35 protein-coding genes and 3 tRNA genes (1 of these 38 only partly in view) are annotated in these 41,371 nt (G+C 72.5%); 22 read left to right on the top strand and 16 right to left on the bottom strand.

From position 1 onward, the window contains the following. Positions 1-140: 140 nt before the first annotated feature. The gene (gene pgi / locus P3T35_RS22965; protein ID WP_101381672.1) at positions 141-1,802 is read right to left on the bottom strand and encodes a glucose-6-phosphate isomerase; all 1,662 of its coding nucleotides are present in this window, start codon (positions 1,800-1,802) and stop codon (positions 141-143) included. Positions 1,803-1,944: 142 nt separating this feature from the next. After that, a complete protein-coding gene (locus P3T35_RS22960) occupies positions 1,945-3,525 on the bottom strand; it encodes a Na+/H+ antiporter (RefSeq protein ID WP_101381671.1) in 1,581 nt (526 codons plus the stop codon). 151 nt (positions 3,526-3,676) lie between these two features. Between P3T35_RS22960 and P3T35_RS22955 the strand changes: the two genes are divergently transcribed. Further along, positions 3,677-3,750 (top strand) — tRNA-Lys (locus P3T35_RS22955). 161 nt (positions 3,751-3,911) lie between these two features. Further along, on the top strand, positions 3,912-7,097 hold the full coding sequence (locus P3T35_RS22950) for a S41 family peptidase (RefSeq protein WP_280707496.1): 3,186 nt from the start codon (positions 3,912-3,914) through the stop codon (positions 7,095-7,097). Positions 7,098-7,139: 42 nt separating this feature from the next. Here P3T35_RS22950 and P3T35_RS22945 read toward each other — a convergent pair whose 3' ends face one another. Both P3T35_RS22945 and P3T35_RS22940 read right to left on the bottom strand, forming a co-directional pair. Next, positions 7,140-7,406, bottom strand: coding sequence for a hypothetical protein (locus P3T35_RS22945; RefSeq protein ID WP_101381670.1), 267 nt, complete (start codon positions 7,404-7,406; stop codon positions 7,140-7,142). Between the two features lie 89 nt (positions 7,407-7,495). Beyond that, entirely contained in the window at positions 7,496-8,314 is an 819-nt protein-coding gene (locus P3T35_RS22940; protein ID WP_101385180.1) for an SDR family oxidoreductase, read from the bottom strand. Positions 8,315-8,423: 109 nt separating this feature from the next. Here P3T35_RS22940 and P3T35_RS22935 point away from each other — a divergent pair, with 109 nt between their 5' ends. Further along, positions 8,424-8,846 carry a MarR family transcriptional regulator gene (locus P3T35_RS22935; protein WP_101381669.1) on the top strand — a complete coding sequence of 141 codons (423 nt, stop codon included), beginning with the start codon at positions 8,424-8,426 and terminating at the stop codon, positions 8,844-8,846. 67 nt (positions 8,847-8,913) lie between these two features. Here P3T35_RS22935 and P3T35_RS22930 read toward each other — a convergent pair whose 3' ends face one another. From P3T35_RS22930 to P3T35_RS22915, 4 genes are all read right to left on the bottom strand, one after another. Beyond that, positions 8,914-10,968, bottom strand: a complete 2,055-nt coding sequence (locus P3T35_RS22930; RefSeq protein WP_101381668.1) for a phospholipase C, phosphocholine-specific — start codon at positions 10,966-10,968, stop codon at positions 8,914-8,916. Between the two features lie 149 nt (positions 10,969-11,117). Further along, positions 11,118-11,759 (bottom strand): pentapeptide repeat-containing protein, encoded by a 642-nt coding sequence (locus P3T35_RS22925; RefSeq protein ID WP_101381667.1) that lies wholly within the window; start codon positions 11,757-11,759, stop codon positions 11,118-11,120. A gap of 21 nt (positions 11,760-11,780) precedes the next feature. Beyond that, the gene (locus P3T35_RS22920) at positions 11,781-12,968 is read right to left on the bottom strand and encodes a low temperature requirement protein A (RefSeq protein WP_101381666.1); all 1,188 of its coding nucleotides are present in this window, start codon (positions 12,966-12,968) and stop codon (positions 11,781-11,783) included. Between the two features lie 428 nt (positions 12,969-13,396). Beyond that, on the bottom strand, positions 13,397-15,109 hold the full coding sequence (locus tag P3T35_RS22915) for an ABC transporter family substrate-binding protein (protein ID WP_101381665.1): 1,713 nt from the start codon (positions 15,107-15,109) through the stop codon (positions 13,397-13,399). A gap of 385 nt (positions 15,110-15,494) precedes the next feature. On the opposite strand from P3T35_RS22915, the gene P3T35_RS22910 reads away from it, so the two are divergent. From P3T35_RS22910 to P3T35_RS22890, 5 genes are all read left to right on the top strand, one after another. Continuing rightward, positions 15,495-16,478: an ABC transporter permease gene (locus tag P3T35_RS22910; protein WP_101381664.1), complete on the top strand. Its 984-nt coding sequence runs from the start codon at positions 15,495-15,497 to the stop codon at positions 16,476-16,478. Next, on the top strand, positions 16,478-17,458 hold the full coding sequence (locus tag P3T35_RS22905; RefSeq protein WP_101381663.1) for an ABC transporter permease: 981 nt from the start codon (positions 16,478-16,480) through the stop codon (positions 17,456-17,458). The genes P3T35_RS22910 and P3T35_RS22905 overlap by 1 nt, the downstream gene beginning before the upstream one ends. After that, on the top strand, positions 17,455-19,506 hold the full coding sequence (locus P3T35_RS22900) for an ABC transporter ATP-binding protein (RefSeq protein ID WP_101381662.1): 2,052 nt from the start codon (positions 17,455-17,457) through the stop codon (positions 19,504-19,506). The genes P3T35_RS22905 and P3T35_RS22900 overlap by 4 nt, the downstream gene beginning before the upstream one ends. 153 nt (positions 19,507-19,659) lie before the next feature. Then, a tRNA-Lys gene (locus P3T35_RS22895) sits at positions 19,660-19,733 on the top strand. 157 nt (positions 19,734-19,890) lie between these two features. Then, positions 19,891-20,466: a DJ-1/PfpI family protein gene (locus P3T35_RS22890; RefSeq protein ID WP_101381661.1), complete on the top strand. Its 576-nt coding sequence runs from the start codon at positions 19,891-19,893 to the stop codon at positions 20,464-20,466. Here the strand turns inward: P3T35_RS22890 and P3T35_RS22885 are convergent. After that, positions 20,460-20,867, bottom strand: a complete 408-nt coding sequence (locus tag P3T35_RS22885; protein ID WP_101381660.1) for a VOC family protein — start codon at positions 20,865-20,867, stop codon at positions 20,460-20,462. The two genes, P3T35_RS22890 and P3T35_RS22885, sit on opposite strands and share 7 nt — an antisense overlap. 63 nt (positions 20,868-20,930) lie before the next feature. Between P3T35_RS22885 and P3T35_RS22880 the strand changes: the two genes are divergently transcribed. From P3T35_RS22880 to P3T35_RS22850, 7 genes are all read left to right on the top strand, one after another. Next, positions 20,931-21,398, top strand: a complete 468-nt coding sequence (locus P3T35_RS22880) for a MarR family winged helix-turn-helix transcriptional regulator (RefSeq protein WP_101385179.1) — start codon at positions 20,931-20,933, stop codon at positions 21,396-21,398. Between the two features lie 27 nt (positions 21,399-21,425). After that, positions 21,426-21,499 (top strand) — tRNA-Lys (locus P3T35_RS22875). Positions 21,500-21,582: 83 nt separating this feature from the next. Continuing rightward, positions 21,583-22,740 (top strand): histidine kinase, encoded by a 1,158-nt coding sequence (locus P3T35_RS22870; protein ID WP_280707490.1) that lies wholly within the window; start codon positions 21,583-21,585, stop codon positions 22,738-22,740. 174 nt (positions 22,741-22,914) lie between these two features. Then, positions 22,915-25,227 carry a transglycosylase domain-containing protein gene (locus tag P3T35_RS22865; protein ID WP_180356545.1) on the top strand — a complete coding sequence of 771 codons (2,313 nt, stop codon included), beginning with the start codon at positions 22,915-22,917 and terminating at the stop codon, positions 25,225-25,227. A 76-nt stretch (positions 25,228-25,303) separates the two neighbouring features. Further along, entirely contained in the window at positions 25,304-26,281 is a 978-nt protein-coding gene (locus P3T35_RS22860; protein WP_101381658.1) for an EamA family transporter, read from the top strand. Positions 26,282-26,383: 102 nt separating this feature from the next. Then, positions 26,384-26,560, top strand: coding sequence for a hypothetical protein (locus P3T35_RS22855; RefSeq protein ID WP_180356544.1), 177 nt, complete (start codon positions 26,384-26,386; stop codon positions 26,558-26,560). A 9-nt stretch (positions 26,561-26,569) separates the two neighbouring features. Next, on the top strand, positions 26,570-26,866 hold the full coding sequence (locus P3T35_RS22850) for a hypothetical protein (protein WP_101381657.1): 297 nt from the start codon (positions 26,570-26,572) through the stop codon (positions 26,864-26,866). A gap of 30 nt (positions 26,867-26,896) precedes the next feature. On the opposite strand, the gene P3T35_RS22845 is transcribed toward P3T35_RS22850, so the two are convergent. Further along, complete coding sequence (locus P3T35_RS22845) at positions 26,897-27,238, bottom strand: chorismate mutase (RefSeq protein ID WP_101381656.1); 342 nt, start codon at positions 27,236-27,238, stop codon at positions 26,897-26,899. Positions 27,239-27,452: 214 nt separating this feature from the next. Between P3T35_RS22845 and P3T35_RS22840 the strand changes: the two genes are divergently transcribed. From P3T35_RS22840 to P3T35_RS22830, 3 genes are all read left to right on the top strand, one after another. Further along, the gene (locus P3T35_RS22840) at positions 27,453-28,220 is read left to right on the top strand and encodes a VOC family protein (protein ID WP_101381655.1); all 768 of its coding nucleotides are present in this window, start codon (positions 27,453-27,455) and stop codon (positions 28,218-28,220) included. A 75-nt stretch (positions 28,221-28,295) separates the two neighbouring features. Next, complete coding sequence (locus P3T35_RS22835; RefSeq protein WP_101381654.1) at positions 28,296-28,721, top strand: OsmC family protein; 426 nt, start codon at positions 28,296-28,298, stop codon at positions 28,719-28,721. Positions 28,722-28,931: 210 nt separating this feature from the next. After that, positions 28,932-30,893: an EAL domain-containing protein gene (locus P3T35_RS22830; RefSeq protein ID WP_348533431.1), complete on the top strand. Its 1,962-nt coding sequence runs from the start codon at positions 28,932-28,934 to the stop codon at positions 30,891-30,893. A 3-nt stretch (positions 30,894-30,896) separates the two neighbouring features. Here the strand turns inward: P3T35_RS22830 and P3T35_RS22825 are convergent, their stop codons facing one another. Continuing rightward, positions 30,897-31,967: an LLM class flavin-dependent oxidoreductase gene (locus tag P3T35_RS22825; RefSeq protein WP_101381653.1), complete on the bottom strand. Its 1,071-nt coding sequence runs from the start codon at positions 31,965-31,967 to the stop codon at positions 30,897-30,899. A 96-nt stretch (positions 31,968-32,063) separates the two neighbouring features. On the opposite strand from P3T35_RS22825, the gene P3T35_RS22820 reads away from it, so the two are divergent. The 3 genes from P3T35_RS22820 (at position 32,064) to P3T35_RS22810 (ending at position 35,750) form a co-directional block, all read left to right on the top strand. Continuing rightward, the gene (locus tag P3T35_RS22820) at positions 32,064-33,344 is read left to right on the top strand and encodes a multidrug effflux MFS transporter (protein WP_101381652.1); all 1,281 of its coding nucleotides are present in this window, start codon (positions 32,064-32,066) and stop codon (positions 33,342-33,344) included. 297 nt (positions 33,345-33,641) lie between these two features. After that, positions 33,642-34,259 (top strand): VTT domain-containing protein, encoded by a 618-nt coding sequence (locus P3T35_RS22815; protein ID WP_101381651.1) that lies wholly within the window; start codon positions 33,642-33,644, stop codon positions 34,257-34,259. A gap of 219 nt (positions 34,260-34,478) precedes the next feature. Next, complete coding sequence (locus tag P3T35_RS22810) at positions 34,479-35,750, top strand: hypothetical protein (protein WP_101381650.1); 1,272 nt, start codon at positions 34,479-34,481, stop codon at positions 35,748-35,750. Between the two features lie 57 nt (positions 35,751-35,807). On the opposite strand, the gene P3T35_RS22805 is transcribed toward P3T35_RS22810, so the two are convergent. The 4 genes from P3T35_RS22805 to P3T35_RS22790 all read right to left on the bottom strand — a co-directional run bounded on the left by P3T35_RS22805 (position 35,808) and on the right by P3T35_RS22790 (position 39,681). Beyond that, entirely contained in the window at positions 35,808-36,698 is an 891-nt protein-coding gene (locus P3T35_RS22805; RefSeq protein ID WP_101381649.1) for an alpha/beta hydrolase, read from the bottom strand. Between the two features lie 136 nt (positions 36,699-36,834). Next, a complete protein-coding gene (locus P3T35_RS22800; RefSeq protein WP_101385176.1) occupies positions 36,835-37,521 on the bottom strand; it encodes a uracil-DNA glycosylase in 687 nt (228 codons plus the stop codon). A 98-nt stretch (positions 37,522-37,619) separates the two neighbouring features. After that, positions 37,620-38,816, bottom strand: coding sequence for a low temperature requirement protein A (locus P3T35_RS22795; RefSeq protein WP_101381648.1), 1,197 nt, complete (start codon positions 38,814-38,816; stop codon positions 37,620-37,622). Positions 38,817-38,901: 85 nt separating this feature from the next. Continuing rightward, positions 38,902-39,681 (bottom strand): HAD-IIA family hydrolase, encoded by a 780-nt coding sequence (locus tag P3T35_RS22790; protein WP_101381647.1) that lies wholly within the window; start codon positions 39,679-39,681, stop codon positions 38,902-38,904. A 179-nt stretch (positions 39,682-39,860) separates the two neighbouring features. Between P3T35_RS22790 and P3T35_RS22785 the strand changes: the two genes are divergently transcribed. Next, positions 39,861-40,934 carry a Gfo/Idh/MocA family oxidoreductase gene (locus P3T35_RS22785; protein ID WP_101381646.1) on the top strand — a complete coding sequence of 358 codons (1,074 nt, stop codon included), beginning with the start codon at positions 39,861-39,863 and terminating at the stop codon, positions 40,932-40,934. A 29-nt stretch (positions 40,935-40,963) separates the two neighbouring features. Here the strand turns inward: P3T35_RS22785 and P3T35_RS22780 are convergent, their stop codons facing one another. Continuing rightward, a protein-coding gene (locus P3T35_RS22780; protein WP_101381645.1) for an adenosine deaminase crosses the window boundary here: on the bottom strand, positions 40,964-41,371 show its 3' portion. The gene runs 624 nt beyond the window's last position; only the last 408 of its 1,032 coding nucleotides appear in the window; its start codon lies off the right edge, out of view; its stop codon occupies positions 40,964-40,966.

The raw sequence follows: 41,371 nt of genomic DNA, 5'->3' as shown, positions 1-41,371 counted from the left end.
GGTCCCGGGTCAGGCGCCCCGGGCCCCCCCCCACCCCCCCAGCCCCCGCCGCCCGGGGGGGGGCCGGGGGGGGGCCCCCCCCCCCCCCCCCCCCGGGGGGGGGGGGGGGCGCGGCCCGCCCCCCCACACCCGCGGCAGACTCAGCGCCCGCGCAGCGCGCGGTACTTGGCGACCAGGGTCGCGCTGGAGCTGTCCAGGTGGTCGCCGCCCTCGCCGGTCAGCAGCACCGGCTCCATCTTCTTGGCCAGCACCTTGCCGAGCTCCACGCCCCACTGGTCGAAGGAGTCGATGTTCCAGATCGCGCCCTGCACGAAGACCTTGTGCTCGTAGAGCGCGACCAGCTGGCCGAGCACCGACGGGGTGAGCTCCTCGGCGAGCACCATGGTGGTCGGGTGGTTGCCACGGAAGGTGCGGTGCGGCACCTGGAACTCGGCCACGCCCTCGGCCCGGACCTCGTCGGCGGTCTTGCCGAAGGCGAAGGCCTGCGCCTGCGCGAAGAGGTTGGCCATCAGCAGGTCGTGCTGCGCGACCAGGCCGGGGGCCAGGTCGCCGACCGGCTTGGCGAAGCCGATCAGGTCGGCCGGGATCGTCTTGGTGCCCTGGTGCAGCAGCTGGTAGTAGGCGTGCTGGCCGTTGGTGCCCGGGGTGCCCCAGACCACCGGGCCGGTGGTCCAGCCGACCGGGTTGCCGTCGCGCTGCACCGACTTGCCGTTGGACTCCATGTCCAGTTGCTGCAGGTAGGCGGTGAACTTGGACAGGTAGTGCGAGTAGGGCAGCACCGCGTGCGACTGGGCGTCGAAGAACTGGCCGTACCACAGGCCCAGCAGGCCGAGCAGGAACGGCACGTTCTGCTCCAGCGGGGCGGTGCGGAAGTGCTCGTCCACCAGCCGGAAGCCGTCCAGCATCTCCTGGAACCGCTCCGGGCCGATGGCGATCATCAGCGACAGGCCGATCGCCGAGTCGTAGGAGTAGCGGCCGCCGACCCAGTCCCAGAACTCGAACATGTTCTCGACGTCGATGCCGAAGTCGGCCACGCCCTTGGCGTTGGTGGAGAGCGCCACGAAGTGCTTGGCCACCGCCTCCTGGCCGGCGCCGAGCTGGGCCAGCAGCCAGTCGCGGGCCGAGGTGGCGTTGGTGATCGTCTCGATCGTGGTGAAGGTCTTGGAGGCGACGATGAACAGCGTCTCGGCGGCGTCCAGGTCGCGGACCGCCTCGTGCAGGTCGGCGCCGTCCACGTTGGAGACGAAGCGCACGGTCAGGTCGCGCTGGGTGTACGAGCGCAGCGCCTCGTAGGCCATCGCCGGGCCCAGGTCGGAGCCGCCGATGCCGATGTTGACGATGTTCCTGATCCGCTTGCCGGAGTGTCCGGTCCAGGCGCCGCTGCGCACCCGGTCGGCGAAACCGGCCATCTTGTCCAGAACGGCGTGCACCTCGGGCACCACATTGGCGCCGTCCACCTCGATCACGGCTCCGCGCGGAGCCCGCAGCGCGGTGTGCAGCACGGCGCGGTCCTCGGTGACGTTGATCTTCTCGCCGCGGAACATCGCGTCCCGCAGGCCGGCCACGCCGGCGGCCTCGGCGAGCGAGCGCAGCAGCTCGAGGGTCTCGTCCGTCACCAGGTGCTTGGAATAGTCCAGATACAGGTCCCCGACCTGCAGCGTGTAGCGGCTGCCGCGCTGCGGGTCCGCGGCGAACAGCTCGCGCAGGTGCAGGTCACCCAGCTTCTCGCGGTGCTCCGCGAGGGCGGCCCACTGCTGGGCGCACTTCTGCGGGGCGCTCGGGCCGGCGGGGGTCTGCGGCATCGGTTTCTCCTCTGATCGGTCTGGGACGGCTGGGGCCCGGAGGGACGGACCCGGGTAGCGCCGACGCATTCGGCGGCTCGACCGCACTCAGCCTACGGAACAGTCAGCACACCTGGCGCCACCACCACCTGACGCAGTGCCGTCAGTTCCGCTCCGACCGGAGGTCCAGTCCACGCAGCACCTCGTCGACCAGTTCCGGATCCGCGCCCGGCTCGCTGCGCGCCTGCACGATCTCCCGCCGGGACGCGGCCAGCAAGTCCTGTTCCAGGGCCCGGAACTTGCGCAGCACCCCGGCTCGCTCGTGGGCCTCCTCGGCCTCCTCCTGCTCGTACTGCTCGGGGCAGAGCCGGGCCATCCGGTCATGCTGGCGTTCCCGGAGCTTCTCCACGAGTTCACTGGGCAACTTGTCCTGGTCGGCCAGCTCGTGCAGCCGCTCCAGGGCCGCCTTGCTGGCCCGCCACCACAGCTCCCGCTGCTCCTGCTCGCGCCGGTCCAGGTGCGGGTCGATGCCGAGCCGCCGGACCAGCCAGGGCAGCGTCAGCCCCTGCACGACCAGGGTGAACAGCACCACGCAGAAGGCGACGAAGACGATCCGGGCCCGCCCGGGGAACGGCGCGCCGCCGTGCACGGTGAGCGGGACGGCCAGCGCCAGCGCGACCGTCGCCACCCCGCGCATCCCGGACCACCAGAGCACCACGCTCTCCCGCCAGCTGAGCGGGGTGTCCTCGGTGCCGTGGCTGAGCCGGTCGGAGAGCCAGGCGGCCGGCAGCAGCCAGACCAGCCGCACCCCCACCACCACGGCGATCACCACCGCCGCGTCCCCCAGCATGCTGTGCCAGCCGGCCCCGACGTCCTTGAGCACGGTGGCCAGTTCCAGCCCGATCAGCCCGAAGGCCACCCCGGTGATCAGGGTCTCCACGATGTCCCAGAAGGCGGTGCCGACCAGCCGGTAGGAGACGTCGTCGGCGTGGGTGGCCCGTTCGGCCAGGTAGAGGCCGACCACCACCACGGCGAGCACCCCCGAGCCCTCGGCCTCCTCGGCGAGCACATAGGCGGCGAACGGCACCAGCAGGTTGAGCGCCACCTGCAGGGTCGGGTCGTCCAGCAGGGTCGCCACCTTGGTGGTCAGCCAGCCGAGCGCCACCCCGATCACCACCGCCAGCACCGCGGACTCCGCGAACCGCAGCAGCGCGTGCGGCACCGAGAAGTCGCCCTCCACCACAGCGTCGACGGCCAGCGAGTAGATCACGATCGCGGTGACGTCGTTGAACAGGCCCTCGCTCTCCAGCACCGCGACCAGCCGCCGGGGCAGTCCGACGCTGCCGGCCACCGCGACCGCGGCCACCGGGTCGGGCGGCGAGACCAGCGCGCCCATTGCCACCGCGGCGGCCACCGGCGCGGCCGGCATCAGCGCGTGGAAGGCGCCCGCCACCGCGGTGGTGGTGATCACCACCAGGGCGACGGCGAGCAGCAGGACGGAGCGCAGATTGGCCCGGAAGTAGACCAGCGAGGCCCGCCGGGCGACACCGAAGACCAGGGGCGGTAGCACCAGGGGGAGGATCAGCGCCGGATCCAGCCCGATGTTCGGGATCTGCGGCACCACCGCGAAGACCAGCCCGATCAGGGTCATCAGCACCGGCTGCGGGATCCCGGTCCGCCGCCCCACCGGCACGGTGATCACCGAGGCGAGCAGCACCAGAAACAGCAGCGAGAGCTGGCCCACGGAAACAATCCCCTCCTATTCGGACAGGAAGAGTGTAGATATGACAAACCATCTCATCCCCATGGCACGCCGGGTCCCGGGGGCCGGCGCCGCGCCCCACGCCGATTCGGCGATTCGGTCGGTGACCAGGTAATGTTCTCCACGTCAGCAGGCGCCGCTAGCTCAGTTGGTTAGAGCAGCTGACTCTTAATCAGCGGGTCCGGGGTTCGAGTCCCTGGCGGCGCACCGACAGCCGAAGGCCCCTCGCGAGAGCGAGGGGCCTTCGGCGTTTCCGGCACCTCCTGGCACCTCCTGGCACCTCCCCGGCGGCATTTCCCCGGCAGCCTCCGGAGCACTCGCGTCTGCTTCCGTTTGCCGGGTCCCGGGGCGCATCGAAGGATGGGCCTGTGAGTGGTTACCTGCGCTTCCCCCATCTGCACGGCGACCTGCTGGCGCTGACCGCCGAGGACGACGTCTGGCTGGCGCCGCTCGCAGCCGACTCGGTGTCAGGTCGCGCCTGGCGGCTCACCGCCGACCGCACCCGGGTCAGCCACCCCCGGCTGTCCCCCGACGGCGCCACCGTCGCCTGGACCAGCTGGGCCGGGCACGCCCCCGAGGTGTGGACGACCCCCAGCACGGGCGGCCCCTCGGTCCGCCTGACCTACTGGGCCAGCCAGGACACCCGGGTTCGCGGCTGGCTGCCCGACGGCGAGGTACTGGCCGTCACCTCCTACCACGAGCCGTTCGCCCACTACACCTGGGCGCACGCGCTGCCGCCGAACGGCGCGCCCGGCCGCCGCGAGCCCTGGGGTCCGGTGCGCGACGCCCAGGTGTCCGAGGCGCACACCCTGCTGCTGACCAACGCCGCCCCGCACGAGCCGGCCGCCTGGAAGCGCTACCGGGGCGGCGCCACCGGCATCCTCTGGCTGGACGGCGAGCGGCTGCTGCCCGAGCTGCGCGGCCACCTCTCCTCCCCCATGCTGGTCGGAGACCGGGTGGCCTTCCTCTCCGACCACGAGGGCACCGGCAACCTCTACTCCTGCGCCCCGGACGGCTCCGACCTGCGCCGCCACACCGACCACGACACGTTCTTCGCCCGCGAGGCCGCCACCGACGGCCACCGGGTGGTCTACCAGCACGCCGGGGACATCTGGCTGCTGGACGGCCTCGACACCCCCGGGCCGCGCCGACTGGACGTCCGGCTCGGTGGCAGCCGGACCGGCCGGCGGCCGTTCCAGATCACCACCGCCCGCTTCCTGAACGACCTGATCTGCGACAGCACCGGCAAGTCCGGCGTGGTCGGGGTGCGCGGCAGCCTCTACTGGCTGACCCACCGGGACGGCCCGGCCCGGGCGCTGGCCGACACGCCCGGGGTGCGGGCCCGGCTGCCGGTGGTGCTGGGGCACACCGAGGCGGTGGCCTGGGTCACCGACGCCGAGGGCGACGATGCGCTGGAGATCGCCCCGCTGCCCGGGCAGGCCGCCCGCACCGAGGCCCGCCGCCTGGCCGCCGGGCAGCTCGGCCGGGTCCTGGAGCTGGTCGCCACCCCGGACGGCGCCACCCTGGCCGTCGCCGCGGGCGACGGGCGGCTGCTGCTGGTGGACGCCGCCGACGGCGCGGTGCGCGAGCTCGCCCGCTCCACCTTCGGCCCGATCCGCGGCCTGGCCTTCTCCCCCGACTCGTGCTGGCTGGCCTGGTCGCAGCCGGTGGCCGGCCGCTCGCTGCGCCGGATCCGGCTGATCCGGCTGGACCGCGGCGCCGAGGCGCTGCCGTTGAACGTCACCGACGGCCGCTTCGAGGACGAGCAGCCGGTCTTCACCCGGGACGGCCGCTACCTGGTCTTCCTCTCCTGGCGCGGCTTCGACCCGGTGCACGACGTGCACACCGGCGACCTGTCGTTCCCGCTGGGCTGCCGCCCCTACCTGGTGCCGCTGGCGGCCGACACCCCGTCGCCGTTCGCCGCCGCGGTCGGTGACGAGCCGGATCCGGCGCCCGGCGACGGCACGGTGCTGGTCGACCCGGACGGGATCGGCGACCGGCTGGTGCCGTTCCCGGTGATCGCCGCCAAGTACTCCACCCCGGCGGCGGTGCGCGGCGGGCTGGTCTGGCTGCGCTGGCCGCTCTCCGGCGCCCTCGGCCAGACCTTCGCCAGCCCCACCGACACCTCGGGCCGCCCCTCGCTGGAGCACTTCGACCTGGCCACCGCCGCGCGCTCGACGCTGCAGGACCAGGTGGACGGCTTCGCGGTCGCCGGGGACGGCTCGGCGGTGAGCACCTTCTCGTCCGGGCAGCTCAAGCTGGTGCCGCTGGCCGGGCCGACGGTCGTCGTGGACCTGCGCCGGATCGTGCACACCGTGCACCCGGGGGCGGAGTGGCGGCAGGCCTACCACGAGGCGGCCCGGCTGGTCCGGGACCAGTTCTGGGACGAGGCGATGGGCGGCCTGGACTGGCCGGCCCTGGTCGCGCAGTACGAGCCGCTGCTGGACCGGATCGCCTCCCCCGACGACTTCGCCGACCTGCTGCGCGAGCTCCTCGGCGAGTTGGGCACGTCGCACGCCTACGTCACCCCGTCCCGGCGCGGTGAGGGTCCGTCACCGGTGCAGCAGCCGCTCGGCCTGCTCGGTGCCTCGGCCCGGCGCGACCACGACGGGCGTTGGCTGATCGGCCGGGTGCTGCTCGGCGAGACCTCCGACCCGCGGGCCCGGGCCCCGCTGGCCGGCCACCAGGTGCGCGAGGGCGACGAACTGGTGGCGATCGACGGCCGACCGGTCGACCCGGTGCGCGGCCCGCTGCCGCTGCTGGCCGGCACCGGCGGCTGCACCGTGGAGCTGGCCTTCAGGCGCGGCGCCGACGGCCCGCTGCGCCGGGTGGCGGTGACCCCGCTGACCGACGAGCGGCCGCTGCGCTACCAGGACTGGGTGGCCCGACGGCGGGCCCTGGTACGGGAGTTCAGCGACGGACTGTGCGGCTATCTGCACATCCCGGATCTCGGCGGCTCCGGCTGGGCGCAGTTCAACCGGGATCTGCGCCGGGAGCTGGACCGGCCGGCGCTGGTGCTGGACGTGCGCGGCAACGCCGGCGGCAACGTCTCCGAGCTGGTGCTGGAGAAGCTCAGCCGGCGGGTGCTCGGCTGGGACCTCACCCGGGACCGGCGCCCGTGGCGCTACCCCAGCCACACGCCGCGCGGCCCGATCGTGGCGCTGGCCGACGAGGCGACCAGCTCGGACGGCGACGTGATCATCCTGGCGATGAAGCTCCTGGGCCTGGGGCCGGTGGTCGGCCGCCGCACCTGGGGCGGGGTGGTGGGCACCATCGGCCGGCAGTTGCTCGGCGACGGCACCCAGATCCAGATCCCGGCCACCGCCTCCTGGTTCATCGACGGCTACGGCTTCGGGGTGGAGAACCACGGGGTGGCGCCGGACATCCCGGTGCTGCGCAGCCCCGCCGACTGGGCGGCCGGGCGGAACACCGAGCTGGCGGAGGCGGTCCGGGTGGCGCTGGAGCTGCTGCGCGAGCACCCGGCGGTGGCGCCGCCGCCGGCCGACGCCCCCCGGCCCGACCTGCGCCGGCCGCCGCTGCCGCCGCGCAACTGACGAGGCGCGCCGCCCGGCGCGCCTCGTCAACCAGTCATCCGGTCACTTCTCCCACTCGTGGCCACCCTCCTCGGTCATGTCGGACTTGGCCTGCTCGACCTGCTCGTCCTCGACCTGGGCGGTCTTGCCGGTGACATTGCCGAAGGCGTCGGCGTCGGCGCTGTAATCGCCGGGCTGGCCGGACTGGTACTGCGGAGTGTCCCGGCCGGGCTCCTGCGGCCGGGCGGCGTCGGGCCGCTGGCCGGCCTTCTCGCCGTGCTCGCCGTGCTCGCCCCCGAACATCTCCTTGATCCGGTCCATGAGGCCCATGTCTCCTCCTCGGGGTTCGTGCGACCTGGGCAGTCACCAACATGTCACCGGTCGCGCCGCCCCGCACGTCGGGCCGCGACGCTCCGCTGTCAGGCGATCCAGCCGGCGGTCACGGCCTGCACCGCGGAGCCGTCGGTGTCGGTGAGCTTGAGACCGACCACGGTGCGGGCCCGGTCCGAGGTCTGCACCCGGAACGGCGGCCGCTCGGCGTTGAGCACCTCGATGATCGACTGGGCGGCGTCGCGCGGGCTCTGGGCGGCGGTGAAGGCGTTCCCGACGGTGGCGAGGTAGGCCGACAGCGCCGGGGCGTACGGACCGGCCTCGGCCACCGCGTCGTCGGCCACGCCGACATTGGGGACGAACTCGCTGGCCACCGCGGCCGGCTCGACCACGCTGACCGCCACGCCCTGGTGCGCCGCCACCGGGGCCAGCGACTCCATGAAGCCCTCGACCGCGAACTTGGCCGCGCAGTAGGCCTCGTTGAACGGCTGGCCCACTACCCCGCCGACGCTGGTGACGGTGATCAGCCGGCCGCCGCCGGCCCGCAGCAGCGGCAGCGCCGCCTTGGAGACCTGCAGCACGCCGAAGAAGTTGACCTCCATGACGGCCCGGACGTCGTCGATGCTCTCCAGCTCCAGCGTCCCGACGTGTCCGGCGCCGGCGTTGTTGACCACGGCGTCCAGCCGGTCGATGCCGGCCAGGCAGGCCGCGACCGAGGCCGGGTCGGTGACGTCCAGCTGCCGGATCTCCAGGTTCGCCCGGTCGCCGGCGGCCGCCCGCAGCGCACCGGCCCTGCCGGTGTCCCGCATGGTGGCGATCACGTGCCAGCCGGCCTCGGCGGCGGCCACGGCGGCGGCCAGCCCGATGCCGGAGGAGGTACCGGTCAGCAGCACGGTCTTGGCGGTCATCTTCCACACCTGACTTTCGAGGAGCATTTACTTATGAGCAATAACTACTGTTCGCCATAACTATGATCCTGGATAGTTAACCTGTCAAGCACCTCGGTAGACTGGAACCATGCCTGCGACACCCTCGGACGACCTCACCCAGCAGCTCGTCGGCCTGTTCGGCGCCGTCAACCGCCGCTACGCCCGGGAGTTGGAGACCGCCGCGGCCGCGCAGCAGCTGACCATGCAGCAGGCCAAGGCACTGCTGGCGGCCGACCAGCCGGTGCGGATGCGGGCGATCGCCGACCAGGTGCACGCCGAGCCGTCCAATGTGACCGCGATCATCGACCGGCTGGAGCAGCGCGGACTGGTGGAGCGCCGCCCCGACCCGGCCGACCGCCGGGTCAAGCTGGTCGCCGCCACCGAGGCCGGGCACGCGGTCGCCGCCGCGCTACGGGCCGGGCGGCCGTGGGGCAACGACCCGTTCAGCCCGCTCAGCCCTGATCAGCGGGAGCAGCTGCTTGGGATGCTGCAACTGATCCTGGAGAGCTGACAGACGAAAAGGCGCTGCCGTGCCCGCCTGATCGGCGGGCACGGCAGCGCTCACTTGTGCAGGGGGGTCAGCCGCTGACGCTCGGCGCGCCGGTCTCCAGGTGCCCGGTGAACCGCTGCGACCAGCTGCTGTCGCCGCTCACCGTGACCGTGAAGTCGTACCAGCCGTTGTCGCCGGCGACCGCGTTGAAGTAGTCGCTGGTCGAGGCACCCGGCTGCACGGTGTACGTCCAGGGGCCGTCGGTGCGGTAGTTGGTGGCGGTGATGGTGAAGGTCACCGCGCTGGAACCGCTGTTGGTCAGCTTGAACCAGATCGCGGTCTTGCCGGTGTCGGGGGCGGCGGCGTACGAGGCGGCCACGGCCGCGGTCTTGCCCGCCTTGGTGGCGTCGCCGACGAACCGGCGCAGGAAGCGGTTCGGGCCGACCACGGTCAGGTCGTACTTGCCGTTGCCGTAGTTGGTTCCGCAGTTGTAGAAGTCGCTGGTGCTCGCGCCGGGGTCCACGGTGTACTGCCAGGGGCCGCCGCTGCGGTAGGCGTTGGCGTAGGCCGCGAAGTGCGCCGAACTGGTGCCGGTGCCCTGGGCGTTGTCCATCGCCAGCCAGACCTTGACGACGCCGCCGGAGCCGAACTCCAGGTGGTCGAGGTTGGCGTTCGGCTGGTAGGGCAGTGCGCGGGCCGGGCGGGTGCCGCCCTCCTGGGCGGGCAGCGCGTTGTCGACCGGCGACGGGTTGGGCAGCGGGCCGCAGGTGGACAGGCCGATGGTCTGCGAGGTGTCGGGCAGGCTCGGCATCCCGTACACCGGGTTGGCGAAGTCGAAGACGCTGGTCAGGTCGCCGCACACCTTGCGCCGCCAGGCGCTGATGTTGACGCACTGGGCCGGCTTGCCGATCGCGGCCGTCCACACCTCCAGGAAGCGCAGCACCGAAGTGTGGTCGAAGACTTGGGAGTTGACCCAACCGCCGCGGCTCCAGGGCGAGACGGCCAGCAGCGGCACCCGGAAGCCGAGGCCGATGCTGGTGGAGTTGTAGAACTCCCCGGCGGTGCCGGCCGGCGCGACCGGCGGCGGCACGTGGTCGAAGAAGCCGTCGTTCTCGTCGTAGTTGATGAGCAGGATGGTGGAGTTGAAGACGTCGGGATCCGCGTTGAGCGCGTCCATCACCAGGTGCACGAAGTGCGCGCCGTCCTCCGGGGTGGCGTAGGGGTGCTCGGAGGACTGCTGGTCGGCGACGATCCAGGAGACCTGCGGCAGGGTGCCGGCCAGCACGTCGGCCTTGATCGCGGCGGCGATGTCGTCGGGGGTGCGGCCGGTGGTGCCCGGCACCGAGGCCATGCCCTGGACCGCCAGTGGGCTGCCCGCCGGGGCGCTGGTGAACTGGCTGAAGTAGGCGAGGGCGTTGTCGCCGAAGTTGTCACTCGCGTTCTGGTAGACCTTCCAGCTGACCCCGGCGTCCTGCAGCGCCTCGGCGTAGGTCTGCCAGCTCAGGTTGGACTCCGAGCCGCCGTCGTAGGCCGGACCGCCCGCGGTGCCGGCCGGGTCGATCATGCCGGACCAGTGGTAGGTGCGGTTCGGGCCGGTGGCCGACAGCACCGAGCAGTGGTAGGCGTCGCAGATCGTCCAGTTGTCGGCCAGCGCGTAGTGGAACGGGATGTCGGAGCGCCGCAGGTGACCCAGGGTGCGCACATTGCGCTTGGCCGACACCCAGGAGTCCATCTTGCCGCCGTTCCAGGCCGCGTGCTGGTCGGACCAGGCGTGCGAGAGGTCGCCGTTGCACTGCGAGACCTCCTCGGAGCTGCCCGCGCTGAACGCCCACGGGTACTGCCGAGCCGTGCCGTTGGGCTGGTTGAAGACCGAGTAGCCGCCGCCGAGTTGGATGGTGGCCCGGTCACCGAAGCCGCGCACCCCGTTGAGGGTGCCGAAGTAGTGGTCGAAGCTGCGGTTCTCCTGCATCAGGATCACGATGTGCTGGGCGTCGGTGATGGTGCCCGTACTGGTGGGCCCGGCAGGCGCGGCAGCGGCGGCGGGTGCCGCACCGGCGGCCGCACCGGCTGTGCCGGCCACGGCGGCGCCGGCCGCCGCGCTCGCCGAGACGGCCATGAAGGTTCTACGGCTCAGCTCTGTCATCGTCGAATCGCCAACCCTTCGGGTTGTGTGCACAACTGGGCGGTGGTCGGGGCACATCCTGTCCCGTTCGACGTGCACCCGCCAGGACTCGCCATGAAGGATTGTCGGACTGTTCTCCGGTAGGTCAGCGAACGGCCGCGTGGTGAACGTCAGCTGTCGCGCACCTCGACTCCGAAGGCCTGGGCGAACTGCGGGGCCAACTCGATCAGTTGGGCCGAGGAGATGACCGCGCCGCGCAGTCCGCGATGGCCGTCCGTCAGCTCCAGCCGGGTGGCGCCGCGCAGGTCGGTCTTCACCAACTCGGCCTGCCGGAACCGGATCCCCTCCAGCGAGCTGCCGGGGAACGACACCCCGGTCAGCCGGGCCTCGGAGAAGTCCACGTCACGCATCCGGCAGTCCTCGAAGACCACGTCCTGGAGCAGCGCGCCGCGCAGGTTGACCGACTCCAACTTGCACTGCCGCAGGGTCAGTCGGCGCAGTTGGGCGCCGCCGATCGTGACCCCGGCCAGTACCGAGCCGGTGATCGTGACGTCCTGCCACTCGCTCTGCGCCAGGTCGGTGGAGAGCCAGCGGGTCTGCTCCAGCCAGCACTCGGTGAACCTGGCGCGGCGCAGCACGCCCTGGGTGACCGTCACCGTGCTGAAGGCGCACTCCAGGAAGCCGGCGCCGCCCGCCCGGGCGCGGTCCAGCTCCAGGTCGGCGAAGTGCGCGGTGTCGTACCGTTCGTCGGGGCTCAGCGGTCCGGGGTGCGGCTTGAGCAGGTGGGCGTACGGCTGGTCGGCGAGCGGCATCGGGGGCTCCGCGAGTCGGGGTCAGGTGGTGCTGCCATCCTGCACCGGTCGGCGGGCGTGCAAACCGAGGCCCACCGCCACGGCGGCGGCCGCCACCAGCCCGGCCGCCAGCACCCCGGACCGGCCCAGCGCGGTGCAGGCCAGGACCAGTGCGGCGGTGCTCGGCAGCACCCACTGGGCGGCGCCCGCCTTGCCGTGCCGGGAGTGCAGCGCCCACACGGTGACCAGGTAGAGCGCGGCCGGCACGGTGACCGCCGCGGTGGCCGCCGCCGTCGTGATGTGCGCCGTGCCGACCGCCTGTTCGACCGCCACCTCCAGGCCGGCGCCGATCGCGGCCGCCGACGCGAAGACCACATAGTGCCCGTAACCCCACAGGAACGCCTGCCGGTTGGAGCGCAGATGCTCGTGGATCGGGGCCGCGAAGTAGATCCACCAGGCGGCGAAGCAGACCATGAGGCCGCCGATCGCGATCGGGATCAGCCGGCCCAGCGCCTGGTGCTCGTCCACGGCGCTCTGCATCGCGACGGTCGCGGCCGACACCGTCTCACCGAGCACGATCAGGGTGAACAGGCCGTACCGCTCGGCGATGTGGTGCGGGTGCCAGGCGCTCTGCACCCGGCGCTCGGCGACGGCCGGCACCGCCAGCTCGGCGACCACGCCCACCGGCAGCACGTAGGGGATGGCGGACGCGGGCAGCAGGAGCATCAGCACCCAGCCCACCTGGACCAGGGCGATCCCCAGGGCGTAGTCGCGGCACATGGCGCGGGCCGCGCCCTGCTCGCCGCGGGCGGCCCGCAGCCACTGGGTGACCATGGCCAGCCGCATCACCACGTAGCCGAGCACGCCCAGGGCGAAGTCGCGGCTCGCGAACATCCGGGGGATGCCGGCCGCCATGATCAGCGCGCCGGTGATCTGCACCAGCGTGGTGAGCCGGTACACCACGTCGTCGGTGTCGTAGGCGGAGGCGAACCAGGTGAAGTTCATCCAGGCCCACCACACCGCGAAGAATGTGGACGCATAGCCGATCAGGGCGACCCGCAGGTGGCCCTCGGCGAGCGCCAGTGCGAGCTGGCGGCCGGCCTGGCCGACCGCGACCACGAAGCACAGGTCGAAGAAGAGTTCCAGCGAGGTGGCGACCCGATGGGCCTCGTCGCGGCGGCGCGGCAGCATGCGGCGCATCACGGATTCGCCGGGGCTTCCGGTGGTCATCAGGCGGCGCTCCCAGCGCTGTCGTGCGAAGGGGCGCTCCGCCCCCGCGCCGATGGTGGCAGCCTGCCGTGGTCCGCGCACGCAGCGGCGCCGTCCGGCATGCCCGCCCGTCACCTGGCTCGCCCAGCCGACCGGTCGTGCGGTCAAAGTGAGTTGACGCGGCAGTTGCGCGAACCGGGTGACAGCGTCCCCGCCAGAGGTGAGCGCCCGGGTGTCGCGCACGGCACTCGGCAGGAGGGCCCGACTAGATTCCCGTCCAGTGGAACGGCGAGAAGGGCGTCCTGCGGGCAACGCGGAAGGTCAAGGCCGGTGCGGCACCACCAGGGGAGCCACACCCTGGGGCGGTGGACCGCACCGGCCTCGTGATCACCGCGCTGCCCGGCAGCGCTTCCCCGGCGAGCCGCGCCCGCCGCTGACCAAGCGCTTACTCACTTCTGCCAGCCGACCTTGGTGTAGTCGAAGTCGGCCAGCCCGCCCGACCCGTAGTTGGCCAGCCCCTTGCGGTAGGCGCCCACGTAGGGCCGCTGGTAGATCTCCACGGAGTGGCCCAGCTCCCAGATCTTGGCGTCCGCCTGGTTGTAGAGCTTCGCCGCCTGGGCCGGGTCCAGGGTGGACGCGGCCTGCTTCAGCAGACCGTCGATCTCCGGGGTGCTGAGCTTGGAGTAGTTCTGGAAGACGTTGTCACCGACCGGCATCTGGTACGACGGGATGATCAGCGAGGGCGGGAAGGACCCGGTGTTGCGCCAGCTCGCCAGGTCGAACTTGCCCAGGTTGAGGTACTTGTCGCTCAGGTCGTTGGCCGGCACCTTGTCGACGTCGACCTTCACCCCGGCCTGCAGCAGCATGTTCTGGGTGGCGGTGGCCAGGTCCACGGCCTGCTGGGCGGCGCCGTCGGAGATGACGTAGTGCAGCTCCAGCGACTGGCCGTCCTTGGTCCGCGGCTTGCCGGACCCGGCGTCCTTCCAGCCGGCCTCGTCGAGCAGCTTCTTGGCGCCCGCCAGGTCGTACTTGCCCCACTCGCCGGAGTTGTCCTGGTAGCCGGCCTGATTGGTCATCAGCAGGTGGTTGCCGAGCAGCGGGAACGACACCGGGACCCCCTGGCTGGCCACCTTGGTCAGCGCGGACCGGTCGAGCGCCTTCTCCAGCGCCTGCCGCACCTTCTGGTCGGCCATCGCCCCGTTGGACCCGAACGCGATGTGCACCTCGTCCCACGGGTAGGAGGTGCGGATCACCGCGTTGGGGTCGGCCTTCAGCTGGCCGTAGGCGTCGGCCCGCCCGGCGCCGGTCCAGTCGATCTCGTTGTTGAGGAAGGCCTGGGTCATCGCCGGCTGGGACAGCACCCGGTAGGTGAACTTGTCCAACTTGGGCTTGGGACCCCACCAGTTGGGGTCCGGCACCACGGTGATGGTCTGCGCCGACTTGTCGATCGAGCCGATCTTGAAGGCCCCGCCGGTGATCGGCACCTTCTCGATCCAGGCCTTGTTGAAGTCGTCGGGGGTGGAGGTGGCGGCCGCCGGGAGCAGCGGGTAGAAGAGGCTCTGCCAGTCGGCGAACGGCTGGCTGAAAGTGACCTTGACCTGGGTCGGGTCAGCGCCCTGGGAGACGTCGCTGATCTGGTTGTAGCCGTTGGTGAAGGCGGGGTTGAAGGCGGGGTTCTGGCCGTTGGTCGCCTGCCAGACCGCCTTGAAGTCCAGGTAGCTGAGCGACTTGCCGTCCGACCACTTGGCCTTCGGGTTGAGCGTGTAGAGCACCACCTGCGGCGAGGTGGAGACCAGCTTGGCGGACTGCAGGAACTCCGGTACCGGCTGGTAGGTCCCGGTGGCGTCGATGCGGAAGAGCAGCGGCTCGATCATCTTCATGATCTCCACCGAGTCGCCGTAGGTGCCGTCCACCTGCAGCGGGTTCCACTGGGTGACCCACTGCTGCAGCGGCGAGCGGAGTTCACCGCCGTCCTTCACGTTGTCCAGCGGCTGCGGATTGATGTCCTCGGCGTCGGCTCTTGGCGCGGCGCTCTGCGAGGCGCCGGAGCCATTGCCCGAACCGGAGCTCGACGAACTGCAGCCGGTCACCACGAGGGCGAGGGCGGCGGCTGCGACCAGGGTGCGGGTGAGGTGGCGGCGGGGCCGGATGGCGGCATCCATGGCGGGTCCCTCCCGGGGTGTTGGGGTGCGTGAGTGGCTTGAGGCGCCCGCCAGGTGTGGCGAGCCTTGATCATGGGCAGCCAAAGAGGTGAGCCAGCGAGCAGAACCTAACAGCGGATCAGTTCGCCGACCAGAGGAGCGTGTTCACTACTGATCGAATCGCAATCGACCGCAATGCTCCCGCAACACCGTTGACGCAACCGGCTGTTTGACTCTGACCTGCGGATTTGCCGAACCCGGCAAGCTCGTTCGACGCGCAGTCTTGACCGCCCCCGCAGTGGATCGCAGAATTCCGCTGCACAGACATGCGTGAAGTACCTCCGAAACGAAGGCAATTGGTCATGAGACTCCGGAGCGCCACCGGCATCGGCGGGAACTGCCGCTGATGCTGCGCTACTTGGCGAAGCGCCTCGCCTACTACGTGGTCCTGCTGGTCGTTTCGGTCTTCCTGGCCTACGCCCTGGCCAGCAGCGCACTCAACCCGCGCGCCTACTTCGAGGCCAAGCAACCGCGCCCGGCCGCCGCCGCGGTGGACCGCCAGCTCACCGACCTGGGCATCAACTCGCACACCCCGATCGCCGTGCGGTTCGGCCACTGGGCCGATGACCTGGTGGTCCACGGCGACCTCGGCCGCAGCATCCACGGCACCTCGGTGAACGCCGAGTTCGGCCGCCGGCTGGTGGTGTCGCTGCGGCTGCTGGTGATCGGCAGCCTGCTCGGGATGCTGCTCGGGGTGGCCGTCGGCGCCTGGGGTGCGGTGCGCCAGTACCGGATCTCCGACCGCGTGCTGACCGTGGCCTCGTTCGTGCTGCTGTCCACCCCGGTCTTCCTGCTGGCGCTCTTCCTGAAGAACGGCGCGATCGCCGTCAACCAGGCCTCCGGGCATCAGCTGATCAACTTCACCGGGTACGAAACCCCCGGCCTGAGTGGCGGGTTGGGCGCGCACCTGGCCGACTGGGCGGTGCACCTGCTGCTGCCCACCCTCTCGCTCGCCCTGATGGGCCTGGCCACCTACAGCCGCTACCAGCGCGGCACCATGCTGGACGTGCTCGGCTCGGACTACCTGCGCACCGCCGAGGCCAAGGGCCTCACCCGGCGCCGCGCGCTGGTCAAGCACGGCCTGCGCACCGCGGTGATCCCGATGTCGACCCTGTTCGCCTACAACTTCCTGAGCGTCTTCACCGGCGCCACCTTCACCGAGATCATCTTCGGCTGGCACGGCATGGGCGAGTGGTTCATCACATCGATCTATGAGAACGACACGAACTCGGTGGTGGCGGTGACCCTGTTCACGGCGGTGACGGTGCTGGTCTCCGGCCTGCTGGCCGACACCCTGCACGCGGCCCTCGACCCGCGGGTGCGTGCCTGATGGCCGGCGACGCGCCGCGCAGCCGCGGCCGCCTGGTGCTGTCCCGGCTGCTGGCCTCCCCCAGCGTGGTGATCGGCGGCGGCATCGTGGTGCTGCTCTTCCTGCTCGCCTTCGTCGGCCCGTACCTGACGCACTGGAAGTACACCGATGTCGACTACGGGGCACTGAGTCAACCGCCGTCCGCCCAGCACTGGTTCGGCACCGCCGGACTCGGCCAGGACGTCTACGCGCAGACCCTGCGCGGGCTGCAGAAGTCGCTGATCATCGGCCTGCTGGTGGCGCTGCTCTCCACCTGCCTGGCCGGCCTGGTCGGCGCCTGCGCCGGCTACTTCGGCGGCTGGACCGACCGGTTGCTGATCTTCTTCGTCGACCTGATGCTGGTCTTCCCCAGCTTCCTGATCATCACCATCGTCTCGCCCCAGCTGAAGAACAGCGGCTGGCTGGTCTTCGTGGTGCTGCTCGCCGCGTTCAACTGGATGATCACCGCCCGGGTGGTGCGGTCCATGACGATCTCGTTGAAGGAACGAGAGTTCGTCCGCGCCGCCCGCTTCATGGGGGTGCGCCCGCTGCGCATCATCTGGCGGCACATCCTGCCCAACTGCGCGTCCTACCTGATCGTGGACGCCACCATCGCGGTCGGCGCGGCCGTGATGAACGAGACCATGCTCTCCTACTTCGGCTTCGGCGTGCAGCCGCCCGACGTCTCGCTCGGCACCCTGATCGCCGCCGGCACCGACTCGGCGCCCACCTACCCCTGGATGTTCTACTACGCCGCCGGCCTGCTGGTGCTCTTCGTGCTCGCCGTCAACCTGGTCGGCGACGGCCTGCGGGACGCCCTCGACCCCACCGCGGCGGCCGGCCGCCGGCCCTCCCGCCGGGCGCTGCGCGCACTGCGCCGCCGCGCCGCCGCCACCACCGCAGCCGCAGCCCTGGACAGCCGCGGCGCCGCACCCGCTCTCGACGCCGAAGGAACCGCGTGACCACCACCGCCACCGAGCTGCTCACCATCCGCGACCTGCGGGTGGACTTCGCCGGCGCCCGGGGCCGCGGCACCGTCACCGCCGTGCGCGGCGTCGATCTGACGCTCCGCCGCGGCGAGACCCTGGGCATCGTCGGCGAATCCGGCTCCGGCAAGTCGGTCACCGCGCTGTCGGTGCTCGGCCTGCTGCCCGGCACCGCCGCGGTGCGCGGCTCGGTGGCGCTCGACGGACGGGAGCTGATCGGCCTGCCGCCCGGTGAGCTGGCCCGGATCCGCGGCCGCCGGATCGCCATGGTCTTCCAGGACCCGCTCTCCGCGTTCACCCCGGTCTACCGGATCGGCGACCAGATCGCCGAGGCCGTCCGGGCCCACCAGAAGACCGACAAGGCCGCGGCCCGCCGGCGCGCCGCCGAACTGCTCGACCTGGTCGGCATCCCGGACCCGGACCGGGCGCTGGACAGCTTCCCGCACGAGTTCAGCGGCGGCATGCGGCAGCGCGCCATGATCGCCATGGCGGTGGCCAACGAGCCGGACATCCTGCTCGCCGACGAGCCCACCACCGCCCTGGACGTCACCATCCAGGCCCAGGTCCTGGACGTGCTGCGGACCGCGCAGCGGGAGACCGGCGCCGCGCTGGTGCTGGTCAGCCACGACCTCGGGGTGATCGCCCAGATGGCCGACCGGGTCGCGGTGATGTACGCGGGCCGGGTCGTCGAAACCGCGCCGGTGGACGAGTTGTTCGGCGCCCCGCGCCACCCGTACACCCTCGGGCTGATCGGCGCCGTCCCCCGGCTGGACCGGGACGGCGGACCGCTGGTGCCGATCCCCGGCAACCCGCCCGCGCTGGTCGACCTGCCGCCCGGCTGCCCGTTCGCCCCGCGCTGCCCACTGGCCGGCGACGACTGCCGCACCGCCGAGCCGCCGCTCACCGGCACCGACGGCCACCAGGCCGCCTGCCTGCGCGCCGACCGGCTGGCCGCCGAGCGCCCGGCCCCCGCCGAGGTCTACCCCGTCCCCCGCCTTGCGCCCGCCGCCCGGCCGGTGGACCGCTCCGAGCTCCCCCAGGTGCTCCGGGTGACCGGGCTGGCCAAGACCTTCCCGGTGCTCAAGGGCACCGTGGTCAAGCGCAAGGTGGGCGAGGTGTACGCCGTCGACGGGGTGCACCTGGACATCCGGCGCGGCGAGACCCTGGGCCTGGTCGGCGAGTCCGGCTCCGGCAAGTCCACCACGCTCTTCGAGATCCTCGGCCTGACCGCACCGGAGGCCGGCCGGATCGAACTGCTCGGCCAGGACACCGCCGCGCTCTCCCGGGACGCCGTCCACCGGCTCCGCGCCCAGCTGCAGATCGTCTTCCAGGATCCGATGGCCAGCCTGGATCCGCGGCTGCCGATCGGCGACATCATCGCCGAACCGCTGCAGGCCCAGCGGGCACCCCGGGAGCGGATCGCGGCCCGGATACCGGAGTTGCTCACCCAGGTCGGCCTGGAGCCGGCCCACGCCGCCCGCTACCCGCACGAGTTCTCCGGCGGCCAGCGCCAACGCGTCTCGATCGCCCGGGCGTTGGCCGTCTCCCCGCAGCTGCTGGTGCTGGACGAGCCGGTCTCCGCTCTGGACGTCTCCATCCAGGCCGGCGTGCTCAACCTGCTCCAGGAGCTGAAGGCCTCCCTCGACCTCTCCTACCTGTTCGTCTCGCACGACCTCTCGGTGATCCGCCACCTCGCCGACCGGGTCAGCGTGATGTACCTGGGCCGCACCGTCGAACAGGGCCCGGTCGCCGACGTGTTCAACACCCCGCGCCACCCCTACACCCGGGCGCTGCTGTCCGCCGTCCCGCTGCCCGATCCGGCCGCCGAGCGCAGCCGCACCCGGATCCTGCTCCCCGGCGACCCGCCCTCCCCCACCTCCCGGCCGACCGGCTGCGCGTTCCGCACCCGCTGCCCGCTCTACGCGACGCTCGGCGCCGAGCAGCGCGGCCGCTGCGAGCAGCAGGCGCCGGCGCTGGAGGCCGCGGCGGAGCACGGGGCGGCCTGCCATTGGGACGAAGAGTAGAAGCCGTCCACGGCGTCAACGCGGTCCAGCCGACGGCCTTCGAGGTCTTCCTCGCCCGACTGCCACCCGAACGCCAGCCATGACCTTGCGTGTTCGAATGCTGACGATTCGGCGTTTCCCCTTTGGTCGTGTAATGTTCCGGTCTGTCAGCAGGCGCCGCTAGCTCAGTTGGTTAGAGCAGCTGACTCTTAATCAGCGGGTCCGGGGTTCGAGTCCCTGGCGGCGCACCGACAGCCGAAGGGCCTCTCGCGAGAGCGAGGGGCCCTTCGGCGTTTCGGCTCGACCGGGCTGGGCATGCAGCAGCATGCGCGTGACGTGATCACGCGCTCACAGTCCGTTGGGCATCGGTCCGCTGCGGACCGCTTTCGAGAATCGAGGCCGGCCATGGCCGTGAAGGTGCTGCTCGTCACCGGGGACGCGGCGGAGTCCCTGGAGGTGCTCTACCCCTACCAGCGGCTGCTCGAGGAGGGCTACCAGGTCGACATCGCCGCGCCGAGCCGCAAGAAGCTGCAGTTCGTGGTGCACGACTTCGTGGAGGGCTTCGACACCTACACCGAGAAGCCCGGCTACACCTGGCCCGCCGACCTGGCCTTCGCGGAGGTCGACCCGACCGAGTACGCGGCGCTGGTGATCCCCGGCGGGCGGGCGCCCGAGTACCTGCGCAACGACCCCGAGGTGCGGCGGATCACCAAGCACTTCTTCGAGGCCGACAAGCCGGTCGCGCAGATCTGCCACGGCCCGCAGATCACCGCCGCCGCCGAGGTGCTGGCCGGCCGCACCACGGCCGCCTACCCGGCACTGGAGCCGGATGTGCGGGCCGCGGGCGCGACCTACCGGGACGGCGCGGCGGTGGTCGACGGCATGCTGGTCTCGGCCCGGGCCTGGCCGGACCACCCGGCCTGGCTGGGCGCCTTCATCGAGATCCTGCGGACCAAGGCGCCGGCCAACCGCGGTCAGTAGGACTGCAGCTCGATCAGCGTGCCCTCCGGGTCGCGCAGGTGCGCGGTGCGCAGGCCGGGCCCCCACTCGGGGCGGTCGGTGGGCCCGGCCACCGGCGTGCCGCCGTGCGCCAGGCAGTGCGCCAGCGCCGCGGCCACGTCGGCGACCCGGTGCACCAGCATCACCGCGTCCTGGGCCGGCGCCGCACTGGCCGGCAGCGCCGCGGTGCCGACCACCTGGGCCATCGCGGCGCGGTCGAAGAGCACCAGGACGGCCTGGTCGTCGACGTCCCAGTTGGCGTACGGGCCGCCGGCGTCGCCCTTCTGCCGCACCGCGCCGCACAGCACGGGCAGTACGGCGTCGTAGAAGCGGAAGCACTCGGCGAACCGGGTGACCAGCAGTCGTGGGTACAGCGCGTCCATGGTTCCCTCCCTGGAGTATTAGTGGGTCGCCACCCACTATTGGTCTCACCCTACAATCCCGTCATGGAAACCGTGCCGCCGAGCCTGCTCGACCTGACCAGCTTCCTGCTCGCCCGGACCGGCCGGACCGCCCGGGCCCGGCTCGCCGCCCGGCTCGCCGAGCGGGAGCAGCGTCTGTGGCACCTGGCGGTGCTGGCCGCGCTCGCCGACTTCGGCCCCCAGGTGCAGCGCGAGCTGGCGACCCGGCTGGCCATCGACCCCAGCGACCTGGTCAAGGTGCTGGACGACCTGACCCGGGCCGGCCAGGTCGACCGGACCCGCTCCAGCACCGACCGCCGCCGGATCCAGGTGAGCCTCACCCCGACCGGCCGTACCGCGCTGGCCGAGCTGCTCCGGCGGGCCCGCGCCGTGCAGGACGAGGTGCTCGCCCCGCTCGACCCCGACGAGCGGGCGCTGCTGCACCGGCTGCTGCTCCGGCTGCACCAGGCCCCGCCGGTCTCCGGCGGCTCGATTTCAGAACCCAGCCGCTGATCAGGTAATGTTCACTGCGTTGAACGGGCGCCGCTAGCTCAGTTGGTTAGAGCAGCTGACTCTTAATCAGCGGGTCCGGGGTTCGAGTCCCTGGCGGCGCACCCAAACAGAAAAGGCGCTCCTTCACCTGAAGGAGCGCCTTTTCGGCGTCGAAGCGCGCTTTCCGCGCTGATCGGAGACACCTGTGAGCCTCGTGGACACTCTCCGGCGGTGGTCCGTCCCGGCCTGGGCGGTCGATCTCGCACTCGTGGTCCCGGCCCTGGCCGACGCCCTGCTGAACTTCCCGCCGCCCCGCGACTGGCACTTCTGGGTCTCGGCGGCCGCCGCCGTGGTACTGGTGGCCCGCCGCCGCTGGCCGCGCACCGTGCTGCTGCTCACCCTGCCCGGCCTGTTCGCGGGCAGCGCCCTGGTCGCCCCGATGATCGCCGCCTACACGGTGGCCCGCAGCGAGCGGCCCGCCTGGCAGAAGCAGCTGGCGCTGGTGCTGGTGGCGGTCGGCAGCTTCCTGCCCTGGCCGATCACCTCACTGCCGCGGGAGACCCTCAGCGACATCACCCAGCACCTGATCTACGCCGTGATGCTCGCCGCCGGCCCGGTGGTCCTGGGCCTGCTGGTCCGCACCCGCGAGGACCTCTCGGCGCGGGTCGCCGAGCTCGCCGAGCTGCGCGACGTCGAGCGGATGCTCTACGCCAAGACCGTGGTCGCCGAGGAGCGGGCCCGGATCGCCCGCGAGATGCACGACGTGGTCTCGCACCAGGCGGGCCTGATCGCGGTCCAGGCCGGCGCGCTGCAGGTGACCACCAAGGACCCGCAGACCAGGGAGACCGCCGCCACCCTGCGCGGGCTCGCGGTGGCCACCCTGGAGGAGCTGCGCTCGATGATCCTGGTGCTGCGCGCGGCCGGAGCCGGCCCGACCGAGCTGGTCCCGCAGCCCCGGCTGGCCGATCTGCCCCGGCTGGTCGGCGCCGCCGAGGTGGCCGCCACGCTGCGGATCGAGGGCCACGACCCGGCCGCCCGCCCGCTGCCCGAGCCGGTGGAGCGGGCCGCCTACCGCACCGTCCAGGAGGCGCTGACCAACGTCCGCAAGCACGCGCCCGACGCGGCGACCGAGGTGCTGGTCCAGGTCGGGGCGGACTGCCTGCGGGTCAGCGTGTGCAACGCCGCGCCCCGGGTCGGTGCGGCGGCGGGCGGGCTGCCGGGCGGGCACCACGGCCTGATCGGACTGCGCGAGCGGGCCGGGCTGCTGGGCGGGCGGATCACGGCGCAGGCCACCGCCGTCGGCGGCTTCGAGGTGGCGCTCTGGCTGCCGCTGCCCCGCCAGGCGGACCCTCAGACGGCCTGACCCCAGGCCCATATCGGACAGATCGCATGTGATCGGCCAAGATCACACCAGAAAGGGACAAAGGTCCCTACCGGCCGCGGAGACCGCCCGGCAGGCTGACACGGTTCACCTGTCCCAGCGATCGACCGACCGCGTGCGCCGACCGGCATGGGGCTCGCAGAAAGGCCTGGTCCCGTGCCGCGACCGACCTCCGCCCCGGTGTCCCGGCTGCGCCGGCTGCTGCGCTCCGGGCGTCCGCGCCGCGCCGGCTGGCGCCGCCTGATACCCACCTGGCGGTTCGCGCTCTTCTCGACGCTCACCGTGCTGCTGGGCTGCGCCGGCTTCCTGGCGCTGGGCCTCCTGCTGGTCAAGGTGCCGGACGCGCACGCCGCCGCCACCGCCCAGCGCAACACCTGGCTCTACCGGGACGGCACGGTGCTCGCCCAGACCGGCGAGACCAACCGGCAGAGCGTGGCCCTGGACCAGGTCTCCCCCGAGGCGCGGCACGCCGTGCTGGCCGCCGAGGACCGGTCGTTCTACCGGGAGGGCGCGGTCAACCCGTCGGCGCTGCTGCGGGCCGGCTGGAACACCCTCACGGGCCAGGGCACCCAGGGCGGTTCGACGATCACCCAGCAGTACGTCAAGAACGCCTACCTGACCCACCAGCAGACCGTCAGCCGCAAGGTCCGCGAGCTGTTCATCTCGATCAAGGTGGACGCCACCCTCGACAAGGACGAGATCCTGTCGGACTACCTCAACACCACCTACTACGGGCGCGGCGCCTACGGCATGCAGGCCGCCGCCCAGGCCTACTTCGGGGTGGACGCGAACAAGCTGGACGCCGCCCAGGGCGCCTACCTGGCCGCCCTGCTGAACGCCCCCTCCGCCTACGACGTCGCCACCGCCACCGACGCCGGCAAGAAGGCCGCCACCGCCCGCTGGAACTACGTGCTGGACGGCCTGGTGCAGGAGAAGTGGCTCTCGGCCGCCGACCGGGCCGCGCTGACCTTCCCCCAGGTCCGCCCGCCGCAGCCGGCCCTCGGGCTGAGCGGCCAGGCCGGCTACCTGGTGGACGCCGCCAAGGGCTACCTGATCTCCAACCACCTGGTGGACGAGGCGGCCCTCGCCAAGGGCGGCTACCAGATCACCCTGAGCATCGACCCCAACCGGCAGACCGACCTGCAGAACGCGGTGCAGCGCCAGCTCACCAGCCAGCTGAACCCGGGCAAGCGCCCCGGTGACGCCGACATCCAGGCCGGCGCCGTCTCGGTCGACCCCGCGACCGGCGCGGTGCTGGCGATGTACGGCGGCGCCGACTACACCTCGCACTTCGTCAACAACGCCACCCGGCGCGACTACCAGGCCGGTTCGACCTTCAAGCCGATCGCGCTGGCCTCCGCCTTCGAGACCGGCGCCAAGACCCAGGACGGCCGCAGCATCACCCCGGACACCGTCTACGACGGCGCCAACCGCCGCCCGGTGCGCGGCGGTTCGGCCAAGCCGCCGTACGCGCCGCCGAACGAGGGCGAGCAGCAGTACGGGCAGATCACGCTGCGCCAGGCCACCGACTGGTCGGTCAACTCCGCCTTCGCCCAACTCGCCCAGGACACCGGCCTGCAGCAGGTGAAGCAGACCGCGATCGCCCTCGGACTGCCCGCCGACACCAAGGAGTTGGACGCCGTGCCGTCCATCCCGCTGGGCGTCTCGATGCCGAGCGTGCTGGACATGGCCGGCGTCTACGCCACCCTGGACGACGGCGGGCAGCACACCACCCCCTGGCTGGTGCAGTCGCTGCGGCTGGACGGCACCGACATCGCGCTGCCGCCGCACCAGAGCGGCCGCGCGGTCAGCCGGCAGACCGCCCGCCAGGTGACCGACATGCTGCAGGGCGTGGTGTCCGACCAGGGCGGCACCGGCTGGCGCGCGGCCTCGCTGGGCCGCCCGGCCGCTGGCAAGACCGGCACCACCGACGGCAACCGCTCGGCCTGGTTCGCCGGCTACACCCCCGAACTGGTCAACGTGGTGGCGATGTTCGGCGAGCAGCACGACACCGGCAGGCAGGTCACCCTGACCGGCACGGCCGGCGGCGGGCAGGTGTTCGGCGGCAGCTTCCCGGCGCAGATCTGGAGCGACTACATGGAGGCCGCGCTCAAGGGGCAGCCGGTCCGCGACTTCGCCGCGCCCACCGCCGTGACGTCCACCGGCCCGGTCGGCGGCACCAGCCCGGCGACCACCGCGCCGTCGAGCCCGGCGGCGCCCTCGACGGCCCCGAGCACCCCCGCGACCACGCCGCCGCCGACCACCGCCCCGGCCACCGCCCCGGCCACCGGCGGGCCCGTCGCACCCGTCCCGCCCGGCACGCCCAGCGCCCCGGCGGTCCCGCCGGCGCCCCGGCCGAGCACCCCGCCGGCATCCCCGTCACCCTCGCCGAGCACCGCGCGCCCGACGACTCCCACGCCCACCGCCAACCCGTCGGCCAGCGACCGCACCCTGGTACCCACAGGCTGATCCCAGCTCCTGCCCAGGCTGTCCGCCTGTTGACCAGGACCTGTCGTAGACGCCCCTGACCTGGAAGAATGCCCGGATGCGCTCCTCCCGACGGGCCGTCGGCCTCACCCTCGCCCTGATATCCGCGTTCTCCTTCGGCAGCTCCGGCGCGGCCGCCAAACCGCTGATCGAGACCGGCCTGTCGCCGCTGCACGTGGTCTGGCTGCGCTGCACCGGCGCCGCCGTGCTGCTGCTGCCGCTGGCCTGGCGGCACCGGGCGATCGTGCGGGAGCGGCCCGGGCTGCTGATCGGCTTCGGGCTGCTCGGGGTGGCCGGGGTGCAGGCCTGGTACTTCGCGGCGATCTCCCGGATCCCGGTCGGGGTGGCGCTGATGCTGGAGTACTTCGGGCCGCCGCTGCTGCTCTGCTACGTCCGGTTCGTGCAGCGCAAGCCGGTCACGCTGCGGGCGGCGATGGGTGCCGTGGTGGCGGTCGGCGGTCTGGTCTGCGTGGTCCAGGCCTGGCAGGGACTGCGGTTCGACGCGCTCGGCGTGCTCTTCGGGCTGTGCGCGGCCTGCTGCCAGGTGGGCTACTTCGTACTGGCCGACGCGAGCAGCCGCGGCGACAAGCCCGCCGACCCCATGGGTGTCTCGGCCTACGGCCTGCTGGTCGGCGCGCTGGCCCTCACCGTGATCGCCCGCCCGTGGAACGCCCACTGGTCGAAGCTGGGCGGCCACGCCGTACTGGCCGGGCACCAGGTGCCGGCGCTGCTGCCCGCGGCCTGGATGGTGCTGGTCGCCACCGTGATCGCCTATCTGACCGGCGTGGTCTCGGTCGGCCACCTCTCCCCGCCGGTGGCCGGCGTAGTCGCCAACATCGAGGCGGTGGTGGCCACCGTGCTCGCCTGGTTCGTGCTCGGCGAGCACCTGGCGGCGCCCCAGCTCTTCGGGGGCGCACTGGTGCTGCTGGGCGCACTGGTCGCCCAGACCAGCCGCCCGAGCGAGCCCGCGGCCACCGAACCCGCGCCGGCGCCGACCGAGCCGTCAACCACCGAAAGCTGCCCCGCCCAGCCCTGACGCTGCGTCAGATCGACCGCCTCCCACCTGCGTGAACCCGCGCACGCCGGGGTACCTCCCCGGTGGACGCGACGCACGGCGCAGCTCGAACGGGGGCCGACCATGACCGCAACGGCCTTGTCACATCAGCCGATTACCTGCTACGCCTGCGGCGGCTCCGGCGTCACCGAGCAGACCAGGCACAGTGTGATCACCAACCCCGACGGCACCCAGGAGGCCGTCACCGAGACCTACACTGGCCCGTGCAGCACATGCCACGGCTCGGGCCGGATCCAGTAGGAGGCCAGCATGCGTTCCGTCTTCCAGTGCGCTGTGTGCGGGGTGCACTACCTGCCGCCCGAGGGCCTGCGCTGGTCGGACGGGAGCGCGGCCAGCCCGCTCTGGTGCGACGTGCACCATGTGGCGGCCCAGCGGCACGGCATCACCGCCCCCGAGGCCGCGACGGCGGCCGCGCTGCTGGCCGCCCGGTTGCGCGACGCGGCCCCGCCGCGCGAGGGGTCGGCGCAGCGGGACGTGCGACCGTCGCGCCCGGCCCGGACCCGCCGCGCCCCGGCCCCCCGCGGCCGCCGCAGCAAGCTGAGCTAGGGCCGCCCGTGCGGCCCGGCCGACGGGCCGTCAGGCCTCGCCGCCCTCCGCGTCCCGGGCGATCGCCTCATGGTGGCGGATGACTTCAGCGATGATGAAGTTGAGGAACTTCTCCGCGAAGACCGGGTCCAGATGGGCCCCGGCCGCGAGCTCGCGCAGCCGACCGATCTGGTCGCGCTCCCGGGCCGGATCGGCGGCCGGGAGCCGGTGCTCGGCCTTGAGCCGGCCGACCCGCTGGGTGGCCTTGAACCGCTCGGCGAGCATGTGCACCACGGCGGCGTCGATGTTGTCGATGCTCTGCCGCAGTCCGGCCAGCTCGGCGCGGACGGCCGGGTCGACCTCGTCCAGGGAGGCGGTGGGCTGCTCGGTCATGGGTCTGCTCCGGGTGCCGGGGCCAGGGGACTGCCCGGCCGAACCGCACGGGCCGGGCAAATCTAACAGCCCACGGGATCCGAGCCGAGTCGTTTTGGGTGAATCGTCCGACATACGGACAGCTCACCATCCGGAGGCATCCGGTTGCCGAACGTGAGGCCCAGTCGGATCATGACCGCACTGGCACCCCCGCTCCCGAAAGGCTCCCGCCCCGATGCCCGTGCGCGACTCCTACCCCGACGGCGCCCCTTGCTGGGCCGACCTGACCTGCGCCGACCCGCTCGCCGCCCAGGACTTCTACGGTCCGATCCTGGGCTGGGAATTCGAGGAACTCGGCCCCGCCCACCGCGGCTACACGATGTGCCTGAGCGAGGGCCGGCCGGCCGCCGGGCTGCTGCCTCCGCCGGCCGGGGCCGAGCAGCTGCCGCCGGCCTGGAACGTCTATCTGGCGGCGGCCGACCTGGACGCCGCCTACCGGCGGGTGGCCGAGGCGGGCGGCGAGGGCGTGCTCGCCCCGCGCCAGGTGCCGGGCGCGGGGCGGCTGGCCTACGCCTTCGACCCGGTCGGTGCCGCCTTCGGCCTCTGGCAGCCGGGCGGGCACAGCGGCGCGGCGGTCTACGGCGAGCCGGGCGCGATGTGCTGGCACGAACTGACCTGCCCGCGGGCCGAGCCGGCGGACGCCTTCTACGCGGCGCTCTTCCCGTACCAGCAGAAGCAGATCGGCGACGGGCGCGACTTCGACTACACGGCCTGGAGCGTGCCCGGCTCGAACGGCCTGCCGGTCTGCGGCCGCTACCGCGCCCCGGTGCCGCGGCCGTTCTGGGCCGTCCACTTCGCGGTGGTCGACGCCGACCACGCGGCCGAGCAGGTGGCGGGGCTGGGCGGCCGGGTGCTGCGCGAGCCGTTCGACTCGCCGTACGGGCGGCTGGTGCCGTGCGGCGATCCGAGCGGCGCCCAGCTGACTCTCTGCCAGCTTCCCTGAGGTCGGCCAGCCTCAGCGCTTAGGCTGGGCGCGGCGTGACCGGAACTGACACAACGACAGCAGGAGGTACCGATCGTGGCAACCACTCGCACCGCGCACACCGTCTGGCAGGGCGATCTCCTCAAGGGCTCGGGCATCGTGAGCTTCGACTCCTCCGGCATCGGCGACCAGCCGGTCACCTGGGCCTCCCGGGCGGAGCAGGCGAACGGCCGGACCAGCCCGGAGGAGCTGATCGGCGCCGCCCACTCGTCCTGCTTCTCGATGGCGCTGTCGCACGCCCTGGCCGGCGCGGGCACCCCGCCCGCGCGGCTGGAGACCAAGGCCGAGGTGACCTTCCAGCCGGGCGAGGGCATCACCGGCATCCACCTGAGCGTGCGCGGCGAGGTGCCCGGCCTCGACGAGCAGGGCTTCGTCGCCGCCGCCGAGGACGCCAAGAAGAACTGCCCGGTGAGCCAGGCGCTGACCGGCACCACCATCACGCTCTCCGCCGAACTGGCCTGACATACCAGCAGATCAGCTGCCTGATCGGACGGCTGATCACACGCGCACGCCCCCGGCGCGCACCCCCGCCCGGCCGCCGGGGGTGCGCCGCCCGAGCCGGAGCCGCCCCCGAATTCCAACGATTCACCCTGACGGCAGTGGCCTCCGCTTCGCCAAGCGGCCTATGATCGGCGCAAGTAGAGTGAGCGTCAGCAGCGGACGGGAGCAGCCGTGCGAGGCCGGAACGAGGGGGCCGACGCACACCGCCAGAGCGTGCGGCACGACACGTTGTGCCAGCCCACCGAGGCAGGAGCAACCGGTACCGTCCCCATCCATCTGTCATCACCAGCCGGGCACTGCCCCAACTGCGCTGCCGTGCTGCCCGGCGCCCCCGCCCCGGAGTCCGAGCTGCTGGCCGCGCTGCGGGCCAGCGAGCTGCGGTTCCGCGCCGCCTTCGCGGACGCCGGCATCGGCATGCTGCTGATCGACACCGACGGCCTGGTGCTGGAGGCCAACCCGGCGCTGGCCGAGATGCTCGGGCACGAGGTCGCCGCGCTGGTTCAGATGCACATCAACGACATCATCACCCCCGAGGAGGGCGCCCGCCGGCTCTACCGGGAGCTGGTGATCGGGGTGCGGGACCGGCTCCGCCTGGAGCGCCGGCTCAACCACCGCGAGGGGCGCGAGGTGTGGAGCAGCGTCACCATCTCGCTGATCCGCGACTCGACCGGCACCCCGCTCTACACCCTGGCCATGTTCGAGGACGTCACCGAGCGCCGCCGGCTCGGCGACCGGCTCGCCTACCAGGCGCTGCACGATCCGCTCACCAGGCTCCCCAACCGGACCTTCTTCTTCGACAAGCTGAACGACGCCTGCGCCCCGCGCCCGAACGCCGAGGGCGCCACCAACGGCCGCCGGGTCGGCATCTGCTACGTCGACCTGGACGGCTTCGCCGCCATCAACGACACCCTCGGCCACCACATCGGCGACCAGCTGCTGAGCGCGGTGGCGGCCCGGCTGGAGCGCGGGTTCGCCAGCGGCGACCGCCAGTTGGTGGCCCGGCTCGGCGGCGACGAGTTCGCCGTGCTGGTCATCGACAGCGAGGGCAGCGAGCAGCTGACCGCCCTGGCCGGGCAGTTGCTCGCGGTGCTGGAGCGGCCGTTCGAGGTGTCCGGGCACCGGCTGTCGGTCACCGCCAGCGTCGGCGTGGTGGAGCGGCCGATCGCCACCACCTCCCCGACCGAGCTGGTCAAGGACGCGGACGCCACCCTCTACTGGTCCAAGGCCGACGGCCGGGCCCGCTGGACGCTCTACGACCGGGACCGCGGCGCCCACCAGCTGACCCGCCGCCTGCTCACCACGGCGCTGCGCCCGGCCCTGGAGCGCGGCGAGTTCACCGTCGAGTACCAGCCGCTGGTGGGCCTCGCGGACGGCGCGGTGCACGGGGCCGAGGCGCTGGTGCGCTGGCGGCATCCGCGGTTCGGCACCCTCTCCCCCGACCGGTTCATCCCGCTGGCCGAGGAGTCCGGTGCGATCGTGCCGCTGGGCAGATGGGTGCTGGAGGAGTCCTGCCGGCAGGCCCGCGGCTGGCTGGCCGAGTTCCCGGACACCGAGGCCTTCGTCAGCGTCAACCTGGCCGCCCGCCAGGTCTGGGACTCCGATGTGGTGACCGATGTCGCCCGGGTGCTCGACCAGACCGGCCTACCGGCCCGGCTGCTCCAGCTGGAGCTCACCGAGAGCGCCGTGCTCGGGCCGAGCGGCCGGCCGCTGCAGGCGCTGCAGGCGCTGGCCGACATGGGCGTGCGGATCGCCATCGACGACTTCGGCACCGGCTACTCCAACCTGGCCTACCTGTCCCGGCTGCCGGTGCACGCGCTGAAGCTGGACGGCAGCTTCATCGAGGGGTTCCGCGATCCGGCCCCGGTCGGCCGCCCCGAGCCGCGCTCGCGGCGCAGCGAGGCGGACGAGCAGATCGTGGGCGCCATGGTGCGCCTCGCCCACGATCTGGGGCTCACCGTGACCGCCGAGGGGATCGAGAGCGCGGCGCAGGCCGAGCGGCTGCGGCTGACCGGCTGCGACACCGCCCAGGGCTGGTTCTTCGCCCGCCCCGGCGACCCGTCCCTGGTCTCCGCGATACTGCGGGAGGGACGGGTGCGCAGCTCCGGGCCGGAGTGGTCGCCCGCGGTGTCCTGACGGTCAGTCGGTCAAACCGTAGGCCTGGGCGATGAGTTCGTAGGAGCGCAGCCGGTCCTCGTGGCCGTGGAAGTGCGAGGTGACCATCAACTCGTCGGCGCCGGTGCGCTTGCGCAGCTCCTCCAGGCCGTCGGCGACCCGGCCGGGCTCGCCCATCACCACATTGGCCATCCAGGACTCCACGAAGTCCTCCTCGGCCGGGCTGTACGGGTAGTCGGCCGCCTCCTGCGGGGTGGGGATCGCCGTGGGCATGCCCCGGCGCAGCCGCAGCATGCCGAGCGCGGCGGAGCGGGCGAGGTGGCGGGCCGCCTCCAGGCCGCCGTCGGGCACCGCGACGGCGCTCACGCCGATCAGCGCGTACGGCTCGTCCAGCACCGCGGAGGGGCGGAAGCTGGACCGGTAGAGCTCCAGCGCGGGCACGGTGTTGGCGGCGCTGAAGTGGTGGGCGAAGGCGAACGGCAGGCCGAGCCGACCGGCCAGCTGGGCGCTGAAGCCGGAGGAGCCGAGCAGCCAGATCGGCGGGCGCTGCGGGCCGCTCGGCACCGCGCTGAGCTTGGCGTACGGGTGGGCGTCGGGGAAGTCGCCGTCCAGGAAGTGTGTCAACTCGGAGAGCTGGCGCGGGAATTCGTCGCCGTCTTCCAGGCTTCCGCGGCGCAGGGCGCGTGCCGTGGCCGGGTCGGTGCCGGGCGCCCGGCCCAGGCCCAGGTCGATCCGGCCCGGGTGCAGCGCCTCCAGCAGGCCGAACTGCTCGGCGATGGTCAGCGGCGCGTGGTTGGGCAGCATCACGCCGCCGGAGCCGAGCCGCAGGGTGCTGGTGTGCGCGCCGAGGTGGGCGAGCAGCACGGCGGGCGTGGAGCTGGCCACCCCGGGCATGCCGTGGTGCTCGGCCACCCAGAAGCGGTGGTAGCCCAGCCGCTCGGCGGTGCGGGCCAGCTCGGTGGTGGTCTCCAGGGCCTGGGCGGCGCTGTAGCCGGCGCCGACGGTGGCGAGGTCGAGGATGGAGAGCGGGGCCGGGGCACTGCCGCGCACCACGCCGCGGATGTCGCTCCTCGGCTGCCTGTCCTCACCGGTCATCGGTCCACCTCTTCCTCGCCTGCGCTCGACTCTCGTGGCAGCACAACAGCGCTGCGGCCGCGACTGTTCCCACTCGAACACAAGTACCGTGGTGCGATGCCCGACACATTCCCGACCGCGCCGCCCTCGTCCCCCGCCCTCGATGCCGCGCCCGCCGGGAGACCCACCGCACCCGGGGTCGGCCTGCTGCTGACCCTGGTGCTGGGCTCGCTGAGCGCGCTGGCGCCGCTCTCGATGGACATGTACCTCCCGGCGCTGCCCCGGGTCACCACCGGCCTGCACACCCAGGACGCCCTGGTGCAGCTGACCCTGACGTCCTGCCTGGTCGGCCTGGCACTGGGCCAGTTGGTGACCGGGCCGTTGAGCGACGCGCTGGGGCGGCGCCGGCCGCTGCTGCTGGGCATGACGCTCTACACGATCGCCACCGCGTGCTGTGCGCTGGCCCCGGATGTGCGGGTGCTGATCGCCTGCCGGTTGCTGCAGGGGCTCTCCGGGGCCGCCGGCATCGTGATCTCGCGGGCCGTGGTGCGGGATCTGTTCGACGGGCTGGCGGCCGCCCGGTTCGCCTCCACACTGATGCTGGTCTCCGGCGCGGCTCCGCTGCTGGCGCCGATCCTGGGCGGGCAGCTGCTGCAAGTCACCTCCTGGCGCGGGGTGTTCGCGGTGCTGGCGGTGCTCGGCGGCGTGATCCTCATCACGACCGCGCTGCGGGTGCCGGAGACGCTGCCCGCCGAACGGCGGCGGTCCGGCGGGCTGCCGGACACGCTGCGGACCATGCGGCAGTTGCTGGCGGACCGGCTGTTCAGCGCCTATCTGCTCACCGTGGCCTTCGGGTTCGGGGCGCTGTTCGCGTTCATCGGCGGCTCGCCGTACGTGGTCCAGGAGGTGTTCCACGGCTCGGCGCAGCAGTACAGCCTGATCTTCGCGCTGGTCGAGCTGGGCCTGGTGGGCATGGCGCAGCTGACCGGGCGGGTGCTGCTGGGGCGCTTCTCCTCGCACCGGATCCAGTTGGCCGGTGTGGCGTCGCTCACCCTCGCCGGGCTGCTGCTGGTGCTGATGTCGACCGTCTGGCACAGCGGTCTGGCCGCGCTCACCGCGGGGCTCTTCCTGATGGCGGCAGGGCTGGGCACGGCCTCGCCGCCGTCCTCGGCACTGGCCCTGCAGCGGGCGCCGCACGCCGCCGGCACCGCGTCGGCGCTGCTGGGCACCATGCAGTTCCTCACCGGCGCGGTGGCTCCGGCCCTGGTCGGCCTGGGCGGTCAGGGCAGCGCCCTGCCGATGGCGGTGGTGGTGCTGGGCTACGCGGCCGCCGCGCTGCTCGCCTTCCTGGTGCTGGCCCGCCCGTGGCAGCCGGTGCCGGATCCGCTGCGCGGCTGACGGAACGTCCGACGGGACGGCAGCTGACGTTCTGTCGGCCGCCGTTCCCGTCCGCCCCGGCGAGCCGCGCGGCTTGCCGGGGCGGACCGGGCGCCGGTTCCCGCCAGGCCGGTCGCGGCAGAGACCCAGGTCGGCTCCGGCACTGTGCCACCTCCGCGGCGGCCCCTCGTGACCTTCCGCCGCCGAATGTCAAGAGTGCATTCAGGGGGTGCTGAGAAGATCTTCATCCTGAGCCGCTAGCGTTGGAGGGCGGTGCCACCTGTGCTCTCCGGGCGGTCCGGAGAGGGAGGTGGACTCATGGGAAGTCCGACGCTGATGACGTCGAGCTGGTTCTGCGTGGTGGCGGTGCTGGCCGTCCTCGGTGATGCCTTCCTCCCGTTCCTGCCCAGCGGCACCCTGGTGATCCTGGCGGTCCTGAAGACCTCGCACAGCACCCAGGCGCCTTTCCTGCTGGCCGCCGCGGTCGCCGTCGCCTCGTTCCTCGGGGACGTGCTGCTGCTGGCGGCGGCCCGGCGCGGCGGGCGCCTGTTGCGCCGCCGACTGAGCCGCAGCCCGCAACTGGCCGCCAATGTGAAACGGGTGCAGCGCTCCCTGGAGAACCGGACCAGCCGCGCGGCCGCCGCCGTGGTGATCGTGGCCCGGTTCGTGCCGGGCGGGCGGACCGTGCTCGATCTGGCGATCGGCCATTCCGCCAACCGCTCGCGGACCTTCCTGCACTGGTGTGCCGTGTCCGCGCTGGTCTGGGCTGGCTACATAGTGACGCTGGGCTGGCTGGACAGCCACTGGTTCAACACCACCTGGCTGAGCCTGGCGGTCTCCTGCGCCGCCGCCACCGCGATCAGCGCCGCGGTGGCCCGACTGGTGCGCCGCAGTCGGCAGTTGGCGCTCGTGGCCCAACTCGACGAAGCGGCCTGACTCTCAGGTTTGTCCCAGGATCGCAACAGAGCCGCTCTCCCCGGAGCCGGAAGTCGGCTGGTCACCGTCTCGCTGAGGAGTGTCAGGAGTACGGACGCCCTTGGATCCTGGGCGTTTTCCATGACATCCTGATTGAAATTTGATGATCATATGCCGTAAATTGCCCGGCTGCTCCCTGCCACTCGCGGGACCGCCGGGCGCTACTTGGCAGGGGAGACCATGAGCAGCATCTCGCGCAGGTCCGTGCTGAGCGCCAGCGCGGCCACCGCGGCCCTTGGCGCACTGTCCGCGTGCGGCACCAGCAAGGAGCCGGGCCAGGACAGCGTGCAGCCGGCGGGCGGTTCCACCGCGACGGCCGCGGGAAGCGCGGCGCCCAACCCCACCCCCTCCGGCAAGACCACCCTGATCGGCGACGGCTCCACCTCGGACACCGGCCCGCAGCCCAACCAGCCCACACCCGAGAAGCTGGCACCCGGCCAGCGCCCGCCGCAGTTCGTGGTCTTCTCCTGGGACGGCGCCGGCGCCACCGAGGACGGCCAGTTCGAACGGTTCCTCAAGCTCGCCAAGGACCACAAGGCCACCTTCACCTTCTTCCTCTCCGGCCTCTACTGCCTGCCGGCGAGCAAGAAGGACCTCTACCACGGGCCGCACCACTCGGTGGGCGCCTCCGACATCCCCTTCCTGTCGGACAACGCCGTCAAGAACACCATCAAGATGATCAGCCAGGCCTGGCTGGACGGCCATGAGATCGGCACCCACTTCAACGGCCACTTCTGCGCCACCCGTCCCGACCACAACGGCGTCAACAAGTGGTCGGCGCAGGACTGGGAGAGCGAGATCCAGCAGGCCGTCGACTTCGTCACCAAGTGGAAGACCAACACCGGCTTCACCGACGTGCCGCCGTTCCCGTTCGACTACACCAAGGAGCTGATCGGCGCCCGCACCCCGTGCCTGGACGGCCAGAAGGGGCTACTGCCCACCGCCGCCAAGCTCGGCTGGAAGTACGACGCCAGCTCGCCGGGTGAGAAGCAGGTGTGGCCGCAGAAGGTGCAGAACGGCCAGATATGGAACTTCCCGCTGCAGTCCATACCGTACCCGGGGGTGACCTGGGAGGTGCTCTCGATGGACTACAACATCATGGCCAACCAGTCCAACAGCAACCCGAAGGGCGACCCCAGCCACTTCGACACCTGGCGGGACGCCGCCCACCAGAGCTACCTGGCCGGCTTCAACCGCGCCTACAACGGCAACCGGGCGCCGTTCTTCGTCGGAAACCACTTCGAGCAGTGGAACGGCGGCATCTACATGGACGCCGTCGAGGCCGTGCTCAAGGACATCGCCGACAAGCCGGAGGTCCGGCTGGTCTCGTTCCGCCAGCTGGTCGCGTGGCTGGAGGTGCAGGACGAGTCCACGCTGCGCAAGCTGCGCACCCTGGGCATCGGCCAGGCGCCCAAGGACGGGTGGGAGACCTTCCTCGGCACGGCCGGCTGAAACGTTCCGCTCGCAGTACGGAGGGGCCGGCGAGCACCGCCGGCCCCTCCGCCGCGCTCAGCCCCCGGCAGTGGCCAGCATCCGCTCGGCCACCACGGCCGCACCCGCCGCACCCATCACGATCGAGTAGTGGTTGCTGTCCGCGACCTGATCGATCACCAACTCAAGCCCGGCGCCGGCCAGTCGCTCGGCGTCGTAGAGCCCCTGCGGCTGGTCCTGCAGCCCCCGCTCCGCCCAGAGCAGCTCGGCCCGGCCACCGAGCCGCCGGATCGCCGCGGCCGCCTCGGGATCCAGCAGCACCTGCGCGCCGTCCGTCTCGATCGCCTCCGGCACGCAGGCGGTCCGCAACTCGGGCTCGGCGCCCACGAGATCACGCGCCAGGAAGAGCTCGCGGCCGGTCCCGTCCAGACTCGGCCAGACCGGGTGCCGCGCCCAGTAGGCCCGGTAGTCCGCCAGATCCGCGAAGGTCATCGCCAGCCGGTCCAGCGCGGGGCCGAGCACCGCGGCCAGCACGTCCTCCTCGGCCACGCCGGGCGGCAGCGGGAAGCTCACCGCGCCGTCCACCAGCAGCACCCGGGTGAACAGCTCCGGCTCGGCCGCCGCCGCCAGCGCGGAGATCCAGGCGCCCATCGAGTGGCCCGTCAACTGGACCGGCTTATCGGCGAGTTGACGGACGAGCAGAGCAAGATCGGCGGCATGTCGAGCCAGCCCGTACGGCCCGGGCAGCGCCGCGCTGCCGGCCCGGCCGCGCAGGTCCGGCGCCAACAGGGTGGCCCGGCCCGCCAGTTGCCGGGCCACCACCGCCCAGGACTGCGCATTGCCCATGATGCCGTGCACCGCCAGCACGGTCGGCGCGCCCGGCACCGCGGCGGGCCAGCGCAGCACCGCCAGCGAGCCGCCGGGCACCGGAACGGCCAACTCCTCGGCCAGGGGGGACTCGACGGACATGGGATCAGCACCCTTCTCGCGACGCCGGGATCCCGAGCACCCTAGGACAGCCCGGCCGCCCCGCCTATGGCGATCGCCGCCCCAAGCCGGGCGGGCCGACTGTGGCGCGGCACCACACCACGCGGCCGATCCGCCGTCAGCTCGCCAGGTTCGGCAGCCGCCAGTCGATCGCCTCGTCGCCGAAGCCCTCCAGCGCCGCGTTGATCTGCGAGAACGGCTTGCTGCCCAGGAAGAGCTTGGCCGACAGCGGCGACGGGTGGGCGCCCTGCACCACCGCGTGCCGGTCGGTGTCGATCAGCGGCAGCTTCTTCTTGGCGTAGTTGCCCCAGAGCACGAAGACGCACGGCTCCTCGCGGGCGCTGACCGCCTTGATCACCGCGTCGGTGAACTTCTCCCAGCCCTTGCCCTTGTGCGAGTTGGCCTGGTGCGCGCGCACCGTCAGCACCGCGTTGAGCAGCAGCACGCCCTGCTCGGCCCACGGCATCAGGTAGCCGTTGTCCGGCACCGGCACGCCCAGGTCGGTGCCGAGCTCCTTGAAGATGTTCCGCAGCGACGGCGGGGTCTTGGTGCCCGGCAGCACCGAGAAGCTCATGCCGTGCGCCTGGCCGTCGTCGTGGTACGGGTCCTGGCCGAGCACCAGCACCTTGACGTCCTGGTAGGCGGTGGCGGCCAGCGCCGAGAAGACCTGCCCGCGCGGCGGGAAGACCTGGTGCTCGGCGCGCTCGGCCGCCACGAACTCGGCCAACTCGGCGAAGTAGGGCTGCTCGGTCTCGCCGGCCAGCACCTCCCGCCAGGACTCCGGCAGCTCGAACTCGTTCTCCAGCACGCCTGCTGCCACCTCAGCGACCTCGGTCACCGCGTCACCCTTCCTCGGACTCCTGCTCGTGCACCCCGCACGCTACACAGCCGCACCGACAGCGCCTATTCGGCGGCCGGCTCGACGGGCTGCGGCGGCACCGGGCCGGCGGCGGCCCTGGCGCGCCGGATCCGGGACTCCTCCACCGCGTTGAGCGCGACCAGCAGCACCGCCAGCACCACCAGCGCGGCCAGCGCCGGCACCAGCAGCAGCACCGGGACCAGCGCCAGCAGCACCGCGCCCGCGACCAGCCGGGTGTGCGCCGGCCGCCGGAACATCGTCCAGCGGGTGTAGCCGAAGGTCAGCAGGTAGAGCGCGCAGCCGCCGTAGAGCAGCCCCAGGGTGCCGAGGTCCAGCCGCCGGTCCGGCTCGGCCACCGTGACGTGGAAGCCGACCGCGATCGCGATCACCGAGGCGACCAGCACCAGATGGGCGTAGGAGAACACCCGGCGCAGCACGCCGGCCCTGGCCTCGGCCACGGTCAGCGCATGCCGCATCGCCTCGTTGGCGTGCGCGAAGTACACCCACCAGAGCGCGCAGGAGATGGTGAACGCCGCGATCACCGCGAAGAGTTCACCGTTGCCCAGGCCGTGCGCCGCGGCGGCCGGGGCCCCGGTGCCGACGATCGACTCGCCGAGCGCCACCAGCACCAGCAGCCCGAACCGCTCCGGCAGGTGCCCCGGGTGGTAGGCCACCCTGGCCAGCACCGCGCGCAGCACGGTGGGCCCCGCCAGGTCGATCGCGGCCGCCACCGCCCACAGCGCCGGCCGGGCGTCGCCGTGCAGCAGCCCGCCGGTGAGCATCAGCGGCCCGCTGATCACCGCCCCGACCCCGTACGGCCCGCGCCACACTCCCCTGATCCCACCGATCAGCCACAGCAGCACCAGCCGCGCGGCCCAGTACGCCGCACCGAACAGCACCCCGCGCGCGCCGTACGCCTCGGGCAGCGCCAGTGCCATCAGCAGGCCGCTCAGTCCGACCGCGAAGATCCCCACCCGGTCGCGGGCGGTGTCCACGTCCCGCACGTTGGCCTGCACCGTGGTGCCCACCCAGCACCAGTAGACCGGGATGAACACCACCAGCGCCCGCGGCACCCCGCCGGCGCCGTGGTGCAGGTAGAGCAGATTGGAGATCTGGGTGATCGCGAAGACGAAGACCAGGTCGAAGTAGAGCTCCGCCCAGGTGACCCGTTTCTCCGCCGGCTCGGCGACCTCCGCCGAGGCGCCCCGTCTCTCCGCCGGCTCGACAACCTCCGCCGTCACTTCTCCCCCGGTGATGATGAACTCGGCCCGGTGCCGCCCCGCACGGGCGCCACCGGGCCGCTGACACTACGTCAACTCCGTTTGATTACACCAGCTCGATGAGATCGGCGATCGAATCCACCACCCGGCCCGGCCGGTACGGGAACCGCTCCACGTCCCCGGCGGCGGTCAGACCGGTGAGCACCAGTACCGTCTCCATGCCGGCCTCCATGCCGGCCACGATGTCGGTGTCCATCCGGTCCCCGATCATCACCGCGGTCTCCGAGTGCGCCCCGGCGGTGTTCAGCGCCTCCCGCATCATCAGCGGGTTGGGCTTGCCGACGAAGTACGGCTCCACCCCGGTCGCCTTGGTGATCAGCGCCGCCACCGAACCGGTCGCCGGCAGCACGCCCTCGGTGGACGGGCCGGTCTCGTCCGGGTTGGTGCAGATGAACCGGGCGCCGCCGTTGATCAGCCGGATCGCCTTGGTCAGCGCCTCGAAGGAGTAGGTCCGGGTCTCGCCCAGCACCACGTAGTCCGGGTTGTTGTCGGTCAGCACATAACCGGCCTGGTACAGCGCGGTGGTCAGCCCCGCCTCGCCGATCACATAGGCCGTGCCGCCCGGCCGCTGCCCGCTCAGGAACTTCGCGGTGGCCAGCGCCGAGGTCCAGATGCACTCCTCCGGCACGTGCAGCCCCATCCCGGCCAGCCGGGCGGCCAGGTCGCGCGGCGTGTAGATGGAGTTGTTGGTCAGCACCAGGAACGGCTTGCCGGACTCCCGCAGCCGCCGGATGAACTCGTCGGCCCCCGGAATCGGGGTGCCCTCGTGAATCAGCACCCCGTCCATGTCGGTCAGCCACGACTCGATGGGCTTGCGCTCTGCCACGTAGGTGTCTCCTCGGTCTTGGGACGGTTCTGAACGATCTCCCGCATCGCTCCGGACCGGACACCGTCGGCCGGCCGGGCGCCACCGGCTGCCCTGACGGTGACCAGCGTAATCGGCCCGCCCACGCGCCAACAGCGATGTCCCGCTCCGCGGACCCCCGATGTGGTGGACTCAGGCCCATGAGTACCGCGAGGACCGCCGCCCCGTACCGCGTCGCGCTGCTCGGCTACGGCCTGGCCGGCGCCGCCTTCCACGCCCCGCTGATCGCCACCACGCCGGGCCTGCGGCTGACCGCCGTGGTCACCGCCAACCCCGAGCGGCGCGCCCGACTGGCCGCCGCCCACCCCGACGCCCGGCCGCTGGACTCGCCCGCCCAGGTCTTCGACCGGGCGGACCAGTACGACCTGGTGGTGATCGCCACCCCCAACCGCACCCACCTGCCGCTGGCCCGGGCCGCGCTGACCGCCGGGCTGGCGACCGTGGTGGACAAGCCGCTGACCGCCACCGCCGCCGAGGCCCGCTCGCTGTGCCACCTCGCCGACACCCGGGGCACGCTGCTGACGGTCTTCCAGAACCGCCGCTGGGACAACGACTTCCGCACCGTGCGGCGGCTGATCGAGGACGGCGCGCTGGGCCGGGTGCACCGGTTCGAGTCCCGGTTCGAGCGCTTCCGGCCCAAGCCCAAGGCGGGCTGGCGGGAGCTGGCCGACCCGGCGGAGGCCGGCGGCACCCTCTACGACCTGGGCAGCCACCTGGTGGACCAGGCGCTCACCCTGTTCGGCCCGGTCTCCTCGGTCTACGCCGAGATCGACGTCCGCCGGGACGGCGCGGTGGTGGACGACGACGCCTTCCTGGCACTCAGCCACGACTCGGGCGTCCGCTCCCACCTGTGGACCAGCGCCACCACCCCGCTGTCCGGCCCGCGCATGCGGGTGCTCGGCGACACCGCGGGATACGTGAAGTTCGGCCTGGACCCGCAGGAGGCCGACCTGCGGGCCGGCCGCCGCCCGGACACCCACATCCCGTGGGGCGCCGAGGACCCGACCCACTACGGCACCCTCGGCACCGACGAGGCGCACACCACCATCCCCACCGACCTGGGCGACTACCCGGCCTTCTACGCCGCCCTGGCCCACACACTCGCCACCGGCGCCCCACCCCCCGTCGACCCCCGGGACTCGGTGACCACGCTCACCGTCCTGGAGGCGGCCAGGCACTCGGCCGCCACGGGGCGGACGGTGGCGCCGGACTGATCACCCAGAGCCGGCGCCCCGGCGGCACATCAGCCGCGCTGCCAGCCGGCCAGGTAGGCGTCGATCTCGCCGTTGAGGCGGGCCTTGCCGACCGGGTCCAGGAACGAGGCCTCGACCGCGTTCCTGGCCAGCCCGGCCACGCCCGCCTCGTCCAGGCCGAGCAGGCGGGCGGCGACCGCGTACTCGGTGTTCAGGTCGGTGCCGAACATCGGCGGGTCGTCGCTGTTGACGGTGACCAGCAGGCCCGCGTCGACGAACCGCTTGATCGGGTGCTCGTCGATCCGCTCCACCACCCGGGTGGCCAGGTTGGAGGTCGGGCAGACCTCCAGCGGGATCCGGTGCTCGCCCAGGTAGTCGATCAGCGCCGGGTCCTTGAAGCTCTGGGTGCCGTGGCCGATCCGCTCGGCGCCCAGCTCGCGGATGGCGTCCCAGACCGT

The organism is Kitasatospora sp. GP30, from assembly GCF_029892145.1.
Taxonomy (GTDB): domain Bacteria; phylum Actinomycetota; class Actinomycetes; order Streptomycetales; family Streptomycetaceae; genus Kitasatospora; species Kitasatospora acidiphila.
This window is presented reverse-complemented; position numbering and strand designations above follow the sequence as displayed.

Bases quoted from the DNA above. Each gene is read 5' to 3' on its own strand.
- pgi (WP_101381672.1), bottom strand. From the start codon at position 1,802: ATGCCGCAGACCCCCGCCGGCCCGAGCGCCCCGCAGAAGTGCGCCCAG.
- P3T35_RS22945 (WP_101381670.1), bottom strand. From the start codon at position 7,406: ATGGGCCTCATGGACCGGATCAAGGAGATGTTCGGGGGCGAGCACGGC.
- P3T35_RS22940 (WP_101385180.1), bottom strand. From the start codon at position 8,314: ATGACCGCCAAGACCGTGCTGCTGACCGGTACCTCCTCCGGCATCGGG.
- P3T35_RS22935 (WP_101381669.1), top strand. From the start codon at position 8,424: ATGCCTGCGACACCCTCGGACGACCTCACCCAGCAGCTCGTCGGCCTG.
- P3T35_RS22930 (WP_101381668.1), bottom strand. From the start codon at position 10,968: ATGACAGAGCTGAGCCGTAGAACCTTCATGGCCGTCTCGGCGAGCGCG.
- P3T35_RS22925 (WP_101381667.1), bottom strand. From the start codon at position 11,759: ATGCCGCTCGCCGACCAGCCGTACGCCCACCTGCTCAAGCCGCACCCC.
- P3T35_RS22920 (WP_101381666.1), bottom strand. From the start codon at position 12,968: ATGACCACCGGAAGCCCCGGCGAATCCGTGATGCGCCGCATGCTGCCG.
- P3T35_RS22915 (WP_101381665.1), bottom strand. From the start codon at position 15,109: ATGGATGCCGCCATCCGGCCCCGCCGCCACCTCACCCGCACCCTGGTC.
- P3T35_RS22910 (WP_101381664.1), top strand. From the start codon at position 15,495: ATGCTGCGCTACTTGGCGAAGCGCCTCGCCTACTACGTGGTCCTGCTG.
- P3T35_RS22905 (WP_101381663.1), top strand. From the start codon at position 16,478: ATGGCCGGCGACGCGCCGCGCAGCCGCGGCCGCCTGGTGCTGTCCCGG.
- P3T35_RS22890 (WP_101381661.1), top strand. From the start codon at position 19,891: ATGGCCGTGAAGGTGCTGCTCGTCACCGGGGACGCGGCGGAGTCCCTG.
- P3T35_RS22885 (WP_101381660.1), bottom strand. From the start codon at position 20,867: ATGGACGCGCTGTACCCACGACTGCTGGTCACCCGGTTCGCCGAGTGC.
- P3T35_RS22880 (WP_101385179.1), top strand. From the start codon at position 20,931: ATGGAAACCGTGCCGCCGAGCCTGCTCGACCTGACCAGCTTCCTGCTC.
- P3T35_RS22860 (WP_101381658.1), top strand. From the start codon at position 25,304: ATGCGCTCCTCCCGACGGGCCGTCGGCCTCACCCTCGCCCTGATATCC.
- P3T35_RS22855 (WP_180356544.1), top strand. From the start codon at position 26,384: ATGACCGCAACGGCCTTGTCACATCAGCCGATTACCTGCTACGCCTGC.
- P3T35_RS22850 (WP_101381657.1), top strand. From the start codon at position 26,570: ATGCGTTCCGTCTTCCAGTGCGCTGTGTGCGGGGTGCACTACCTGCCG.
- P3T35_RS22845 (WP_101381656.1), bottom strand. From the start codon at position 27,238: ATGACCGAGCAGCCCACCGCCTCCCTGGACGAGGTCGACCCGGCCGTC.
- P3T35_RS22840 (WP_101381655.1), top strand. From the start codon at position 27,453: ATGCCCGTGCGCGACTCCTACCCCGACGGCGCCCCTTGCTGGGCCGAC.
- P3T35_RS22825 (WP_101381653.1), bottom strand. From the start codon at position 31,967: ATGACCGGTGAGGACAGGCAGCCGAGGAGCGACATCCGCGGCGTGGTG.
- P3T35_RS22820 (WP_101381652.1), top strand. From the start codon at position 32,064: ATGCCCGACACATTCCCGACCGCGCCGCCCTCGTCCCCCGCCCTCGAT.
- P3T35_RS22815 (WP_101381651.1), top strand. From the start codon at position 33,642: ATGGGAAGTCCGACGCTGATGACGTCGAGCTGGTTCTGCGTGGTGGCG.
- P3T35_RS22810 (WP_101381650.1), top strand. From the start codon at position 34,479: ATGAGCAGCATCTCGCGCAGGTCCGTGCTGAGCGCCAGCGCGGCCACC.
- P3T35_RS22805 (WP_101381649.1), bottom strand. From the start codon at position 36,698: ATGTCCGTCGAGTCCCCCCTGGCCGAGGAGTTGGCCGTTCCGGTGCCC.
- P3T35_RS22785 (WP_101381646.1), top strand. From the start codon at position 39,861: ATGAGTACCGCGAGGACCGCCGCCCCGTACCGCGTCGCGCTGCTCGGC.